The 40,520-nt window shown below is 41.0% G+C and carries 35 protein-coding genes, 2 tRNA genes and 2 pseudogenes; 17 read left to right on the forward strand and 22 right to left on the reverse strand.

Translation table 11 applies throughout. From position 1 onward, the window contains the following. Nucleotides 1-108 precede the first annotated feature (108 nt). From AC1F2U_RS30950 to AC1F2U_RS30990, 9 genes are all read right to left on the reverse strand, one after another. A complete protein-coding gene (locus AC1F2U_RS30950; protein ID WP_480264601.1) occupies nt 109-774 on the reverse strand; it encodes an ATP-binding protein in 666 nt (221 codons plus the stop codon). Nucleotides 775-869: 95 nt separating this feature from the next. Further along, nucleotides 870-1,199: a hypothetical protein gene (locus AC1F2U_RS30955; protein WP_480264602.1), complete on the reverse strand. Its 330-nt coding sequence runs from the start codon at nt 1,197-1,199 to the stop codon at nt 870-872. A 152-nt stretch (nt 1,200-1,351) separates the two neighbouring features. After that, nucleotides 1,352-2,137, reverse strand: a complete 786-nt coding sequence (locus tag AC1F2U_RS30960) for a DUF6753 family protein (RefSeq protein ID WP_480264603.1) — start codon at nt 2,135-2,137, stop codon at nt 1,352-1,354. Nucleotides 2,138-2,306: 169 nt separating this feature from the next. Further along, nucleotides 2,307-3,077: a P-loop NTPase family protein gene (locus AC1F2U_RS30965; RefSeq protein ID WP_480264604.1), complete on the reverse strand. Its 771-nt coding sequence runs from the start codon at nt 3,075-3,077 to the stop codon at nt 2,307-2,309. Nucleotides 3,078-3,122: 45 nt separating this feature from the next. Beyond that, complete coding sequence (locus AC1F2U_RS30970; protein ID WP_480264605.1) at nt 3,123-3,695, reverse strand: hypothetical protein; 573 nt, start codon at nt 3,693-3,695, stop codon at nt 3,123-3,125. 2 nt (nt 3,696-3,697) lie between these two features. Beyond that, the gene (locus AC1F2U_RS30975; RefSeq protein ID WP_480264606.1) at nt 3,698-4,846 is read right to left on the reverse strand and encodes a ParM/StbA family protein; all 1,149 of its coding nucleotides are present in this window, start codon (nt 4,844-4,846) and stop codon (nt 3,698-3,700) included. 551 nt (nt 4,847-5,397) lie between these two features. Beyond that, nucleotides 5,398-5,631: a hypothetical protein gene (locus AC1F2U_RS30980; RefSeq protein WP_461919144.1), complete on the reverse strand. Its 234-nt coding sequence runs from the start codon at nt 5,629-5,631 to the stop codon at nt 5,398-5,400. Nucleotides 5,632-5,694: 63 nt separating this feature from the next. Next, nucleotides 5,695-6,174 carry a P-loop NTPase family protein gene (locus AC1F2U_RS30985; protein WP_480264607.1) on the reverse strand — a complete coding sequence of 160 codons (480 nt, stop codon included), beginning with the start codon at nt 6,172-6,174 and terminating at the stop codon, nt 5,695-5,697. Nucleotides 6,175-6,356: 182 nt separating this feature from the next. Continuing rightward, nucleotides 6,357-7,070: a hypothetical protein gene (locus AC1F2U_RS30990; protein ID WP_480264608.1), complete on the reverse strand. Its 714-nt coding sequence runs from the start codon at nt 7,068-7,070 to the stop codon at nt 6,357-6,359. 51 nt (nt 7,071-7,121) lie between these two features. On the opposite strand from AC1F2U_RS30990, the gene AC1F2U_RS30995 reads away from it, so the two are divergent. The 5 genes from AC1F2U_RS30995 (at nt 7,122) to drmB (ending at nt 19,952) form a co-directional block, all read left to right on the forward strand. Next, nucleotides 7,122-7,415 (forward strand): ImmA/IrrE family metallo-endopeptidase, encoded by a 294-nt coding sequence (locus tag AC1F2U_RS30995; protein ID WP_480264609.1) that lies wholly within the window; start codon nt 7,122-7,124, stop codon nt 7,413-7,415. Nucleotides 7,416-7,738: 323 nt separating this feature from the next. After that, the gene (locus AC1F2U_RS31000; RefSeq protein WP_480264610.1) at nt 7,739-10,870 is read left to right on the forward strand and encodes a DEAD/DEAH box helicase; all 3,132 of its coding nucleotides are present in this window, start codon (nt 7,739-7,741) and stop codon (nt 10,868-10,870) included. Continuing rightward, on the forward strand, nt 10,863-14,003 hold the full coding sequence (locus tag AC1F2U_RS31005; protein WP_480264611.1) for a sacsin N-terminal ATP-binding-like domain-containing protein: 3,141 nt from the start codon (nt 10,863-10,865) through the stop codon (nt 14,001-14,003). The genes AC1F2U_RS31000 and AC1F2U_RS31005 overlap by 8 nt, the downstream gene beginning before the upstream one ends. 118 nt (nt 14,004-14,121) lie before the next feature. Then, nucleotides 14,122-18,084, forward strand: a complete 3,963-nt coding sequence (gene drmA / locus AC1F2U_RS31010; RefSeq protein ID WP_480264612.1) for a DISARM system helicase DrmA — start codon at nt 14,122-14,124, stop codon at nt 18,082-18,084. A gap of 38 nt (nt 18,085-18,122) precedes the next feature. Beyond that, nucleotides 18,123-19,952, forward strand: a complete 1,830-nt coding sequence (gene drmB, locus AC1F2U_RS31015) for a DrmB family protein (protein ID WP_480264613.1) — start codon at nt 18,123-18,125, stop codon at nt 19,950-19,952. Nucleotides 19,953-20,093: 141 nt separating this feature from the next. Here the strand turns inward: drmB and AC1F2U_RS31020 are convergent, their stop codons facing one another. Then, nucleotides 20,094-21,302, reverse strand: a complete 1,209-nt coding sequence (locus AC1F2U_RS31020; protein WP_414571794.1) for a DNA cytosine methyltransferase — start codon at nt 21,300-21,302, stop codon at nt 20,094-20,096. Nucleotides 21,303-21,943: 641 nt separating this feature from the next. On the opposite strand from AC1F2U_RS31020, the gene AC1F2U_RS31025 reads away from it, so the two are divergent. Next, nucleotides 21,944-22,537 (forward strand): ParA family protein, encoded by a 594-nt coding sequence (locus tag AC1F2U_RS31025; protein ID WP_480264614.1) that lies wholly within the window; start codon nt 21,944-21,946, stop codon nt 22,535-22,537. After that, a complete protein-coding gene (locus AC1F2U_RS31030; RefSeq protein ID WP_480264615.1) occupies nt 22,534-22,878 on the forward strand; it encodes a hypothetical protein in 345 nt (114 codons plus the stop codon). Before AC1F2U_RS31025 ends, AC1F2U_RS31030 begins: the two co-directional genes overlap by 4 nt. A gap of 91 nt (nt 22,879-22,969) precedes the next feature. Here AC1F2U_RS31030 and AC1F2U_RS31035 read toward each other — a convergent pair whose 3' ends face one another. The 8 genes from AC1F2U_RS31035 to AC1F2U_RS31070 all read right to left on the reverse strand — a co-directional run bounded on the left by AC1F2U_RS31035 (nt 22,970) and on the right by AC1F2U_RS31070 (nt 29,627). Further along, nucleotides 22,970-23,200, reverse strand: a complete 231-nt coding sequence (locus AC1F2U_RS31035) for a hypothetical protein (RefSeq protein ID WP_480264616.1) — start codon at nt 23,198-23,200, stop codon at nt 22,970-22,972. A 102-nt stretch (nt 23,201-23,302) separates the two neighbouring features. Further along, nucleotides 23,303-23,385, reverse strand: a tRNA-Ser gene (locus tag AC1F2U_RS31040). An 87-nt stretch (nt 23,386-23,472) separates the two neighbouring features. Continuing rightward, a tRNA-Ala gene (locus AC1F2U_RS31045) sits at nt 23,473-23,546 on the reverse strand. A gap of 270 nt (nt 23,547-23,816) precedes the next feature. After that, nucleotides 23,817-24,884, reverse strand: coding sequence for a PDDEXK nuclease domain-containing protein (locus AC1F2U_RS31050; RefSeq protein WP_480264617.1), 1,068 nt, complete (start codon nt 24,882-24,884; stop codon nt 23,817-23,819). A 153-nt stretch (nt 24,885-25,037) separates the two neighbouring features. Continuing rightward, nucleotides 25,038-25,772, reverse strand: a complete 735-nt coding sequence (gene qatD, locus AC1F2U_RS31055) for a Qat anti-phage system TatD family nuclease QatD (protein ID WP_480264618.1) — start codon at nt 25,770-25,772, stop codon at nt 25,038-25,040. After that, entirely contained in the window at nt 25,769-27,082 is a 1,314-nt protein-coding gene (gene qatC, locus AC1F2U_RS31060) for a Qat anti-phage system QueC-like protein QatC (protein ID WP_480264619.1), read from the reverse strand. Before qatC ends, qatD begins: the two co-directional genes overlap by 4 nt. Next, on the reverse strand, nt 27,079-27,834 hold the full coding sequence (gene qatB / locus AC1F2U_RS31065) for a Qat anti-phage system associated protein QatB (RefSeq protein ID WP_480264620.1): 756 nt from the start codon (nt 27,832-27,834) through the stop codon (nt 27,079-27,081). The genes qatC and qatB overlap by 4 nt, the downstream gene beginning before the upstream one ends. Then, the gene (locus AC1F2U_RS31070) at nt 27,834-29,627 is read right to left on the reverse strand and encodes a KAP family P-loop NTPase fold protein (RefSeq protein ID WP_480264621.1); all 1,794 of its coding nucleotides are present in this window, start codon (nt 29,625-29,627) and stop codon (nt 27,834-27,836) included. The genes qatB and AC1F2U_RS31070 overlap by 1 nt, the downstream gene beginning before the upstream one ends. A gap of 566 nt (nt 29,628-30,193) precedes the next feature. On the opposite strand from AC1F2U_RS31070, the pseudogene AC1F2U_RS31075 reads away from it, so the two are divergent. From AC1F2U_RS31075 to AC1F2U_RS31085, 3 genes and pseudogenes are all read left to right on the forward strand, one after another. Continuing rightward, nucleotides 30,194-31,240: pseudogene (locus tag AC1F2U_RS31075) on the forward strand (IS4 family transposase); the annotation flags it as partial. 62 nt (nt 31,241-31,302) lie between these two features. Continuing rightward, nucleotides 31,303-31,410: pseudogene (locus tag AC1F2U_RS31080) on the forward strand (group II intron maturase-specific domain-containing protein); the annotation flags it as partial. Next, the gene (locus AC1F2U_RS31085; RefSeq protein WP_480264622.1) at nt 31,411-31,863 is read left to right on the forward strand and encodes an HNH endonuclease; all 453 of its coding nucleotides are present in this window, start codon (nt 31,411-31,413) and stop codon (nt 31,861-31,863) included. Between the two features lie 300 nt (nt 31,864-32,163). Here AC1F2U_RS31085 and AC1F2U_RS31090 read toward each other — a convergent pair whose 3' ends face one another. Together AC1F2U_RS31090 and AC1F2U_RS31095 are read right to left on the reverse strand one after the other, a co-directional pair. After that, entirely contained in the window at nt 32,164-32,367 is a 204-nt protein-coding gene (locus AC1F2U_RS31090; protein ID WP_480264623.1) for a hypothetical protein, read from the reverse strand. Further along, on the reverse strand, nt 32,333-33,010 hold the full coding sequence (locus tag AC1F2U_RS31095) for a tyrosine-type recombinase/integrase (protein WP_480264624.1): 678 nt from the start codon (nt 33,008-33,010) through the stop codon (nt 32,333-32,335). Before AC1F2U_RS31095 ends, AC1F2U_RS31090 begins: the two co-directional genes overlap by 35 nt. A 766-nt stretch (nt 33,011-33,776) precedes the next feature. Here AC1F2U_RS31095 and AC1F2U_RS31100 point away from each other — a divergent pair. Both AC1F2U_RS31100 and AC1F2U_RS31105 read left to right on the forward strand, forming a co-directional pair. After that, on the forward strand, nt 33,777-34,151 hold the full coding sequence (locus AC1F2U_RS31100; protein WP_228043408.1) for a plasmid mobilization protein: 375 nt from the start codon (nt 33,777-33,779) through the stop codon (nt 34,149-34,151). Continuing rightward, the gene (locus tag AC1F2U_RS31105; protein ID WP_480264625.1) at nt 34,148-35,653 is read left to right on the forward strand and encodes a relaxase/mobilization nuclease domain-containing protein; all 1,506 of its coding nucleotides are present in this window, start codon (nt 34,148-34,150) and stop codon (nt 35,651-35,653) included. Before AC1F2U_RS31100 ends, AC1F2U_RS31105 begins: the two co-directional genes overlap by 4 nt. A 461-nt stretch (nt 35,654-36,114) precedes the next feature. On the opposite strand, the gene AC1F2U_RS31110 is transcribed toward AC1F2U_RS31105, so the two are convergent. Both AC1F2U_RS31110 and AC1F2U_RS31115 read right to left on the reverse strand, forming a co-directional pair. Continuing rightward, nucleotides 36,115-36,369 carry a hypothetical protein gene (locus AC1F2U_RS31110; protein WP_480264626.1) on the reverse strand — a complete coding sequence of 85 codons (255 nt, stop codon included), beginning with the start codon at nt 36,367-36,369 and terminating at the stop codon, nt 36,115-36,117. A gap of 70 nt (nt 36,370-36,439) precedes the next feature. Continuing rightward, complete coding sequence (locus AC1F2U_RS31115; protein ID WP_480264627.1) at nt 36,440-36,595, reverse strand: hypothetical protein; 156 nt, start codon at nt 36,593-36,595, stop codon at nt 36,440-36,442. 113 nt (nt 36,596-36,708) lie between these two features. Between AC1F2U_RS31115 and AC1F2U_RS31120 the strand changes: the two genes are divergently transcribed. From AC1F2U_RS31120 to AC1F2U_RS31140, 5 genes are all read left to right on the forward strand, one after another. Further along, a complete protein-coding gene (locus AC1F2U_RS31120; protein ID WP_480264628.1) occupies nt 36,709-37,290 on the forward strand; it encodes a hypothetical protein in 582 nt (193 codons plus the stop codon). A 3-nt stretch (nt 37,291-37,293) separates the two neighbouring features. Then, nucleotides 37,294-37,569: a hypothetical protein gene (locus tag AC1F2U_RS31125; protein ID WP_480264629.1), complete on the forward strand. Its 276-nt coding sequence runs from the start codon at nt 37,294-37,296 to the stop codon at nt 37,567-37,569. A 104-nt stretch (nt 37,570-37,673) separates the two neighbouring features. Next, the gene (locus tag AC1F2U_RS31130) at nt 37,674-38,693 is read left to right on the forward strand and encodes a CBASS cGAMP-activated phospholipase (protein ID WP_480264630.1); all 1,020 of its coding nucleotides are present in this window, start codon (nt 37,674-37,676) and stop codon (nt 38,691-38,693) included. A gap of 4 nt (nt 38,694-38,697) precedes the next feature. Continuing rightward, complete coding sequence (locus AC1F2U_RS31135; RefSeq protein ID WP_480264631.1) at nt 38,698-40,047, forward strand: CBASS cGAMP synthase; 1,350 nt, start codon at nt 38,698-38,700, stop codon at nt 40,045-40,047. 104 nt (nt 40,048-40,151) lie between these two features. Then, nucleotides 40,152-40,301, forward strand: a complete 150-nt coding sequence (locus tag AC1F2U_RS31140) for a hypothetical protein (RefSeq protein ID WP_480264632.1) — start codon at nt 40,152-40,154, stop codon at nt 40,299-40,301. The last annotated feature ends 219 nt before the right edge of the window (nt 40,302-40,520 follow it).

Consider the following 40,520-nt stretch of genomic DNA (forward strand, 5'->3'; position numbering starts at 1 on the left):
ATTTAACAGCTTTTTCCAATTCTTCTCGGCTCTGTTTAATCTCAACTTGCAATTTGAGACCCATCACACTTGTACCAAATACACCCTTGTGAATAATTTAGCGCAGCTTCATACAGAAATGGTATTAGCTAGATGTAGATTGAAAACTTCATATCTTGCCCCTTCATGGGGTAAGTCCACAAAAAAGATATCATCAAAACGGCGCACTAATTCCGCAGGTAGCATTGACAAGCGATTGACAGTAGCAATGGTATAAACTGGCTCTTGATGCTCTTGCATCCAAGTCAACAAAGCAGCAGATAGCCGCCGTGCCACACCTCCATCTGCATTGGAATCCCAGCCAGCAAAGCCTTTATCAAAGTCATCCCAGTAGAGTACACAGGGAGAAAGGGAAGTCACCAAAGCAATAAACTCCTTTAATGCTCTGTCTGGATGACGATCGCCCAGTAGTACACCCCAATTAGCTGCTAACAGTGGCAATCCCATTTTCTTAGCTGCTAACTTGGCAGAAAGACTTTTACCAGTACCCGGTGGCCCCCATAAGAGCATTCCAGTGGGAAACTTCAAACCATATTGCTTTGCTTTAGGTTGAAGTAGACAGGTAATAGTTTCCAACCTTTTCTCCAGCAAATCTAATCCCCCGGCTGAAGGTACATCCGGTTGAGCAATGTATTCTAAACCCCGACCCCGCAGTTTGCTAACTTTATGCTCTAGCACTAATTGGGAGATTTCCTCAAGCTGCTCTGTAAAACTCAAAGATTGCTGTAGTAGCATATTGATCTCGCCTATGGGTAAACCCTGACAGGCACGAAAGAGCAATTGCAGTGCTGATGTTTTTTCTGTTGTCTTTAACCAAGAATTGCGATCGGTTACAGCGCGGCGATCGCTAATTTATGCTCTACGCTAGAAACTGATGGTAGAGAAATACCAGCACGAACTAATTTTGCCTCTCCTACTGGCCCCCACAAACGCAATTGTTGATTTACACAACGTTTTCCATCCTTGAGAGGGGCAATGATGTTGCCACAAACTTTAACATCTACGTCATACATCGGCGGATAATCAGGCACAGTTTGAGCTTGAGCTTGAATCGTATTCTTCTCATCCTTGCCACTGACATTTACAGTATTAGGGGTACAAGCTGTAGCTATACCTCCTATTACCAGCAGCCAAAGCCAGTTAACTTTGCAGGTAAACATCTGCTAAATCCTCTTTTACGATTGAGAAATTGACAACTAATTTTTTAACTTAAACCTCGTTCATTTTGAAACCTGGAGTTTTGAAGGAGAGTGTATTATTCGGTCGTGGCTTGAGTTCTGAGCTTTACTCTAATTCCAAAAAACTGTGGTTTTCAAGGTAGACGCGGTTTAGATACAAACTGGCGCTGATTGCTAGGTGATGTCCATAACGTGCAGAACCCGGATGAGGCTTTTCTGCTACTTGCTCCAATTTCCAGTGTTACCCCCAAACGCTTGACATCCTTAGCACAAGTAAGTTGACCGTTTTGGTCACGACTCAGCAAATCTTGATTCCATTGCATTAGGTTGTGAGCAAACTTACCTTCATTACTGGTTGCCCATTCCAAAGCATTGGCTTGGGCTTGTGTGAGTTGGCGTGGCCCAGCAGTATCTAGATGACTAGATTGATACCAGGACATTCCACCTACACTTACTACTCCGCCTACTCCAGCTGCAATTAATAGCAGTATTCCCGCAGCAATTAAAGAGGGAACTGAATGAATAGCACGCTCAAATTCAGTACGCCTAATTAATGCCGCCACTGACTGAGCGATCGCTTTTTGTTGACCTTTTACTGCTGCCTTTTCATATGTCTGGAGATGGTCATAAAGCTGCGTTTGCCATAGGTCAAACATTGCTTCCATTTCTTTGGGATTGTCTTCCAACAGTACTTGTAGCCTGCCAGTAGCAATCATCATCAGAAAAGCTGGATCATCAGGGTCAAGTCCGGTTTGGACTACTATTTCCCAAACCCTAGCTTTAAATGAATCATCTTTACCTCGAATGGCTAAATCTAGTAAAGTTGGGTAAGGAATTTGGCTCAGTCCTTTGCCTCTAGCGGCTACTGAATCCAAAAATTCATCGTCTAAATCGAGTTCTTCAGTGTGAGAATTACTCATATCTGTATTTGCTTTTGGCTAATTAGCGCCCTCGTACCCTACGCTCATTTGGTAATCCGATTTGATGGTGGGAGATGTCACCGAAACAGTTCTGAGTGCTGAGTAAAAAAGTAAAATTAATTGCACGGGCTAAACACTCCGCTACCGATAACAGCACTCCTGAATTAGATTACTTTTTGGTAGCAACTTTGCCGTTGACATTAGCATCATCAACTTTTTCTGTTGGGGCAGTAATTGAAGCTGTCGGAAGATTCCAAATTTTAGCTTTCTCAATTTCCTCAGAAGCTTTTTTGAGAAAATTGTGTAATCGCTGCTTACCCAATACACCTAACTCTCCATAATCTCTAGCCGCAGAAAAATTTATCTGATTGGCATCAAGGATATCCCGCTCTCGATAGCTGAACTTGGGAAAATTGATGACAGCTACTTTATGAGCTTTGATTAAATCCTGTAAATTCTTACGTCCATCTACATGTTTCCAGTCATCGCATAAACCATAATTGCGTACAAATATGTGTTTAATCTTGTTCTCAAAGCGTTCGAGAGATTGCATGAATAATTGAACGCTGTCATATCCACCACTACAAACAAACCACTTATATATTTTGACCTTATTTTTCCCAGTAAGTTCTAGGATTTGATTCCGCTCAATCCAATCAGTTACTGCTGGGTATACTTGAGCAGGTAAATTGACAATGACAGAAGTTGTTAGTGCTAAATTAAAAATTTCATCAGCATCGTAAGCTTTACGCTCTGATTCGCTAAAAACTGCTGTTTTATGATTGTCTGGATAAAATGCGCCTACATCTGGATTACTTTGGTCTGCTTCTACCAACTCATAAGGGAGTTTATTGTCAATGCAGTATTGCACCATAACCCGTGCAAACAAAGACTTGCCAACTCCACCTTTTTCACCATCCATGAAGTGAATTGCTGCCATCTTAAATCTCCTTTTTAATTTGACTAAATGTGCATTAATAAATACTTAAATATTCTCAAATATATTGTCTGTGTCATCATGGAAAGACCCCTCACCAGGGATGAAGTAATCAGAATCTATTTTGTGTTTTTGCTTGCTCTTACTATTGTTATTACTATTACTATTACTAATACCTTTGTTTTCGCCAATATTATCATCAGGATTAATGTGACTGAAATTACCTGCATCTAGACCGAACATAGTAGCAAGCGTTTGAGGATTGGTCATAGTGCTTATAGGCATAGGCAAAACATCACTTGATTTATGTGGTAATCCTAGTTCCATTCGCAAATAAGCCAAATGTTGTTCCAGGGCATGACAACAAATCAACCCTACCCGACGCAGTTCTTGATCGCTAATATCTACACCTGCATCTGCTTGTGCTTTGTATGCTAAAGGCAACCAGCACATTCGTAATGCCTGCAATACCATCTCTTTGCTAGAACGTGCTTCATCTCCCTGTTGCAAATATGTGATTAACTGTCCGTCTACTGTATTTGAGTAAGGATGGTAAGAAAATCTAAAAATTTTGCGCTGTCTATTAGTGTCATGATTTTTACGTAATTTATTATTAGTCATAGTTATGCCACCTTCTCCATTTGCGCTCTAAACCGCATAAACAAACCAAACGCATCAATCAACCTAAACGACAAAGCTTCCTGCTCTCGGAAAGTACGGTAATAATCATTACTTTTATCCTTGAATACTTCTTGTACCTGCTGCTGTAAGTCAGCACCCCAATAAGTTGAAATTTCTTGAAAACAGTCTTGTAACTCTTGCTCTAAGTACAATGCTGCGCCACCACTCAAAATTACCTCGTTCACCGCAGGTAAAGTTGATTCCAGCCAATCGTAAAGCCTAGACCAATACTCAGCTTTAGCAGTAGCAATGGCATTAACAATCATCTGCAATTCATAATCAAGATTTTTAGGTTCTCTGCTTTTGACCAGAGTGCGAATTGCTTGGTTATCAGTTGTGATGTCTGAACCAGCTGCATAGATGGCAGAGGTCAAAGCAGTGGCATCCTGCCCAGATGTGCGCTCAATTACTCGCTTTACCATTTGGTGAAAGCCCAACCCATTGGTATAACCCGCCGTCATCTTGCCCCGTTCAAATAATAGAAGGCTGGTATTGCGATGTCCGAACATCAGCACTGCGATGGTTTGGGCGTTAAACCATTCTTTACCATTCTGGCGTTGGCGAATCATTGCCAATCCCGCACCTTCGGGTAAGCACTCGAATCTCTCCAGTTTCACCCGCAACCTTTGACCCCGAAACCTAAAATCCTTGAGTGCAGACTGTAACTGTTGCTCAAATGCTTGGCGATTTTGATATTCACCATAGGGTAGTAGTGAGGTAAGTGATAGTGAAAACCTGTTAGGCAATTTGTTGTGTTGAGCGATCGCACCAATTACTGCTAGGGCTTTGTGAATTGAGGTTTCGTACTTGAGCTTATCGAGTCTGGCAGATGCTGAAAACTGCCGTGCGAGGAATCCAACTACCGTACATTGTGTATCACTATCTGTCGGACTTGACACCCAGGCTTCATCTGCTGGTTTAGGAGATTCAAGACCCTTGCGACTCGACATATAAGCGTCAATCGAACTTTGAGGCAATTTCAGCATTTCTGGTTCCATTGTCATCAAACATGGTTTGCCTTCAGTTGCTAGTTCGTAAACAATCTTGGTCAAGGAAGCACCAGGGTCAAAACTGACTATCAGATTTGACATTGACTGTGGTTGTGATTATCCATAAAAGCTGTTTTTAACTTAAATGCAAATATTGGCTGTGAACATCACTCTACTGACCATTTGTTGGAGCCAAATTTTAGCCAATTGGTTATTTTTTTTTCGTTGCTATTAATTAAGTCGTTACTTTTCTGCTAAAAAATTCAATTTAGAAAAGTGCGTCATTACAGATCCATGCCAGATCCACGAACGAGCCATTGCAGATTCATTACAGTGACAATGTTGATCCAATAGAGATCCATTTGTCTAAGATACGTATTCTATGTATAATTTTTATTTGCAACAATACTTAGCTATTGACAAAAATTATGCGATGAAAGATCCAATACAAATCCATTAGAGATCCATCACATATTCATCTAACAGTTGATTCGAGTAGCCCAAAAAAACCTTTGGTGAGTAGCAAGCTATGTTGCTGTCCGGACATTTTTTCTGGGGAGAAAAAACGCACCCCCCAGGTGCGGCAACAAACTTGCAGATAAACTGATTTCTGTAACTCATAAGTCAAGTGGAAATCCTCAAAGTTTTTCTGCTTAAATAGCCAACAAAAATCGTCGCTCCAGCAGGTCTATTTTGGCACGACCATACATCTGTCGCTTTAACATTTTTAGTCGATTAATATGCCCAACAACTTGGCCATTGCTGACTGACATAGTTACACCTGCTTTCACAGCGTCATAGTCTTCACGCAATCGTAAAGCATTGCGTCGATTTGCAGTCAGATTACTTTGGTGCATCTTGAGATAATAACTACCTACCTCAAACATTCAAAACTCTCTCCCGTACCGCCCTAGCCGCAGCCGACGCTATTTCTTCCCAATCTTCATAATTCAAAAATTCATGTAATAAATCGCGCAAAACTTCATGATTTTATAATTGCCTTGAGCGATGATGTAGAGGTTTTTTCTAATATTACTGTCACCTATACCCAAGGCAGCTAAATTAAACGATTGAGTGTCGATAATCAGGCAAACATTTAGTTCTCTACCGACTGTAATAATGGTGCTGATTTTCTTGAGGTAGGGCTGAAACCATGCTTCGTCCTTGCAAGTTTCGTAGATTGAATGCCAATCAGCTAGGATTAACCTGACTGGTTGATTATCAAATTCATGGCGGCGGTGTTCCGGTACTCGACGGCGTTGGTCGTAGCTGTTGTAAACTTGGTCAATGGCAGCCATCGCCAGTTGTGGTTCTAGGGGGTCAAATAAAAGTACCCGTCCTTTTTTGTCTAGCCCACAAAAACTGTCATTCTTTTGAGCGATCGCCCAGACATCAGCTTGGGGAAACCGTTTACTGAACCTGTTGAGCATATAGCTTTCAGTGACGCTCTTGCCAGCACCAGTGCCACCTACAATTAGGGTTGAGCGCTTTCCAAGATGCGATTTAAGGGTTCTAGGGTAGGGCTTGCATCATTCCTAGAAGTCTGATTTTGGGTTGGTTCAGAGATTTCACCCCCTGTATTCTCACTTTCTAAGCGTGCTTCTTTATCCCCCTAACCTTCTACTTTATCGCTGGGGTCAACTGTTCCTTGTAAAGTTTGGCTTCCTTGCAGGTATGGGGTTTTCTGAGACTTGAGAAAGTTGATGTACTCCTGCTTCTGTTGCTCGCTCATCCCAGCAGTTTCTGCTTCAAACACCGCGTCGTTGGCTGACATCTGGGTGATTTTGATTTCGGTTTCGCCCAAGATTTCGGCTTTTTGGATGTCTACCGTGTGGTCGTTGGCTATCATGTCGAGTGAGGTTTGTAACTCAACCTGCGCCATTGCGAATTCACGGTAATCGTCTAGCAATTGCGATGCCTGCGGCGGGCGTAGCCATCGCGCTTTAAGTTCTGCTTGTGCCACATCTCGTGTTTCTGCTATGGCTTGGAAGTTAGCCAGTTTGCGCTCGTTGTCTTGGAGGTGACGCAACATCCAGCCCGCAGTGGCAAACCCAACGAATGCACCCATCGCCCACAGGGGTTTGTGGGGGTTAGTAGCTTTGACCAAACCCTTGGGTGAAATACCCTCATTGGGTACAACAACCGTGGGCATCCCGTCTTTCTGCCACTGCTGCCAGTGCCATAAGGTCATGCGGTAGGGTCGGTTGTTATTATCGACACACCGTTGTCCTTGGTGGGGAGTGCGAATGCAAAAGTAAATGCGATCGCTCGCTTCCAGAGTCCACGAAGCAGCTGTACAGGTTACGCCGATGGTCACATTAACCACAACGCAGTTGGTTCTCTTATAGAACGGTCAGAGCAGGGTATTGAGATAAATATGCAGCCGTTCCTATGCCGTAATGTTAGCCGACAGCTTGAAAAGATTGAGTGGCAAGCTCAGTATTTTGCCAGTTGCTTACTGATGCCTCGATGTAAGTTAGAAGAAACACGAAAGGGACGTGACTTAACTAAGGAGTCTCACCTTGATGCAATGGCACATGAACTTGGAATAACAAAACGTAATTTGAAACATCGTTTAAAAGACCTTGACTGGATTCACATTCCTGAAAATTCTAAGCAAATTTATCTGGGTGATGCTGCACCTAGCAGGGAGACAGGTGCGTTCAGGTAAAAAGTGATGGGGGCAAACCCCCGCAAGCGACAACGCGCACACTTTCAGTAGAGTTTGACCGTGCCAATTTTAGATTGCCGATTTTAGATTAAAAATTATTTCGGTTCATGCCCCGCCCGTAGTGGGCGGAATAAATTCAAAATCCCCAAGCCCCGTACCCTTGTGGTCACTGCGTCTTTTTCTGCCAGTGAATCAGTAATTATAGTGTTCATGGATGTAATTGAAGCATCTGTTTGTGGGAACACTAAAGTAAAGTGTAGAGCGCTCGTCCTTCAACTCAAAAATTGGCTTCGGGTCTATGTGAATGTAGGTATAAATTAGGGATGCAACCACTCTTTAATCTGGGACAACTTGTATGTCTGCGTGCTGACCCCTCGAGATCCGGGCCAGTAATCGAGATTCTTCCACCAGCAGGGGGACGATCGCGTTACCGTGTCTTCCATTCACCCACTCAAATCCTGGAATACCATGAAGATCAACTGGTTGATGCTGGATCAACTGCAAAAACTACTGGATTATTGGAAACATTAAAAGCAGGACAATGGCTGGATGTACACGGCTTTCGTGCCAGATTGACAGCAGCAAGGCTTTCTCATCCACAAATTGATAATCTCTACGCCCTCCAATCAGCACGCATCAAGTTTATTCCCTTCCAGTTCAAACCTTTACTGCGTTTCTTACGTGCTGACCAGCCCCGCTTACTAATTGCTGATGAAGTTGGTGTTGGGAAAACTATTGAAGCTGGTTTAATACTACGGGAACTTCAAACCCGCCAACAGCTAGACAACATTCTGATTGTTTGCCCCAAAGCCCTCGTTAACAAATGGCGAGCTGAAATGCGCCGTTTTGATGAAGATTTTCGACCACTGACTTCAGAAACTTTTTCCTATTGCCTGCGGGAGACTGATTTAGATGGCATTTGGCCCTTGCAGTATTCACGCGCCATAGTCCATTTGGAACTCCTGAGAATTGATAAATATCTCAAGGGAATGAAGGGGCGACGGCCAAGCCCCGGATTAATGACACTTAATCCATCCCCCCGCTTTAGTCTGGTTATTGTTGATGAAGCACATCATCTTAGAAATACAGGGACTAGCTCTCATGAAGTAGTGAAATTTCTTTGCGACATTAGTGAAGCTGTGATATTTCTTTCCGCTACTCCTTTGCATCTTGGCAATCGCAACCTCTATACATTGCTCAATCTGCTACGCCCAGACCTGTTTCTTGATGAGACAGTGTTTAATGAAATGGTGCAGCCTAATCAGTATCTCAATCAGGCTATCCGGCATATTCGTAATCACGCTCCTGAAGATACTTGGCAAACTTCAGCACTCCAAGCATTGCGAGATGCTGCAACAACAACTTGGGGTGAGCAGGTACTCAGCCAAGATCCTCGATTTATGGACTGGTATCAAAAGTTTAGGGGTGGGGTAACGTTTACTGATGCAGACCGAATTAATTGTCTGCGGGATTTAGAAGAAGTGCATTCACTAGCTCATGTAATAAATCGTACTCGTAGACGGGACATTGGGAGATTTACAATTCGTGAGCCACACACGATTTCTGTACCCTTTACACCGGAACAGGAAGAGTTTTATCAGGCGTTGATTGAATTTCGTCGAGAAATGCTTTCTTTAGACTATGAAGAACAAGTAATACGGCTGATCACCGATACTTTAGAGCGTCAGGCGGCGAGTTGTTTGCCAGCCCTTGTACCTACACTCAATAAATTTATCTTGACTGGCAAATTTGCACTCTCTGATATTAGTGACGACATTGAAACAGAGGATGAGGATACTAAACTTCTCCCCTATTTGCTGGAGAAAGCCAAAAACCTGCGTAGCCTATCTGCTGCCTTGCCACCAAATGATCCAAAGTTAGAGCAGTTATTAAAAATAATAGAAGAAACATTAGAGGGTAAGGGTTCTGGCAAAGTATTGGTTTTCTCGTTCTTTTTGCATACCTTGGCTTATCTGCAAAAGCAACTGCAAGGTGCTGGTTACAGAGTAGAAGTAATTACTGGAAAGGTGGAAGATGCAAAAAGAGAACACTTACGAGAGCGATTCCGCTTGCCCCGCGACAACCCAGATGCACTCGATATCCTTTTATCTTCTGAGGTAGGTTGTGAAGGACTAGATTATGAATTTTGCGATCGCTTGGTAAATTACGATATCCCCTGGAATCCTATGCGGATTGAACAACGCATTGGACGAATTGACCGCTTTGGTCAGCAAAGCGATAAGGTACTCATATTTAATTTTGTCACACCAGGCACTGTTGAAGAACGCATTTTCTTCCGTTGCTTTGAACGATTGGGCATCTTTCAAGACACAATTGGGGATTTAGAGGAAGTGCTGGGAGATGTTGTACAAGATTTAACTCGTGTGGCACTTGACCCCAAACTCAGCCCCGAACAAGCTGAACAGAAAGCACAACAAATGGCAGACAATGTACTCCGCCTAGCAGAAGAACAGCATCGCCTGGAAGCAGAAGGTGGTTCATTCTTGGGGCTTGATGAGGGGTTTACTTCGGATATTGACACGCTAGTTGCTCAAGACAAATTTGTTTCTGCTGATGATTTACGCCAGCTGATTGAAATGTTTGTGGAACAGCCAACATTGGGAGGACAAATTACTGTTGATAGCCGGCATTCAGGACTCCATCGGCTACGCCTGAACAAAGATGGACGAGGGGAACTGCTTAAAAAAGTGCGATCGCTCAAACAGTCAGACCGTTCCACAGTTACTTTCACACGTTGGCTGGAAGGTGATGATCGTCATTGGCTATTCACCTTTGACCAGAAAACTGCTCTCGAACAGAGGGAGATTCCATTTATCACGCCGATTCATCCTCTAGCACGGGTGGCAATTTCTCATTGGGCGACTATAGATGAGCCACTCGTCACGCAAGTTGCTATTTATGATAATACAGTGCCACCAGGACAGTACCTTTTTGTTTGTGATCTTTGGGAAACGGTGGCTGTGCGCCCAGAAGTGCGACTAGTAGGAAATGCTTGCAATCTTGATAAATTGTGTTTTGCACCCGAAGTTTCAGACGCCCTAGTGCGATTGTTGACCCACGCTGTACAACCAGCAGAATATGTTAACTTCCCAACTTCTTTAGTCGATTCTGGTATTCAACAGCTTGATGAAACTGTACACCAGTATCGCTTAAATGAACTCTGTAAGTTACGAGAGAGAAACAATACGTTATTAAATTGCAAACTTGCTAGCCTTGATGCTTATTACCAAAATCGCATTCAGCGCGTAGAAAATGAACTAAATCAGGCTAAAGAAGAGGGGATTATTCGGATGAAAGAGTCAGAGCGATCGCGTATTCTACGAGATTACGAAAGCAAGCGTTCTGATTTAGAAAATCGCAGTGAAGCAGACATTATTAGTCAGCGAGTTGCCGTAGGAATTTTATTAGTACAAGGGGTGATCACAAATGGTTAGCAATTACAAACAAATTACAGAAGAAAATATTAGAAGATATGGTACTGATATAGATGAGTATGGGCCTGTCTTTCTTACTAGCTTGTACAGTGACAAAACGCACTTTATTTATGAATTACTTCAAAATGCAGAGGATGCAGGAGCTACAAAAGTAATTTTTAAATTATTTAATGACCGCCTTGAAGTTTATCACAATGGTAGATTATTTACAGAAGCAGATGTTGAGGGTATCTGTGGATTGGTGAAGAGTACCAAAAAGGAAGACTTAACAAAAATTGGAAAGTTTGGTATTGGCTTCAAGTCAGTCTATGCCTATACTGATTCTCCAGAAATTCACTCAGGTGATGAACATTTTTTTATTGAACATTATGTTAGACCTCATGCTGTAACGAGTGATGTTATTATATCTGGAGAATATACTACTCTTTTTATTATTAAATTTAACAAACAAGATTTATCTAAGGCAGTTGCTTACCAAGAGATTGAAACTCACCTGCGAAAATTCAATCCGCGCAATTTGCTATTTCTAAATTATATTGAAGAAATTTATTGGCATCTAGAAAAGGGACAGCAAGTAATTTACAAGCGAGACATTTTAGAACATGACGCTGGTTATAAACGAGTTACTATTAAGATAAATACATCTTTTGATAATACTCAAGAGACTTGGCTCATCTTTGCTAAACCAGTTCCTTCTCAGCTAAATCTCAAAGTTGAAGTTGCTTTTCTTGTTCAGAAAGATAAAAAAACTCAGCAAGAACAAATTGTTCCTGTATCGAATTCTCAATTAGTAGTTTTCTTCCCAACTGAAAAGGAAACTCATTTGAATTTTTTAGTACAAGGTCCTTATCGTACTACACCAGATAGGGCAAAAATTCCTCCTAATGATAGCTTTAACCAGAAACTAATTGAAATTACTGCTGATTTAGTAGCTAGTGTTCTTCCAAAGTTAAAAGATTTAGGATTACTCACCGTAAGTTGTTTACAAATTCTTCCCATACGTGCATCTGAATTTCCAGAAAATGCTATGTTTTATCCTGTATTTAACGAGGTATGTGAAGCCTTTCAAGAAAATGCCTTGTTGCCTACACCTGACGGACGTTATATTCCAGCTACACAGGCTAAATTAGCTCGAAGTGCTGCACTTCGTAAACTTCTTTCAGATACTCAATTACAACAGCTTTATGGAGATAATTACACATGGTTATCTGACGAAATATCTAGGAATACTACTCCTGAATTATGCCAATATATTAGGGATATTCTGAAAGTTGAAGAAATAGAACCTGACAAATTTGCTTCAAAATTTAGTCTAGATTTTATTACACAGCAGTCAGATGATTGGGTAGCAGAATTTTATACCTTCCTCATAGGTCAAGAAGCACTTTGGAAAGAAGAAACACATAGAAAAAATCCACCACTATTGAACAAACCTTTCATCAGGTTACAAAATAATAAGCACGTAACACCATTTGACTATCATACTAAAAAACCAAATGCCTATTTACCAACTGATGTACCAACAAGTAAACCAACTGTTAAAGTAGAAATTGTTGCAATTCCAGAAGCTAAAACATTTTTAGAAAGACTAGGTTTAGAAAAACCTAGTAGTTATACAGAAGTACGTGATCATATTATTCGTAAATACAAAGTATTAAAACAAATTGATGAAGAACAAAATAAAAAGGATATTCAAATAATTGAGGATGCTTTACAAGCATCGTCTTCTACAGAAAGAAAACAGCTTATAGAACAACTAAAAGATACACCATTTCTACTATCTATCAATGCAAAAACAAATAAACAGGAATATCAACCACCTGAAAAAATATATTTTCGTTCCCAGAGTTTAGAAATGTACTTTGAAGGTAATGAAGCAGCTTGGTTTCTAGATAATAATATTTATATTGACCGTGAACTGCTGATTGAGCTAGGTATTAGTGAGACAGTTCGTTGTTATTATAGTTCTCCTAATGCTCATGGTTACGTTATTATTTCTGACAGTAAAGGTAATCGTAAACGAGGTATTAAAGGATTTGATCCTAACTTTTCTATTGATGGTTTAGCTCATGCCTTAGAAAATCCTACATACGATAAGTCATCATATATATGGAATTATTTGTTGTTACCTAACCGACAAAAACTGAGTGGAGTAATAGAATCATCTAAACGTGTAACCTACCAAGATGCTCAAAAAGAAAAATGTTTTTCCAAAGTATGGCATCAAGTTTCTACCCAAAAATGGCTTCCTAATTCCCTACTAAAATTGTGTCAACCTAACACTTTATCTCTTGATGATGTATCTAAGGATTTTATTAGAGATGAAAAAGATGAGGATCTTGCAACTTGTATAGGAGTCAAACCAAGGGCTTCTCTGCTAGAAGAAGCTAAAAGAATAGGAATATTACCCGAACTCCTTGATTACCTAAGAAAAAACCCACGCAAGCAAAAGCTCTGGGTTGAAAAGTTAATTAAAGGTGCATCATCTGAAGAAACACGAAACAATGGAACAGGATCAATAACAACATCTAGTAATGGTACTTCGCCAGAACCAGAAACACCTAGCATTGACTACAGAACTGCTCTTAAAGAAGTATTTTCCCGCCCTGGTAAAACTGAATTAAATGAAGCTATAGAATCAAGTCCAGTTCCTAATCCTGAAGCTCGTTTTCAGAAAATACAAGATAGTATTCGCAATGATAAAGACAAAGAACCATCCATCATTGAAAGATTCAAGAAAATTGAATCTAAGAAATGGGAAGGTAAAAATAATAATATACGAACTGATCTAAAGGCAATATACGACGGTAAATGTCAAATTTGTTACGAAACTTTCCCGAAGCGAAATGGCGAACCATATTTTGAGGGAGTGTATTTAGTTTCTTACACAAAAGCAAGATGGATTGATAATCTGGGTAATGTTCTTTGCTTGTGTCCCACCTGTTGCGCTAAGTTCAAACATGGTTCAGTCGAGCTAGGAAATGATATTGAAGAGCAAATTAATTCAATTCCAAAAACAGGAGGAAAACTACACATTAAACTCTGTGGGCAGGATACATACATCACATTTTTGGAAAAACACATAATGCCACTTCAAGGATTGTTAAAGGAGGCGATAGGTTCAGAAAATTAGTAAATTAGTGGTGATAAACAACATACTTAAGTAAAATTACTTAATAAAATTACTTAAAATTTGCGTAAAATCTAGAGCAAAGAATGAATAGATTACAAATTGTATAGTAAGGTGAATTGTGTCAGTCAGAACAGAATTGCTACTTAATCTCAGACAGGAAGTTCTTGGACCCAGAGAGTCTTGCTATGAGGTACTGCCCAGCCAGCAAGATCCACGCAATGAATTTATCACTGGTGTCCTCATTCCCAGGGATGCCAGCGATGAAGATGCTAAAGAGATTGAGGGGGAAGCAGAAATATTAGGGACTGGAATGGACGACTATGGCGAGGATGAATCAGATCAAGATAGTCCTGTAGCTGCTGCTGCACCTGTCTTAGATCCAAAATCACAACCTCGTTCTTTAGGTATTTCTTTTATTGTTAGTGCTACGAAAGGGATTGAACCAACAATAGAAATTTGTGCAACTTGGGCGCGATATCGTTCTGAGAGGAATCCCCAAGGAAATCAGGTCTTTAAGCGAATTCCCAATTTTTATATCACCCCTGAACCGATTTCTATCACAAACAACTTAACGATCTCCGAAATTGACGCAGTTAAAATCACAATTCGGAGTGTTCCTCGCTCTGATAACACCTACAAAGTATCAATTTACCTAGTTAATGAGACTTCTTTAATTGACCCACTGAGTGAGTCGGGAAAGAGACGCTTTGAGACTAGCGACCTAATTTTTCAACCTCAAATTCGGGTTGTGACTGGAGAAAATGCAAAGCTTTTGCCTTTTGATAGTTTTCAGCCTTCTGATGAGACTCCTGAACTCGGAAGTCTTCAGGAAGAAGACGAGTCATTAGAATTGATATATCGAGAATATCTTGCGTATGCGCGGGGTCACTTGTGTGCAGCCATTTGGAAAGAAATAGACCCTGAGCGCCCCTGTAAAGAAGAAAATTTACTGCAATGGATTGATGGTTTTCCTGTACAGTTTAAATGTGGAAAACAGCAATGGCAGAAGTTTAGTCTGCCAGACTGTAGAACAGAATATGTACCTTGCTACCCAGTTGAATCCCCTGCAATTGATTGGGAATCTGAAATACAACAGACTCCAGACCTAAATACTGCTACTCTGGCACAAGCATGGAATTCAACCGTAATGCGTGCAGCATTACAGCCTCTAGTTGACGGTTATGCAGCCTGGATTCATCAACAACAAACTACGGTCAGTCAATTAGAGCCTAGATATCATCGAGCCGCTAATCGACATCTGGAAAACTGTCGCATAACTCAGCGGCGAATACAAGAAGCTATTGAATTAATTATTCAAAATGAAGAAGTAAGATTGGCTTTTTGTTTTGCAAATAAAGCGATTAATCTTCAGGCATCTTGGAGAAGACCAGGATATGATTTTACCTGGAGACCTTTCCAGCTAGCATTTATTCTAATGAATATCCCGGCGATCGCTAATCCTTTACATCCAGATCGCCAAACTTGCGACTTACTAGCTTTCCCTACAGGTGGGGGAAAAACTGAGGCATATTTGGGATTAGCTGCTTTCACACTAGGATTGAGAAGATTACGCTCTGGTAAAGATTCTTCTAAAGATCCAACTGGACAGGGTGTTAGTGTAATTTCTAGGTATACCCTGAGACTGTTAACAATTCAACAATTTCGTCGCGCTTTAGGCTTAATTGTTGCCTCAGAAGTGCTACGAGTTGAAAACTTAGGAATGGGTTCTCCAGTGGGGTGGCGACCGAAGGATTGTCAGCGCAACGACCATCATATTTGGGGAACGACTCGCTTTTCTGTGGGACTATGGGTTGGTGGTAGCGTAACCCCTAATCGCTTGAAAGATATATACATTCCCAACAGTAATCCTTTGTTAGGTGCTATTTCAGCATTGGAAGGCAAAACAGGAGTAGAAGGCGACCCATCTCAGATTCTTAACTGCCCTTGTTGTGGGTCAATCCTAGCCATACCAAGAGACGGATTACTAGGAGGAAAGACACACACAATTCATTTAGTTATGCAGGGGGCAGTTGCTAACCCATCAATTTATCACCAAACAGAAAACTGGGAAGAACTTGAATCCGAACCGATTTTTTCTTCTGCTCCTATTGTCAATTCTAGTAACTATATAACCCTTTCCCTAAGTCTGAACATAAAAAAAGGATCAAAACTTTCAGTAGGGAAGCTGGAGGGATGGTGGAGAGATAAAATTCAGCCCCAGTTAAACTCTTTAAATTTAGTCCCTTTTAGAATCAGCCGACCTGGATATTTCAAGAGAATTTATATAGGAACAAACAAAGGAAAAGAAAATGTAGAGAACTTTGAAATATATTGTCCCTATCCAAATTGTGAACTTAACAGCCAAAAAGTTTGGAATGAAAAAGTTCCTCTTGAATTTAATAAAAAATTTGATAAACAAACTATTGCTGCTGATAAATTTGTCTGGGAACAACCTCTTGAAGCTTTTAAAGGGTACACTAACTCATCCTCAAGCTTCTCTTCAAGAATTCCAATTTCAGCCTATACAGTTGACGATCAAGTTTATTCCCGTATTCCTTCACTGTTAGTAGCTACAGTTGATAAGTTTGCCCGTTTAGCCTTTGAGCCAAGAGCAAGTGCGCTCTTTGGAAACATCAATCATTACAATAGCAGGTCTGGATTTTATCGTGATAATGCAGGGGCTAGCGATCCTAAAAGCCATAATAAAGCTGTCAATCCACTCCTGCCACCTGACCTTATTCTGCAAGATGAACTTCATTTAATAGAAGGGCCACTTGGTAGCATGGTTGGGCTTTACGAAACAGCAGTCGATACTCTATGTGAACGAATGTATCAGGGTCAACTTGTCAGCCCTAAATACATTGCTTCCACTGCAACAGTGCGACAGTCTCAATCGCAAGTACAATGTTTGTTTAACCGCTCTGTTTTTCAATTCCCGCCTCCTGCTTTATCAGCGGACAACAGTTTTTTTGCTCGAACACCAAGGAATGTTCATCCATTAGAGATAGATGCTAATGGCAAGCATCCTAGTGGTCGCCTTTATGTAGCTGTTTGCGCTCCAGGGAAGGGCGCTCAAACTCCTATTGTTCGCATCTATTCATCAATGTTTCAGAGCATTGAGCAACTGAAACAGGCAGGATATAGCGATAGTGACTGCGACCCATTTTGGACGTTGGTAGGCTACTTTAATGCGATTCGGGAATTGGCAGGTGCTGTCACACTTTATCGTCAAGACATTCCTGAACGACTGCGGCACAATGCAGATATTATGGAAGTGACCGGACGAGAACTAGAAGAAGCGATTGAACTTTCCAGTCGTATGGATTCTACTGAATTACCTGGTTTACTTAGCAGCCTGTCACTGCCATTACCAGATGCCAGAGATGCTGTTTTAAGTACTTCCATGTTCGGTACTGGTGTTGACATTGACCGCTTGGGTTTAATGGTGGTTAATGGTCAGCCAAAAACTACTTCATCTTATATCCAAGCTACAGGTCGTGTCGGTCGTTCAACTGGAGGGCTGGTGATTACTTTCTTTAGGGCCAGTCGTCCCAGAGACTTAGATCATTATGAATTTTTCACTGGCTATCATAGGGCGATTTACCGTTATGTGGAGCCGATTACAGTGACTCCCTTTGCCTCTAGAGCCAGAGAACGGGGGATGGGGCCAGTAGCAGTGGCATTACTGCGACAAGCTAGAACAATTCAGGGAGTAAATGTTGTATCTCAATGGGCGGCGGATGCTAGCCACATTGGAATTGGAAATGCTCGTAACTCAGATGAGTTGAGATGTATCACCGAAGTTATTAAAAGGCGATCGCAAATTCAGCTAGAAACCAGAAGACCACCAGAAGACCAAGTTAATCGGGAGGCGCAAGGAGGATTTGACCGATGGGAAACTACTGCACAACAAGAAAATAATTTAGTTTATGTAGAGTACGCAATTAACAAACCTCCTACAAAGTCTGTTGTGTTAGGAGATGACCAACATCAGCAACAAGGTTTTACATTTGTCTTTCGCAACTCTCCCCAGTCTTTACGTGAAGTCGAATCTATGACGCGCTTTGGCTATATTCAATGAATCAGCAAAATCAAGCCAATCAAGGAAAAAGTTAAATTATGGCAAGTAAAGGTCAATCTTTGCGTCCTTCACAATACATCACTACCTTTGGACCAGGTAGTATTCTAGAAACACCAGATGGTCCGGTGGTGATTGCAGCACCCAGCCAATCCAAATTATTTGATAATGGGCGCAGACCGGAAGATTATGAAATCACAGACTTGAGGCTGTCCCAAACCTTGCTCAATGGCAATAAAATTTTCTATATTCCATCCAATGCTGATTTAGGAAAACCTGAAAGCATTTCAGTTTACCAAACTTACCATTTTCCCACTTGGTCTTTATGTACAAAACATGGGATTCTCTATCAACATAGAAGAGAGGAAAAAGTTGGTTGCCCAAGTTGTGGACAACTACAAAATTCTTATAAGGCTTGGGAGAAATCTCGTGAGGAGGCAGTCAGATTTGTTCTAGCTTGTTCTCATGGACATCTGCATGAAGTCCCGTGGCGCTCACTGATAAAACATAAACGCGAATGTCAGGGAGCAGACTTTTACAAATGGGAAGGGGGTGGAGGTGCAATCAGAAATATTCAGATTATCTGTCCCAATTGTAGCGGAGCAGAAAACTTTGGGAAAGCTTACTCTAGAGAGTTTCAATGTAGTGGTAGATTTCCAGAACGAAGAGAAGATCCAGCAGGATGTGAGAAACGAGCCAAAATTATTCAGCGTGGTGCTGCTAACTTAAGGGTGTCTGAACTCCGAACTGCCCTAACAATTCCACCATTAGATACCGCTCTACATCGCTTGCTACAATGTCGAGCTATTCTTGCTGCTTTGCCTATGAAGATAGAATCCAAATCCCAAATTATCCAGATGTTAGATGATTTGGTGACAAAACGACTTTTAAACCAAACATCTGTTGAAACTATTAAGCGATACAGTGAACGAGAAATCCTTGATGCTGCCAATGATGTTCTTAATGAACAAACAAGACAACACAACGCAACTGAAGAAAACCTGAAACAAGAAGAGTTTAAAAGTCTGAGTAACGCTGCTTGTTATGGCGCTCCACCGCATCGTTCAGATAAACCTGGTGGTCCAAATCAGTTTGAAGTTTACCACGAAAATGTGGAGACATTCACGTTAGATTCAGGACGAATTTTACGGGTTACACCGCTTAGTCGCTTGCGGGTGGTAATGGTACAGGTTGGTTATACACGACCGATTAGCACAGATAAGGATGATCCACAGCCTAAAGTTGTCCCTGTTGAGTATAGACCACCTGATGAAAGTATCGCTTGGCATCCAGGTGTTGAGTTATTTGGTGAAGGTATTTTTTTAGATTTGATATCTACAGAAGAACCAAAAGGCATTTCAGAACATTTTCCTTTAAAAGGGTCGGCTTATAGTCGTTGGTTGTCAGCTTATAACTCCACTGATGGCTACCGAAAAATTAAGGCTATGCCGGGATCTCAAACGAGTTATTTACACCCTGTTTTTGTCTGGTGGCATACACTAAGTCATCGTTTAATTACAGCACTATCAGTGGATTCTGGTTATTCGTCAGCAGCTATTAGGGAACGAGTTTACACCTACACGGAAAATAATAAGACCGTTGGTGGTTTACTACTTTATACAGCCCAATCTGGAGGGGATGGTACATTGGGAGGACTAATCGGTTTAGTGCCTCATTTTGAACGTATTCTTAAGTCTGCTCTACGCAATGTAGATGCTTGCTCTAATGACCCAATTTGTATTGAAGAAGAATTTGGAGAAGATAGAGTTAATGGCTCTGCTTGTTATGCCTGCCAGTTCATTTCTGAAACTTCTTGCGAACACAGAAATACTTTACTTGATAGGCAGTTGCTACTGGAAAATTTACCATGAATCATGTAACTATATTTACCTTGGATGGAGACAGGGATATGCTCAGTTAAATCGATCTTGAAAGATAGAGGTTAACACTATATCTAAGTGCTTTGATAGTATTATCACTTTTCTATCTATAATTATTGCCAATTTAACTAGCTAATGACTTGCTTTGTAAGCCTTGATCTGCTCAACAATAGGTCTGGCGATCGCCTCAGCCAAAAAAGGGGGTACAGAATTACCAACTAACTCAAACATCCTAGTCATAGGCGCATCAAATACAAAGTCATCAGGAAAACTTTGAAGTCTAGCAGCTTCTCTCACAGAAAGGCTTCTAGTTTGAGTTGGATGAATATAAGCTAAACAATCTCTTTGCATATGTGCAGTTAATGTCCATGAGGGTTCATTCCACTTCAAACGTTTATACTTATCATTAAAAATATCAGAGCGATAGCGTCTAACTGATTCGGGCAAGTCTTTATATTTACCACCTTGAGTCAACATTTCAAATATAGCTAGGTCTTTTTCGTTATGAGCGCGACATATATGATTCATAACACCCTCTCCCTGTTGTTTTCTAATCCTCATCTTCTCTTGATACTCAGACTGGGGCGGACAATTATATGGCATTTCAACGTCAACCTGCTTTGGTCCCGAAATTTTACTCCTCAAAGCCATAGATACAGGTTTAAGTTCTGGTAAGTCTCCAATAGCATCTCCTACTGAAATTGGACGGACTATATTTCTTTGAGGGAACTCAAAACTCAGGTTGGTATTTTTGCGCTTACCAACAATAAACAGGCGTTTTCTAAGTTGAGGAACACCATAATCAGAGGCAATTAATATCCTTGGTTCAAAAAGGTCATAACCTGGATAATCATGCTGATGAACAGGTAATCCATTTTCTAACTCTCGAATAATCGTTGGAAATATTTTATTGCTTTTAAGTGTATTGACATTTTCAATTACAAAAAAAATAGGCTGATAATAATTTAAAAAATCAATAAATATTTTGTATAAGAAGTTCCTTGGGTCATTTCTTACCTTTAATTCAGGATCATTTCCTCGCTGTCGTTCTAAAGACTTCATTTTACCAATACCAACAACTGAAAATCCTTGGCAAGGTGGTCCTCCAATTAAAATATCAACTTCACCTGGTTTAATCGGAAGCTCTAAAAAATCAACATTTCTGACATCTTGAGCATCCAGTTCCAATCTACAGTTCGGAAAATTTCTATGATGTGTCCTGATAGCATGTGGATTATTGTCAATTCCTCCCAAAATTTGACAGCCAGCATTCTGAAAACCTAAACTCATTCCACCTGCACCGCAAAAGATATCGAGTACAGTGGGATATTCAATTTTCATCTGAACTTTCTTTGACATTCACGCTGAATTTTATGTATTTTTTTTTGACCAGATCAGATTATTATATTTTTATTTCCTTTCATCGGTAAAAATAAAAATAGAATTTTTTTTGAATGTTTAAAACAAATTACCATTGAACAAGCTACAAATTAACCAGAATAAAAGGGTTGCAATTCAAGACAACCACCGCCCAGCTTGAAAAACCGCACGCTTTCCGAAGGTAGTGGGAGAGATTGTAGCTTTCATGCAAGTCCAAAGAGCGCCAAAACACCACACCACAACCTTTACTGTATAAAAATGCGTTTAATCGACTAAAACAGCCGCCTTGTGGTTCTACCTTCTGGCAGAACCACAAGGCGGGCATCTACGGCAACATACGGATGATCGCAATCCTGCTAGAGTTAATTTTAGATTTTTGCGTACTCAAATACTTAGTCAAATAGTACAGAACTGCCAGAGTGAAGACAGTGTTTTGATTTTTGCGTACTCAAATATCCAAAAAACTAAAATAGACAATCAACCACCAAACTCAGGTACAGTAATTAATAAAATCGAAATTTTAAGTTTTTGCGTACTTAAAATTTCAGATTTTTAAAATTTCAAGTTTTCAGCAGTTTAAAACTTTACTGCCTGGAGGTATCATGATTATCACAGTCGCTTCGTTCAAAGGAGGGGTGGGCAAAACTACAACAGCCGTCCACCTAGCAGCTTACTTACAAACCAAAGGGGAAACATTACTGATTGACGGCGACCCAAACCGTTCTGCTAGCGGTTGGTCAAAACGTGGCGCTCTGCCCTTCAAAGTGATTGATGAGCGGCAAGCTGCAAAGTATGCGAAGAATTACCAGCACATTATCATTGACACCCAAGCAAGACCGGAACAGGAAGATTTAGAAGCACTTGTGGAAGGATGTGATTTACTTGTGCTTCCCACTACCCCGGATGCTTTATCACTTGATGCCCTGATGCAGACTGTTACTACTCTCAATTCGTTAGGTGCTGATAAATTTCGCATCCTTATTACTCGCGTTCCACCTAAACCCCGGCGAGATGGAGAAGAAGCAAGGGCAATGTTAACTGAGGCTGGATTACCTCTATTTAAGTGTAGTGTCCGTGATGCAGTTGCCTTTCAAAAAGCCGCGTTAGCTGGTGTACCAGTTAACAAAATTTCTGACCCACGCGCCAAAATTGCTTGGCGAGATTATCAAAGCATCGGTCAGGAGGTGATGAAGTGAGCAAATTCAAAGGTATTTTGGATGCAGCAAAGGGTCGTGAACCTGAACCGGAGCCAGAAAATCAAAGCCAGGAAACAGAAATTCAATTGCCACAAGTTCAACAACCTGAAAAGGTAGAACGAAAGCCAGTTGCCCAATTGCAAACCGAACCGCCAAAACGGGGACGACCCAAAGCCAAACGCTCTGACCCTGACTATGAGCAGGTAACTGCTTACATTAAAAGAAATACTCACACAGCAGTCAAAATTGAACTGTTAAAGTCCAGTCAGAATGGCGAAAAGCGGGAGTTTAGCGAACTTGTTCAAGATTTGCTAGAGCAATGGCTAAATTTGCGTACCTGAAGTTTCAGATATTCAAAAACTTGAAAAGTTAAATTTTTAGATATTTGAGTTTTTAACTATGTGACTTCAAGGCGATGCCTACGGCGGTAAACTACGCAGTCCAGTAAAAGCTGAAGGGAGCAATGCGATTTTGTGAGGTGCTAAAACCAAGAACGGAAATAGGTATTTTGGGATGCGATCGCAACGAAATAAACCTGGTTTTATTGAGAATATGGCGATGTAGTTGATAATTAAACCCCGATCTCACATTTTCGCATTGCTCCCAAGCTGAATGTGGCGATGCTTGTTGGCAAGCCACTGCGCGTCTATGTATGGCTTGCACTGCTTCTCAAAATCCTTATTGAAAAATCCATCTGGGAGGTACTGCCCCTCAATAATCTGTGTTATCAGCACAGCGCCTCACTTTTCGGCTTCAGGTGGAAAGCGGAAGATGGAGGAATTGAACCCCCAGGTGTTACCCTGCTCTAGTTTTCAAGACTAGTTGCCCTCCCTTGAGCAGCATCTTCCATTGAGGGGTATCTGACGGGGCTTGAACCCGTTATGACTGGTTCCACAAACCAGCGCCGCGACCGCTTTGGCTTCAGACACCAAGAGTGGATTCGGTGAGGCTTGAACTCACAACCTCCTGTGTGCAAAACAGGCGCTCTCCCAATTAGAGCTACGAACCCATGAGCAGGAGTGGTCGTTACAATTAGAGAGTGCAAAAAGTACGCTTTTTGCACTCCTCATTTATGCGATCCAATTTTCCTTTAGCGGCATCTGACACTTGTGCAAAAACCTTTGTAAAAAAACAAAGTGCATTTAATTAAGAGGACTGGTTCGCTTTTCTATCTGCCACGGGCAGCGTTCACAAAGTGAGTCCGAAATAGCAACTTTTACTGACGAGAACTCTATGATAGACACGTTGTTAAAATGCACATTACGGCATCATAGAAACATTACGTATCCAGCCTGCTCTCCTTCTGTGCTTCAAGTTCGGCGACTGCCGTATCCAGTTCCAGCTCCAATTGTTCCACCGTAGGCAGGATGCCTTTAAGCTGGTCTGGAACGTCTTGTCCTATCTGGTGTGTAGAAACGCCGATAGGCTGCGTCATTCCTTGGAGTGCCAGTTCGGCAACCGTCTTGTTTTTGGACTTGCAAAGAATGATGCCGATGGTAGGCTGATCATCAGGATGCCGCAGAATAGCGTTCACTGCGGACACATAAAAGTTCATTTTCCCCGAAAATTCCGGTTTAAACTCCACCATCTTAAGGTCAATGATGACATAGCAGCGCAGCTTGAGGTGATAAAACAGGAGGTCAAGCCTGTATTCCTGTCCGCTGACCTCCAGAGGATACTGGCTTCCCACAAACGAGAACCCCGTTCCCAGTTCCAGAAGAAAGTCACGAATACGCTCCACGAGCGCCCGCTCCAAATCCCTTTCCTGCGCCTCTTGGCCCAAGGTCAGGAAGTCAAAATTATACGGGTCTTTGATAAGCTGCTGCGCCAGATCAGATTGGGGTTGAGGCAAGGTCTGGCTAAAATTGGTGACTGCACTGCCTTGGCGTTCATAAAGACGGCTCTCAATCTGCATCTCCAGAATGGCGCGGCTCCAGCCGTTTTGGGTCGTCTGCTGGATGTACCACACCCGCTGCTCTGGCACTTTTACGCGATCCAGTAAAACGCAGTTATGCCGCCAGGGAATTTGTCCACCAAGCTGGTGGACGAATGACTCATCCGGGTAAGCCTCTGCAAAAGCCCGCATATAGAGCAGGTTTGTACGGGAGAACCCCTTTATATCCGGGAACTCCCGTTTCAAGTCTTTAGCCAGACGTTCAATGACCTTCGTTCCCCACCCTTCATCCTGCTGGCGTTGTAAAATCTCCCTGCCGATCTGCCAGTAAAGGAGTACTAACTCCTTATTAACAGCAAGTGCCGCCTGCACCTGTGCGGTGCGAATGCGCTGTTTAAGGGTGCTTAGAAAAGCGTCATAGTTAGTCAGTTCAGGAAAAAGGGAATCGGTCACAAGTAGAAGAACGTATCGGGCGGTTACTGTATTTTACATTAACGGTAATAACCGATTGTGTGTGAATACGCAACTATTTATACTTGTTGAACAATCAAAACCTAATACCTTCTGCGTCGCTTATCTAGCTAAAGCTAAAAATAATCGCTACAATTATGTAATACTTTTTAATACTGATTGTAAATTTGAGGTCAAAGTAAACTTTGTCTCTTCAGAACTAATTTGCCATAATTCTGATAGCACAGGTATGGTTTTTTCAACATCCCAAGGCATTAAAATTTTTTGATTAAGGCTTGCGAATGGCCCATCAGTTTCAGTTAATATGCGTTCTTTAGGCATTTCTTTTACTAAAGATTTCCCTTTTTTAGTTGCAAGCATTGCTGGCCCAACTGAAAACCAACATCCCAAAGATATAGCTCTTTTAAGCTGCGTTTGTGTGCCAGTAAACCAGTGCAATATCGGAATCCCTGCATCCTGATACTGAGCAAAACAATCAAGAAAGGAATCAACCGCAGCTCGGCTGTGAATTGACATTATGCGGCCACCAGCTTTTTTTGTAGAACCTAAGATGTGTTCTAAAACATAGAGTTGAATATCTTTATATTGTGCATAGCCTTTACTACCATCTAATCCTATCTCTCCAATGTATTTTGCACCTGATACTAATTCATCAAATAAATCGACCTCCTGATGACGTTCATGTGCCAACTGAGGATGTAGTCCTAAAGAAGTCCTGATGCGCTTACAGCCTTCAGCTAATGCTTTAGTGCCTTGCCATGCTTTTGGTGTAGTTGTGACAGAAAGAACATAAATATTTTGTTGGTCGCACCGCTGAACTACCGTTTTTGGATTGGGATAAAGATCAAGGTGACAGTGCATATCGATCATGAGAGAATTCCCTCCTTTTGTAGAAATTCTTCTACTTCTTTTATCCCACGTAGGAAAACTTGCTTATATTTATCAAATTCTACTGAGTCCAGTGTAAGTGGGCCACTGTCAGATAGCCATGCGTTAACATTTTTTGTTGATAATCGTTGAATTGCTATCATTAAGGCGAATAAATCATCACGGTTTTTTAGATCATGCTTAACAATTGATAAATTTGGATATTCATATAAAGTTAGGTCTGTAATGCCTGAAGACATGAAAGCAGCCCGTCTTATAAGGCAAGGGACACATTTACCACACTGCTTGCCTTTACGCTTCCATTTGCTACAAGATACAGTGCTAGATACAATTTCGTGCAAAACATGCTGATTATTGCATTCACTGAGCATTTCACCCTTTGTTTTAAATTGGTAAGGATTAATAATAGTTGTTTTTATTTGTACAGCATCAAAGATAGACTGTATTAAGCTTAAGAAATAAGGATGTGTTGTTCGAGTGCTTAAAGAACCTACTCTTCTGGAGGTTAGTGGAGCATTTATTGAAATGAATCCATTTTCTGGGACATAGAGTGGAATATTCTCTAATTGATTTACTTTAGCTACAACAAATGCTCCAACTGCTCCAAAAGCTAAAAAGTTCAAGCTCCTTGTACGCATTGTAATATCAGTCTTTCCATTCACTGATAGAGGATTAGCATTGACTGAAAATCGTGAAAATTTGCCCAAAAACTTTTTGGCAATATAGTTTTGGCGGGATTTATCTCCTTTGTAGGCATGGCTTATTAATAAAGGAGACTTATCTTTTTCTATGAGGTCAATTACCCCAATCGCACTGTCAAGACCTCCTGAGAATAAAGATACGCAGTCTCTTCCACGAAGATGGGTTAAGCGATATCTATGATGCCGAGAATAGGGATCAGGTGGGCTATATCCTCCTTCGGTAATTTCTAGGCTCCATAAATCACCACTGAGAAAATGCAAAGCTTTCTCAAAGTTTTGTATCTGGTTTAGCCAAACTGTTGGCTGATATAGAGGAACTTTCAGTCTAATATTTCTTGTCCAGCCATCATCTGCCATTTTTCTTAGGACAAAAGTATCGGCAGCAGTCACTGCTAATGCCAGTGTCATAAAATCAAGTTCGGTGGGTGAGATATAAATCCCTAATCGCTTGATGGGATCTATCAAAGGACTACCAATAGTTGCAATATTTCCTTGTTGGCGACCATGAAGTCCATATATTTGTACTGGGATTACCTCGTCGGATAATTTTGGAAGACGTTGGGGAATATGATCTACCACTACTGTTATCACTGATATTTCTCCCATTCTGACCATACAGCATTGATGACATCGCGCTGTATCCTAGCTATTTGGCTTTTTGTTAATGACCGAGCATTACCGCTGAACATGGGAGCCATATGGATATCAACCTCAACTTTAATAAGCTCTCTTAATGAGTTCTCCGCTGCAATTGCCTGACTTGGTGTGTCTGCTTTTATCCATGCTTGACCTGCATCTTGTACCACTTGTAAGAAAATACTTTCAGACACATAGACAATCATTGTATTGATAATCATGTCATCAGTAATTGCATTGGAGTCAAAAATAGCTACTCCATCAAGGGCCTCTGCAAGCGCACAATTCATTGCACTACGAATTTTGTCAGAATCTCCTCCAGAGGGAGTTAAGGCTTGAGTGATACTATTGATTGCAGCTTCCGATGGCATTCCAGCCAAAGAGCCTACATCAATAGCAACGTCTCCATCTGCTACACTACCTCCACCAGTCAGGGTGTGATACAGTGCAGCGCCTGCTTTTACTGTATTGCCTAGTCTTCTAGCTGCGGTAGTCCGACCTCCGGTACTTTTCCTCGCGTAGTGTCCTAAAGCTGACTTGAGTGCTGATGGATTGCCAGTACTAACAAAGTTCCCAAATGCTTGGCGAAAAGGTTTAAAGCGTAACGATTGAGGAGTTGGCAAAGGTTGTTGTGGCTGGTCATCCGCCCAAGGTGGTACTAGAGATGATTTGCCTCCAGGGCCAGGATGTGATTGTGATGTCCCCACTATGTGCCCTTATACCACTGTTTATCTTTTAGGGATGCTTTCATCCACGGTTTTTGATCATCAAAACTGTGAATGTACCGACTTAGGAATTTTGCTGCTTCTGGAGAAGAATCGGCAAGTAAACATGCACCTGCAAAGCCATCGGGCTGCTTAGTCCAGTCTGATGTTTGCCTTAAATGACTAATAAGCCCTTCCATCACAGGTACTTGTTCTGCTACTGGTAACATTCTTAAAGCGTCTTTTGCAGCAGTAGAGGAAATATTTTTAGTCTTCACAAGTGTTTCCAAGGCTTCGCGGGCATCTGGAGATAACCCAATTGCATAAACACCAATAGGCATAGTCTCTCTAGACAAATAGACTGCTGCCCGTAAATCCACACCTTGTAATTCAGGCTTAAGTTTACTCCATTTTTGAATAAAATCTGAGTTTCTTTCCCAACTTTTTGGTAAGCCAGAAGGAAGTTGCTCCCCATCCAAGGTTTCAAGCTCTTTAAGAATCTTCGGTTTACCTGCTTCAGCGTCAATCAGTCGGTAAAGGTCTGAAGTTGCTTCTGCACCAGCACAGCGCTCAAATATAACCAACTTGGTGATAATGCCTTCATCTAGAGGCATTCCACGACGTTTTGCAGTTTTTGTTCGCATCTTTACTACATTTAGCAAGCGTTTAACAATGCGAGGATTACCTTGAATACTTGGGGAAGTGGCTAGAATAGGTGTAATTCGATCAGCTAAGTCAAAAGCTTCAACCAAACTTTGACTGCTGGCTGCACCAATTATCTCTAGTAGCTTGTCTGTTTTAATAGGATCTTCTTTCCAAGATTGTTGAAGCGATTGTTCCAACTCACATCGGAGTTTCTCCAAGGTGGTGTTATCAATGCGATGTTCGACAGCAAATAACATAAATAAATAAGCCCTTATCTCACGAATCCCAACTTTGGGTACTCGAATAGGCATCTGTATGAGTTTGTCAATGTAATCAATCTGGTGGCGATCGCTTGTGCCCTTAAAGTAATCAGCAACCGCACCTCTAATCATGTCTTCATCCGCTGCAATAATAAATGCAGTATTTGGGAGAAACAGGAATAAGCGTATAGCTTCTAACGTATGAATAGTATTAGCTGGTAAACATCGATCAAGATTATCAATAATTACAACTAGGGTTTTTCCAAGTTCCGTGAGTATTTCACTATATTCTTGGCGAAAAGCCGCAATTTGTTGAGGCGGTGTAATTTTTGGAACATCTTTTAGGATTTCCGAGGTAGCTTTTTTTGCTTCTTCTGCTTCTTTTGTTATTTCTTTATAGTCGTTTTCTGTTGGTGTCTTCTCACCTTTAAATGCGTCTAAGAATTTTTCACTTGAACTAATTCCTCGAGCAAGCAGCCCTCCAGTCGGTACGCCGTGAGCTAACGCAACACCTTCTGCAACGAATCCCATAACGCGAAATATGTTGACTCGCGCTAAGAGGCCTTGTGTCTTTTGTAGCAAAGTTTTATTGTCTTTGACCGCATCATTTAGTTTAGTGGCGATTACCTCAAGAATTGCTACACGAGCATCATCGTAGCCTTGGTATAACCAAGCATCAAAATTGACAAGTATATATTTAGACTCTTCTCCATTTAAATTTTTCAAATCTTTCTCAATGAGCTTAAGTAAAGAAGATTTTCCTGCACCCCAGTTACCAAAGATGCCTAATGAGACTGGTAGCATCTCTGGTGCAGTCAGTATATCAACCGCTAATTCAGAAACTTCACCAAAATTTAAATAATCAATCTCTGACTCTCGATCTGCCCACATTCACATTTTCCTTTAAGTATTCATTTACGTAATAACGCAGAAGCTTTCAAGTTTTATGGTGAGAATAATACTTTTGCACCCACTATCGTAATATAACAATTACAAACGTTACTACAATACTTGAGCTTTTGAGTTTAGCATGTATCGCCTGTTGTTAAGTGGATGTTAATTAATAGGTCTAGGTAGATAGTCCAATGGCGGCAAATAATTATAACACCTACAAGAATTTGTGGTGTATGCCGATAATAGATTGTTTTTTAGGTATTTATTCTTACGTATTGACACAGTAACCCCATTCGTGAGAGGTTAGAATAAAGTGCCTTTTGTCAATCAGCTAAAATACTCAAAATAGTATTAATAAGAATGATAATCGTGTATGGGGGGAGGAGGCAAGCGACGCTTGCCTCCTCCCCCCATACACGATTATCATTATCTTAAAGGTACTTGACAACTTAAATAAGGTAAAAAAAAGTATTGTAACGACAGAATAACTTGGCAAAAATTAAGCAACATTTTTAGGTAAATTCAGTAATCAAACCAGAAAATAAAAAGCTGAGTTTACTACTATGCCCAAAACAGCAAAACGAAACTCTGACCACCCACACCGACATAATACTCCTACTATAGATAATGAAGCGATCGCCTCACACTTAGAAGCTTTATTAACACCAGTAGTTTTTGCTCAACAAAAATATTATAAGCAATTAGGATTACGAGATAGAATTCTGAATTTATCGTTAATGGTGGCAGCAGTATTAACACTATTATGGCGACAAGTTCCTGGTGTTCAAGAGTTAAATCGCCTGTTAGCACGAGAAGGTTTATTATGGTGTAAAGTTACCAAAGTTGCTCAACAATCACTTTCAGAAAGATTTTTAGTTTTCCCTGCTGAATTATTTGAAAGAGTTTTTAAAGATTTACTACCTCAATTACAACTGAATTGGAAACAACGACTACAACGACCATTGCCAGATAGCGTTAAATTTACGCTCTGTAATTTTGAAAGAATTTGGATTGCTGATGGCTCAACTCTAGAAGCCTTATTCCGTAAGCTCAAAAGCCTAGAAGACTTGAAAACAGGACAGTTAGCTGGAAAAATTTGTACAGTTATTGATTTGGTTACTCGTTTACCTGTTGAAGTTTGGTTTCACACTAATCCCGCAGCTTCGGACACTAATTTTGAAGCGGGGTTACTAAATTTAGTGACTGCTAAGACTTTAATTTTACTTGACAGAGGTTTTTATCATTTCCAGTTTTTACAACAACTTATTAATCAAGAAGTCCATTTTATTACTCGTTTAAAAGCCAAAGCATCTATTAAATATCTAAAGATTTTTAGCTATGACCATTATCTTAAAGACCGATTGATTCAACTTGGTACTGGTCATGGTGGCGCACCAGTACTAAGTTTACGTTTAATCGAAATAAAAGTTGGTAAAACTAGCTATTCTTACATTACTTCTGTCCTTGAACCACAAATTTTACCTCCTTATGTTGTGGCAGATTTATACCGCCGAAGATGGAGAGTTGAAGAAGCTTTTTACACAGTAAAACGCTTGCTGGGGCTATCTTATTTATGGACTGGTTCTATTAATGGTATCAAGCTACAAGTCCGATTCGGAGTAAACTGCGTTCTGAATGGCTTAACTGTAAAGGTAAGTCAGCAGATGCAGTCATTAAAAAGCTCAATCCGATTATTCGGGGACAAGCGAATTACTTCCGAGTTGGGGTAGCCTCCAAAATTTTCAATTCTCTTGACCATTGGTTATATGAGAAACAGAAAATGTATGCCAAACGCACTCATCGAAATAAATCTGATAGCTGGAGTAAGGCTAAATACTGGGGAAATCTAAATCTTGATAGACCATTTGACCGATGGGTTTTCGGTAATAAACAAACCGGAGCCTATATGTTGAAGTTTACTTGCTTCAAGATTGAAAGGCACATTCTTGTTAAAGGTAAATCATCACCCGATGACCCAAAATTAAGGGACTACTGGATTAAACGGCAAGAAGCTAAAACTAAATCCGAATTAATCAAAAGTAGGCAGAAGATAGCCCAAAGGCAACAATATGTCTGTCCTGTATGCGGGGAATCTTTATTAAATGATGAGGAGTTACATCTTCATCATAAAAAGCCAAAATCTCAGGGTGGTGGTGACAATTACGGCAACCTACAACTTGTACATCTGTACTGCCATCAGCAAATACATTCTGGAACAATTTGTAGTCTATGACTTGCTTGAGCCGGATGCGTTGCAAGGCGCAAGTCCGGTTCTGAGGGGGCGGGATTATAGCGATATAGTCCTGCTACCCGACCACAGTCCTGCCTACTAATGGTTGAAGAGAATCTGCTGATCATTGAAGATTTGTAGTATTTGTAATTAAGAATAATTTCAATAATACATTTGTAGTATATTTTTGTCTACTACATAGTTCTCTTGGATAGCGATGCCTACTGCGGCAAGCTACGCTGCGTGAATGCCTTGGCGGTAAAGGCTAATTTTAGATTTTTGCGTTTTTGAGTACGCAAAAATTCAGATAAATCCTTTTTCGAGCGAGGAAATGTAATGGATGCGATACTTACCACAAAGATAACTGCCCCGGTGAAACATTTGATTTACCACCTTGATGGTAATGAAGGTGACAGCCACTGCAAAGAGCAACCCACTGCTATCAGTTGGTCTAGCATGGAGATACATTTCCTCAAAACCTCGGCAACACTGTACCCGTCCCCGCATCCTTCTTCACTCTTACATACCCCTTGGTAGTATCGCTCTTGCTGTGTCCCAACTGGTCTTGCACCTGAAAAAGCGGTTTACTCTCCACCGCCTTCGTTGCATGAGAATGCCGCAACCAGTGACATGAAAACTTCACCTTCGCCACCTCGGAGATATCCTGAATCAACTTTTTAATTGCCCGATCGCTCAACGGCAACCCCCGCTTTTTTGGGTCAGGCGAGACATTCGGGAACACTGGCATTTTATCATTAGCCATCCTCCGATACTTCTTGAAAACGAGCGAAGTCTGATGGTCTAAGCCAATCTCCCGGTACTTCCCACCCTTACCCCAAAACTTAATTGTGTAGTACCCCCGCTGTCTATCCTCCGATAACGGGTCTGGCTGCCATTTAAAGTTGTACCAATACAACCCCGGATAATCTTCCTTGGGCTTACCCCGTTCGTCACCCGGAACCGTCACTCTACCAACTTCACCAACCCGCATCCCACTATAAAAAATCAAGTTAAAAACTAGCCAATACTGCCCCCCTAACTGCTTGGCAGCCTTACCCAGCTTCTCCATTTCCCAATCTTCTAGATACCGCTCTGCCTTCGGTAAATCACTGAAATTATCGTAATTTATCGTACTTGCAATATTCCGCAAAAAATAGCCAATACTCTCCCCACTCCCATAACTCCAGAGCGATCGCAATATCAATTTTTTTTCGCTGCTATTAATTAAGTCGTTACTTTTCTGCTAAAAAATTCAATTTAGAAAAGTGCGTCATTACAGATCCATGCCAGATCCACGAACGAGCCATTGCAGATCCATTACAGTGACAATGTTGATCCAATAGAGATCCATTTGTCTGAGATACGTATTCTATGTATAATTTTTATTTGCAACAATACTTGGCTATTGACAAAAATTATGCGATGAAAGATCCAATACAAATCCATTAGAGATCCATCACATATTCATCCAGCACTTGATTCGAGTAGCCCAAAAAAACCTTTGGTGAGTAGCAAGCTATGTTGCTGTCCGGACATTTTTTCTGGGGAGAAAAAACGCACCCCCAGGTGCGGCAACAAACTTGCCCTCTTTTCACGGTTCCCCTACCTAAGTAGGTCAACCACCGTGACAGAGGGGAAGATGATACGAAAATTCTCTCTGGGAGTTCAGCCTGGAAATTTCTGCAAGGTTTGGGCGAATTAGCTTTTTAATTGCGCGATGGGCTACGCTTGCCGTAGGCGATCGCTCGCTTTCGTTTGAGATACCCTTAGCGCTATCTTGACTTCCTTAGTACTCAACCAAAGCTATTGCAGCGCATTCTATTATCTCGCATCGCATCTTGGCATCGCATCAGAATCGTAAGTAACCGCTTGGTCAATGACAAATGATAGTGCAGTCGTCAAACTTAAAACAGCTAATGACTAATGCATCAATAATGCGACAGAAACGCTCACACAGGATAGACATTAGACTGACTTTGGCAGAATACGAGAAAGCACAGTTAATGGCAGATGAAAATAATCTCACTATGAGTGAGTTGTTTCGTGCCAAGACTCTGAAAAATAGATTGCCCAGGCGTGTCACCAAAGTAGCAGGCCAAACTTACTGGGAGTTGGGGAAAATAGGTAACAATCTCAACCAAATAGCTAAAGCAATCAATACTTCAGTACTCATGGGAGAACCTGTGGTTGTAGATAGAGCATTGTTGTCACAGGTAAGAGATTTGGTGAAACAGGTGCGGCGAGAGATTGCTGAAATTGATTTAATCACTGATTTGCAAGATGAAGCATGATTGGTAAGCACATCAAAGGTAAAAGTTTTCGGGGACTGCTAAACTACCTCTTTGGCAAAGATGGAGCAAGACAAATCGGTGGGAATATGGAAGGAACAAACCCACGGGAATTAGCAGCTGAATTTGGTATATCTCGAAGATTAAACCCAAAGGTGAGCAGGGCTGTTTATCACGCTTCTCTCAGTTTGGCCCACAAAGAGAGTTTAGATGATGATACTTGGGATGAAATCGCCCAGAAGTATCTGCAAGCAATGGGTTTTGATATGAACCAATATGTCGTAGTGCGGCATACTGACCGGACTCATGAACACATACATATTGCTGCCAGTCGCATTCAATTAGATGGCACTACAGTTTCTGATAGCTGGGACGATCGCAGAAGTGAAGCGGTAATTCGCAAGTTGGAGCAGGAATACAATTTACAATCAGTGCAACCAAGTTGGGAAAAAGATAAGCACAGTCCAACTACTGGTGAACGTAGGCAACTTGCCAGAACTGGAGAGGAGAGCGTTAGAGTGAGACTTCAGCGATCGCTCGACCAAGCAACCCACGACCATCCCACTATGCCAGAGTTAATAGAGCGAGAGCAACAACAAGGTATTAATGTCCGTGTTGGTTATACTCGCACAGGTATTGTCAAAGGCATTAGTTATCAACTTGATGGTGTGGCTTTTAGTGGTACGCATCTTGGTAAAGCATACACCTTTCCTGGTTTACAAAAGCATCGAGGTGTAAACTACAATCCCAAGCGGGATGACAAACGCATCCAAAAACTGATGGAGCAAGCTGTTGAAAATCCCACACCAGCAGTGCCTTCAAAACAGGATGACAAACGTATCCAGAAACTGATGGAGCAAACTGTTGAAAGTCCCACGCCAGCAATTACTCAAACAAACCCTTTGCCTACACGAGAACCAACAAACTGGGAGCAAATACGCCTAAACTTAAGCCAGCAGTACAATTTACCCAATTCTCTACTCACAAAACTGTATGAAAAGGGTTGGCTCTATGCAAGTCAAACAGGTCAAGCAATATTTGTGGAACGCACACTCGATGATCTTCCAACTCTTGCCAAGCAGCTAGAACCAACAGGTGACTTTACCGCCATTCCCCTGAACTCTGAACCGACAAAAAAAGGTAGTTTTTGGATTGCTACAGATGCCACAGTAGAAAGAGCAGTGCTACTAAGTGACCCGATTGAAGTTCTCTCTGTCATTGCCTTAGAATCAACTGTTGACAAAGAAAAGCGCAAACCTACATTGTATTGGAGTGTAAGCGATAGCGAGCAAATACCTTTAGAATTTTTGCGAGCGATCGATACAGTAGTCATCGCTTTTAAAGATAATGAGAAAGTTGAGGACTTGATAGCTGAGATACTGGCTGAACTACCTCAAGCCAAACAAGTTTCTCCCGGTGAAGCTGGTTGGAATGGGATGCTAACTAACAATCACTCGCAACCCAACCAAAGCCGAATACCAGAGCTTCAAGGTTGGGAACTTTGATATCAGTTATCATTAAAAGAAACACCATCCCATCTACTAAGGAACAGCCAACACCCGCAGGTGACTTTGGCTGCTAAGTTATCGGCGAGATAGTAGTTTAGATGTTGTCTGTCAGCATTTAGGGCTTCATGAACCGACACGCTCAGATGAAAATTTGAACAACACCTGTAATATTTTCATTGCCATACCAAATGGCTATCGCTTCCCAGTAGATGTTGTAAATATATAGTTGTCACCCCGATCTGAAATCCCTGGGAAAACGGAATCGGACAGACCTATTTTCAAATATTTGGTATGAACTGTGTAATCACTCTCAATTTATCTAAGCGTTCAGGATTTAATTATCCTATCGCTGCGGAAGTAACCATAATTTTCGTGCAACATTATGTTGCCAAAATTGTTAAGCAATGTTTCGCCAACAGTGTCTTCGCTATATCTACGCCAACACGCATAAAATTGTGTCAATGGTGATGAGTTTGACTTGACCTTCCAAATCCATTTCCCTCATCTTTTGTACTGCGATCGCAAAATTGAAGTGGCGGGAACGCTCGAAGTTTTGGAAAGTTTGGGATATTCATTTGCTCCAGGGTTCGCCCCTTTGATTGAGCAGCGCTATCGAGTGGTTGCATAAAATCTCTTGTGAATTTTTTCCCAGTACTGGGAATGGGAATTTTACCCACCGCGATCGCATTCCTCAAACCCATGACCAAGTTCATCCTTGATGTCTGTATGGCATTGTTCTTTTGAACGAGTACTGTAATACACCAGTACTTGAGGTGTAAACGTTCAACAGCCAGTATTTCCTCTGTTTAGCTCTTCCCGCTTCCAAGGATCAGTTTCTACCTCCCGCAGCGATCGCACGGTAATTGGATGAATTCGCAATTGCGATGTTGAGTCCCCGTCCACAGAAGTGATCAGAAGTTCCGCCCCGATCACAGCCATGTTTCAATCAACCGTTTGGATGAATCGGGATGATAGAATTTGGCTAATTGAAACTTTGAACAAGAAATTGTAAGTACGATATTTCTACATCGCAGTATAAAAAGAGCGAGGAAATGATGAAAAGTGAAATGAAGCATACAGTAAATAGTATTTATCAGATATTTTCGGATAAAGGCTACAAAATTCGTAGATTTACTATTATAAACAAGATATTGGAGATGCACCCCAACACTAAATACCCGTTATCTAACTATGAAACCAACGAAGTTATCAGAGCTTTGCTAGAAGGGATAAGACTAAGAAGAACAATAAACTCTGAAGTAAATAGTATTTATTGGACGTTGGTGGATAAAGACCATGAAATTAGTAAAACTACTATTGAAAATAAGATATTGAAGATGTATCCCAACTCTAAATACCCGTTATCTGACGATCAAATCAAGGAAGTTATGAGAGCTTTAGAAAAAGTGAACAGACCTACGACGAAACGTAAAGTAAATATTATTCATCGGACGTTGGCGGATAAAGGCTACGAAATTAATAGAACTACTATTATAAACAAGATATCGGAGATGTACCCCAACACTAAATACAGGTTATCTGACGATGAAAGCAACGAAGTTGTCAGAGCTTTGGAAAAAGAGACAAAGCTAAGAAAAGCAATAAATACAATAGGTTTTGGAGGTTTTGGCTAAATAATGAAAGCAAAATTCCAAGTAGGCGATCGCCATAAAATTCCCGAATGCGGGAAAATTCTTGCCCGTATTGATAAAGCATTAATGGTGACAATTAAATTTGAAGAGGTTATCTGGATCGACGGCAGCGTTCTGGTGGTATTTCACACACCTGCAAAATGCTGGCAGTTTAAGATAATTAATTCTACTGGTGAAGTTTTCGGCGAAGAGCGAATTTACTACACAGCCCTTGCAGCTTTGAACTCTGGGCGTAGTTGGCTGGGGTTGCCGGGAATGTGATTACTTCCAATGCTTTAGTGTGTTATTTTATTATCTACTCTATTTAGTCTTTCCAAAGTAATCGTACTTTCACACGGTAGCACATTCATTTTTAGGTTTTGTTGATGGAGCACGCAAATAATTTTCAAATCCTTTCCTTAAGCGGAGGAGGATTTCTCGGCCTCTACCAAGTTGTTGTCTTATGCGAATTAGAAGAAAAAGTCGGAAAGCCTATAGCGCAATGCTTCGACCTTTTGGCGGGAACTTCAATAGGCGGAATTGTAGCGCTAAGTTTAGCACTAGAAGTTCCTGCAACAACCATATTACATGCGTTTGAAAAACATGGGCAGAGTATATTTTCAGATAGACCTGTCCCACAGTCAACATTTGGTAAGATGCGTGACCTTGTACGCGCTCTAGTGAATCCTAAGTACAAGCATGATGGGTTGCGTAACGCACTACACGAATTCATTGACCCTTCAACACTTATTGGCGATCTCAAACATCCTGTTGTTATTCCTACCATTAATCTGACAAAGGGAAGACCACAAGTTTTTAAAACGCCTCATCATGAGCGCTTTGAGCGAGACCATCGTGTAAGCGTTCACGATGTTGCTTTAGCGACATCAGCAGCACCTACATTTTTTCCTTTAGCACAAATTGGGGATGAACTTTTCACGGACGGTGGGCTTTGTGCTAATATGCCTGATTCAGTGGCACTTCATGAAGCAGAGTACTTTTTTAAAATTCCTACAGAGCACGTTTCTATTTTGAGTATTGGAACGACTACTTCACAATTTTCCTTCTCACATAGTACTGGTCGAAATCTAGGAATCCTAAATTGGTTTTACGATACACGACTTATGTCTGTCATACTCTCCTCACAGCAGAAGCTGACGGAGTTTATGCTACTCCATAAATTAGGCGATCGCTATTTTCGCATTGACTCAATCCAATCAAAGGCTCAAGAACGTGATCTAGGACTTGACGTTGCAACTCCTAACGCTCAATCCACCATTAGAGGTTTAGCAAGTGCTGCGTTGCGTGAAGCAGTCTCTAGTCCAGTACTCCGCACAATGCTACAGCATACACCACCGACTCCTTATTTTTACTACGGCTCTCATCGAAGCTCAGATAATTCATAAAATTATGGGAATTGCCGCATCATTATTTTATAGTACTTCAACAGACAAACAAACACTTCATAGACGTATTATTCCTACTGATGAACAGATGGAGGCGCAACAACAACGATGGAATTACCTTGCAGATTATTTAAAATCTGAATTAAAAATAAGAAGCGGATACTCAATTTACTCATGGCTACAAGGATCTTATAAATTTGCTACTCAGTTACGTCCTCTTTCAATTGGTGATGAATTTGATATTGACTTAGGAATTTATTTTCAGTGGCAAGGGAAACCTCATCAAGGTAGTTTTTCTCCCTTGCAATTAAAAAAAATGGTGCAAGAGTGCATGGAGATTTATGCACAAGAACAAGATGATATAAAAAAAGTAGCGTCTCCTAAAATGAGATGTAATCGTCTTCATTATAAAGGCGATTTTCATATTGATACACCAACGTATCATTTAGATAGTTCACGCGATATGAGAGCGTTGGCGACTGAAGATGATCAGTGGGAAGATAGCGATCCAAAAGCAATTTATGTATGGTTTAAGAATAAAATCCCTGAGAGTATACGTGATCAAGTACGCCGTCTCATTCGTTACTTAAAAGCCTGGGCAAGTCTCAACCTTAAAGAAGGAGAAGGAAAACCTTCTGCAATTTTATTAACTATTTTAGTTGCAGAGTCTTATGCAACACTTAGTCAGGCAGAACGCTCAAGTGATGATGAAGCACTTGCTGGAATTCTTAGGTTAATATTAGCTCGACTGAAACGAAACCCAAGAGTATGTAATCCAGTAAATCTTACAGAAATCATATCTGATCGTCTTGGAAAAAATGGTATCACCGCATTGCAAAATCATATAGAAGCGTTTCATAGGATTACTCAAAAGGCTCTTGCAGCAACGACAGAAGTTGAAGCGGCTGATTTATGGAGCACAGTATATAAACATTTCTTCCCACTACCAGAAGCAAGAGAAGAAATCGTAAAGTTTTCAGAGTCAAGGCAGGATTCATTACTTCGTCAAGTATTTACACTTACAATTTTTGTCACCGCAGAACGAAAAAAGTCTTTATTCCGAAAAACTAATACTTGGAATAATGTAGATTTTATCGGGCCAATTCCAAAAGACTGCTCTATTACCTTTAAATTGATGAACTCTTCTTTTCTTCCTCCTAATTCAACTGTTGAATGGACAGTAAGAAATGAAGGATCTGAAGCTGAAATAAATAACGATCTCGGACATCAAGCAGGAAAAGGATTAGTTGCGACAGAACGTTCATCGTATAAAGGAATCCACTATATGGATTGTGTGGTGCGTCAGTACGGGCGAGTCATAGCAGTGAAAAGAGTTAAAGTAATTATAAACTAGTACCATATACTAAAGTTTTAGATAAATTTGTACTATCTTGCCCCTGGTGTCAGCTTGGCTATATATACGCCAGTTTAGATGGAGAAGGTAGAGAGTCAGCAGAAGTGGAACGAGTGATTCTGTTTCACATTGAAGCTTGGAATTGGAACTGTCCACAGCACATTCCTATTCGCTATTCTGAACAAGAAGTAGCGGCATTGCAAGCGAGAATAACTCAACTAGAGGAACTTCTTGCTAAGAAGCAGCAAATCTAATTTTTCTGAGTGAGCCAAGCCAATCAAAGGTTTCAGGCGAAAATTTATGTAAGTAAAATGTGGAAAAGTTGGTTCTAGTGCAGCTAACGCCACTTAGGAGTTATGTAAAAATAACTTGAACAATTAACTGACTACTTTGGGTTTGATAATATAGTTCCACTCACCATGAAAAGAATTTCGTTCGATTGCGATAGTATCAAGCTCTTGGTCTGTAACCTT

Source organism: Nostoc sp. LEGE 12454 (genome assembly GCF_056620565.1).

Coding starts and splice junctions, on each gene's coding strand:
- AC1F2U_RS31100 (WP_228043408.1), top strand. CDS start 33,777: ATGACTAATGCATCAATAATGCGACAGAAACGCTCACACAGGATAGAC.
- AC1F2U_RS31020 (WP_414571794.1), bottom strand. CDS start 21,302: ATGAAAATTGAATATCCCACTGTACTCGATATCTTTTGCGGTGCAGGT.
- AC1F2U_RS30965 (WP_480264604.1), bottom strand. CDS start 3,077: ATGGCAGCAATTCACTTCATGGATGGTGAAAAAGGTGGAGTTGGCAAG.
- AC1F2U_RS31110 (WP_480264626.1), bottom strand. CDS start 36,369: ATGAACTTGGTCATGGGTTTGAGGAATGCGATCGCGGTGGGTAAAATT.
- AC1F2U_RS31000 (WP_480264610.1), top strand. CDS start 7,739: ATGCAACCACTCTTTAATCTGGGACAACTTGTATGTCTGCGTGCTGAC.
- qatD (WP_480264618.1), bottom strand. CDS start 25,772: ATGATCGATATGCACTGTCACCTTGATCTTTATCCCAATCCAAAAACG.
- AC1F2U_RS31070 (WP_480264621.1), bottom strand. CDS start 29,627: ATGTGGGCAGATCGAGAGTCAGAGATTGATTATTTAAATTTTGGTGAA.
- AC1F2U_RS30995 (WP_480264609.1), top strand. CDS start 7,122: ATGCAGCCGTTCCTATGCCGTAATGTTAGCCGACAGCTTGAAAAGATT.
- AC1F2U_RS30950 (WP_480264601.1), bottom strand. CDS start 774: ATGCTACTACAGCAATCTTTGAGTTTTACAGAGCAGCTTGAGGAAATC.
- AC1F2U_RS30985 (WP_480264607.1), bottom strand. CDS start 6,174: ATGCTCAACAGGTTCAGTAAACGGTTTCCCCAAGCTGATGTCTGGGCG.
- AC1F2U_RS30980 (WP_461919144.1), bottom strand. CDS start 5,631: ATGTTTGAGGTAGGTAGTTATTATCTCAAGATGCACCAAAGTAATCTG.
- AC1F2U_RS31105 (WP_480264625.1), top strand. CDS start 34,148: ATGATTGGTAAGCACATCAAAGGTAAAAGTTTTCGGGGACTGCTAAAC.
- AC1F2U_RS30970 (WP_480264605.1), bottom strand. CDS start 3,695: ATGACTAATAATAAATTACGTAAAAATCATGACACTAATAGACAGCGC.
- AC1F2U_RS31005 (WP_480264611.1), top strand. CDS start 10,863: ATGGTTAGCAATTACAAACAAATTACAGAAGAAAATATTAGAAGATAT.
- AC1F2U_RS31120 (WP_480264628.1), top strand. CDS start 36,709: ATGATGAAAAGTGAAATGAAGCATACAGTAAATAGTATTTATCAGATA.
- AC1F2U_RS31125 (WP_480264629.1), top strand. CDS start 37,294: ATGAAAGCAAAATTCCAAGTAGGCGATCGCCATAAAATTCCCGAATGC.
- AC1F2U_RS30960 (WP_480264603.1), bottom strand. CDS start 2,137: ATGAGTAATTCTCACACTGAAGAACTCGATTTAGACGATGAATTTTTG.
- AC1F2U_RS31130 (WP_480264630.1), top strand. CDS start 37,674: ATGGAGCACGCAAATAATTTTCAAATCCTTTCCTTAAGCGGAGGAGGA.
- AC1F2U_RS30955 (WP_480264602.1), bottom strand. CDS start 1,199: ATGTTTACCTGCAAAGTTAACTGGCTTTGGCTGCTGGTAATAGGAGGT.
- AC1F2U_RS31090 (WP_480264623.1), bottom strand. CDS start 32,367: ATGCGGGGACGGGTACAGTGTTGCCGAGGTTTTGAGGAAATGTATCTC.
- AC1F2U_RS31085 (WP_480264622.1), top strand. CDS start 31,411: ATGTATGCCAAACGCACTCATCGAAATAAATCTGATAGCTGGAGTAAG.
- drmB (WP_480264613.1), top strand. CDS start 18,123: ATGGCAAGTAAAGGTCAATCTTTGCGTCCTTCACAATACATCACTACC.
- AC1F2U_RS31025 (WP_480264614.1), top strand. CDS start 21,944: ATGATTATCACAGTCGCTTCGTTCAAAGGAGGGGTGGGCAAAACTACA.
- AC1F2U_RS31115 (WP_480264627.1), bottom strand. CDS start 36,595: ATGGCTGTGATCGGGGCGGAACTTCTGATCACTTCTGTGGACGGGGAC.
- AC1F2U_RS30975 (WP_480264606.1), bottom strand. CDS start 4,846: ATGTCAAATCTGATAGTCAGTTTTGACCCTGGTGCTTCCTTGACCAAG.
- AC1F2U_RS31135 (WP_480264631.1), top strand. CDS start 38,698: ATGGGAATTGCCGCATCATTATTTTATAGTACTTCAACAGACAAACAA.